The sequence below is a fragment of the Flagellimonas sp. 2504JD1-5 genome, assembly GCF_053618295.1.
Genome location: NZ_JBSIOU010000002.1, coordinates 1,266,252 through 1,323,922, shown reverse-complemented (window position 1 = coordinate 1,323,922; position 57,671 = coordinate 1,266,252). Strand labels below are relative to the sequence as shown.

The following is a 57,671-nucleotide window of genomic DNA, read 5'->3' as shown; positions in this document are numbered from 1 at the left end:
AATTCAACATTGACAATGTCTGTGCTTTTTAGCATGGTGACAAACTCAAAAAGGTCCTTATCGGATGACATGGACATGGTGTTGAATGCTTCGTTGATAGTATTAAAAATGGAAAAGGTTATGGGATAACTTATATCAACACATTCAATATCGTCATCCTGGGCATTTTCTCCTGGACATCCATTTTTAAAACCGTCCAATTCACTTACGGTGGACACGGTTGCCATGGTATGGTCAGAAAAGATAACGTTCACGGGGAATACAATTTCCAAGGTGTCCGTATCGTCTTCGTTTTGTTCAAATATGCCTTCAATAACATTATAATCGGCCGGAGTGTTCACCACAACTTCGGAGCCATTTACAATTACCGTAACCGGAAGTTCAATTAACAAGCAACTGGCATTATCAATGATATTGTCAGCGGACCCATCGTTCATGGCGGTTCTCAATAAAAGATTGGTCAAACTGGAATCCGCTTGCAAAGATTCTTCTGGCCTGGACCCCTCGGACATGAATTCTTCCTCTCTGCAGGAAGAAACAAGCAAGCTTAGAACCATTATTACAAGGGTTAAAGATTTGGTGATGGTTTTCATGGTTATTGGGGTTCTTTGATATAATATTCACCTATAAAACAACTAAACGCTCAAAACTCCTGAAAAATTTTAAAAAGATTTTTATATTTAGTAGTACCAAAAGCCAACCTTAATTGAAAAAAAGTCTACACCAAGACGTTTGCGAAGAGTCATTGTTCGCAAAAGTCTATGAAAAATATGCCCAAAGCATTCATGATTTTCTATACTACAAATACGGTGACAAGTTAAACCCGGGAGATAAAGCGCAGGACGCTTTCGCCAAGCTTTGGGAGAACTGTAAAAAAGTTACCTTCGAAAAAGCCAAGTCCTTTTTATACACAGTGGCCAATAATCTGATGCTCAATGAGGTAAAGCATCAAAAAGTGGTATTAAAGTACCAAATGGAATCGCCAAAAGGGTATACCAACGAGAACCCTGAATTTTTACTGGAGAAAGAGCAGTATTACAAAAAGTACCAGTTGGCCCTTTCCAAATTATCCGAAGAACAGCGCACCGCGTTCATGCTTAATAAGGTTGAAGGAAAAAAACATGAAGAGATTGCCCAATTATTGGGGGTGACAAGAAAGGTCGTGGAGTACCGTATTTACTCGGCTTTTGACCAATTGAAAAAAGAATTGGAAAATTTTAAGATAAAATAATCAGGAAAAATTGATTCGTGGTTGTTCTATACATAAAGATCCGAAGTTATGGACCGTGAAAACTTGATAGAAAAGTGGCTTTTAGATGAACTTTCAGAGAAAGAAAGCAAGGCTTTTAATGAACTGGAAGATGCTCCTTTTTATAAGAACATTGTTGAAGAAGCATCACGTTTCAAGGCATCCAACTTTTCTTCAATGGACAATTTCGAAGAATTCAGACAACGGGTCATAAAGCCTGATCCAAAAGTCAAGAAGCTACAATGGTTTAAGCCCATGTTACGGGTGGCCAGCGTTGTAACTGTTGCTTTCGGGCTTTACTTTTTCTTTATGTTCAACAACGTGACCGAAGTTAACACGCTGGTTGCTGAAAAAACAACCGTTGAATTGCCCGATGAATCTAGGGTAGTGGTAAACGCGCTATCTGAAGTGAGCTTCAACGAAAAAGAATGGGATACCAAAAGAGAAATACAGCTGCAAGGTGAGGCATTTTTTGATGTGGCCAAAGGAGCAAAATTTGATGTAATTACCTCCGAAGGTATTATAAGTGTTCTCGGTACGGAGTTTAATGTAAAACAAAGGGAAAATTTCTTTGAAGTATCGTGTTTTGAAGGTACAGTAAAGGTATCTACCGATGGGCATATCGAAATATTGCAAGTTGGGGACAACCTTAAATTAATCAACGGGACATTAATTAAGGATAAAAATAGTTTCGACCAGCCCCAATGGACCTCCAATAGAAGCTATTTTCAGCGTACTCCTGTTTCTGAAGTATTGGCCGAACTAGAAAGACAATATGGGGTGACCGTTACATCCGAAAATGTCGATACCGATCAATTGTTCACAGGTGCCTTTGTGCATGATGACTTGCAAAAAGCACTTAAGTCTATAAGTGAACCGTTGGGTTTAAAACACCAGATACTAAAGCCGAAAATGGTGCGTTTTAGTATGCATGAGTAGAAGACTACTTGTTCTAGTTCTTTTATTACTATCATTTTATAGCATAAATACCAACGCACAAACAGGGCAAAATCAACCTCTGACCATTGTTTTAGAAAAGTTGCAGGAACGTTTTGGAGTGCAATTCAATTATGTTTCAAAACTGGTGGAAAATGTAATCGTTGCGGTTCCTGAAACTTCTTTGGAACTCCAAGAGACATTGGATTATCTAAAAAACCAGACCCATCTTAGTTTTGTTTTCGTTTCTGAAAACATAATTTCCATCAAACAAGAACGTATACTACTTTGCGGTAAGCTTGTTGACCGTGATAGCGGGGAGGTTTTACCGTATGTTGCTGTACAAAATAGCGCTACAGGTACATACACCGATGATCAAGGGTATTTTGAGTTGGATGGTATTACAAAGGGAGATATCATCCAAATTAGGCATATGGGGTATAAACCAGTCCGTTTGGAGGTGTCGGATTTGGATACCTCAAAATGCGCTACACTATTTCTGGTGCCATACCATGAAAAATTGGCGGAAATCATGGTTTATGATTTCTTGGTACGCGGCCTTGATAAGCTCGATAATGGTTCTTATCAATTGGATTTTGACCGATTTAGAACCCTTCCAGGACTTGTAGATAACGATGTGCTCCAATCTTTGCAGGCACTTCCAGGGATTCAAAGTATAGATGAAACTGTATCCAATATTAATATCAGAGGAGGAAGCCATGACCAGAACCTGATTACTTGGGATGGTATAAAGATGTATCAATCGGGACATTTTTTTGGTTTGATATCCATGTACAACCCAGATATTACCCAAAAGGTGGAATTGCGCAAAAATGGAAGCAGTGTCTCTGAAACCGATGGGGTATCGGGTACCATTGCAATGAAAACACATCCATATCTAAATTCCGAATTAAAAGGTAGTTTCGGAATCAACCTTATCGATGCCAACGGTTTTGTAGATGCACCTATTGGAAAAAAAGCCTCTTTCCAAATAGCATCCCGTAAGTCGATTAGCGATTTGGTGGAAACACCGACCTATACTAAATATTTCGACCGTATTTCCCAAGATACCGAATTGGAGAATAATTCAACCTTTGCGACCAACAGGGATTTTGAATTTGATTTTTATGACACTTCATTCCGCCTGCTATACAACCCAACACAAAAAGACCAGCTCCGGGTTAATTTTATCCATGCCGCAAATGAGGTTACTTTTAATGAAGTAGCGGAAATTTCTGATGAGCAGGTGATCCGCCAAAGTAATTTGGATCAAACCAGTTTGGCTGGTGGATTTTACTATAACCGAAACTGGACAGAAAAATTCGCAACCCAAATTGAACTGTACAATACTGAGTACAAACTAAAATCCATAAACTCAAATATTGCCGCTGACCAGCGATTTCTGCAAAAAAATGAGGTTTCAGAAACTGGGGTTAAACTAAAATTATTGAATAATCTTTCTGATAATTTGAGCTGGTCGGGAGGGTATCATTTTATAGAAACCAAAGTGACAAATCTTGATGATATTGACGACCCCGTTTTTATAAAATTGGAGGGAGAAGTGTTACATACCCATGCATTGTTTGCGGAAATGGGCTTGGAATCGGCAAATGACGACACGAGAATTAATGTAGGATTACGCTTTAACTATCTTGATGATTTTAAGAAACAACTATGGGAGCCACGTATGAGTTTTAACCAAAGATTCGGTCAACATTTGAGCCTGGAAATTTTAGGAGAATTAAAGCACCAAAGCACGTCCCAGGTAATCAACTTTCAAAATGATTTTTTAGGAATTGAAAAACGCAGATGGCAACTTTCAAACAATGGATCCATACCGGTGATTGAAAGCAAACAGGCTTCCTTAGGTTTAAGCTTTAACAAAAAGGGTTGGCTTTTAAATGCGGTTTCCTTTTATAAAAATGTCGATGGCATTACAACCCAAAGCCAGGGTTTTCAGGACCGTCATGAATTTGCAAGAACAGCTGGGTCCTATGAGTCCATTGGTTTAGACTTTCTTTTTAGAAAACAGTTTCGTAATAATAGTTTGTGGCTCAGTTATTCTTATTTGGACAGTGATTATACTTTTGACGAACTGACAGAACAAAGATTTGCCAATAATTTTAATATTAACCATGCGATGACGCTGGGTACCAACTATGCGATTGACCAATTGCTTTTGGCTGCAGGATTGAACTGGCGAACAGGAAAACCATTTACCCGTCCAATTTTTGGTAATCAAGTGGTGGATGGGGAGGTCAACTACGGGCCTACAAATGAAGATCGCTTGGATGACTATTTAAGAGTTGATGTTTCGGGGAAATATGAATTTAACTTGAATAAAGGCAACAAACTGGAGCTAGGGGTGGCCGTTTGGAACATTTTGAACCGAAACAATACCATTAATGCTTTTTATAGGCCCAACATATTTGGAGACGCCCAAAGATTTGAGCAAAGTTCCTTGGGAATTACACCTAATGCTTCGTTGAAGTTGTTTTTCAATTAATTGCTACATATTCTGTATGTCCATTTACGCAGCGTTTATCGGTGCAAATAAAAAGGAAGGCACATCATACATGTTGATGCGCCATTCCTGCCCACATTGCTAATGGAACTATCGCGATTCGACTCGATATGAACCGCTAAAATATTAGTAAAACTGCAAGTAGAATTATATTCTGTATTAAGGGCAATAAGATTAATCCTTTAATATAATACGATTGTGAATCGAATACTGTTATGAAATCCTCGTTTTTGTTGGTTTTAAGAACTGTTAATGAGTTTCGCTTTTCCATAGTTGTAGTCTTTGGTTATTTATAAAACAACCGAAAGATTAAAATTCCTGAAAAAAAATAAAAAAAGTTTGGATTCCCATTTCTAACGCGTTAGGGAAAGCCCGGTATTGGTATTTAAAAAGTTCCTAGAAGAGGGTGGAAAATGGAGCAAATGCACAGAAAAGAGAACGAATGATCAAAGTGTTTAAAAGCAACAAGGCCAGTCCATCTGAAGAAAGAAAGTTTGCAACAGAATTAGTTTGGATAAAGGCGGGATTAACTACCACTTGCTTAAAAGGTAAAGAATCTCAAAAAAGTTCGCTTATGTAGAGGGGTATGATATCTCAAACAATGAATTAAGGCGAATTATTTTTCTTTTAACAATGGTATCTGCGTCCTTTGATTGTACAGTAAGAAAAGTATGGTGTCGACTTTTTTTCCTAGTTTTTCTCCTAAAATCTTAAAAGCCCTGGTTATATGTCCTTCCACCGTTTTTATGGAGACACCTAGGTATTCCGAAATTTCAATGTGGGTCAGCCCCTCTTTTTTGTTCAATAGGAAGATGTGCTTGCATTTTTTAGGTAGGTTGTCGATTTCCACATTGACCAATTTTATGAGTTCATCCAGATTTTCCTCCTCCTTTTCGATGACTAGGTCCAAAGCCTCCATATATTTCTTTTCCAAAAAAATCACAGGCTTGTTTTTTCGGTACTGGTCAATAAACTCATTGTACACGGATTTGTACAGGTAGTTTTTTACCGAAAAGTTGGGGTTTATTTTTTTTCTGTTGATCCAGATTTCCACAAATACATTTTGAACAATATCTTCTGCCCGGCTATGATTTTTGGTCAATGAATAGGCATAGCCGCAAAGCTTTTGATAAAAAGAATCCATCAAAAAATCATATGCCTTGGTATCACCGGAATTTAACCGTTTCGCCAAAAAAAAGTTCTTTTCAAAGGCCATGGTTTAGTTGAGTTATTCTTAATAAAAAGGAATGGATGGTGCACAAATCTAAAAAAAAAGAATAAAAAAGTAGAGGGGTGTCAGATTTTCACACGTAATGTTAGTATAATGTCATAATGTGGAGAACTCAAAAATTCAAAGAATAATTGTGAAATTCCTTAATCAGGAAGCTAATCAGAACGAACTGGAAGAACTGGAGGTTTGGTTGGAGGACCAAAACAATGTTTCCGTTTTCAACCGCTTTGTTCGTACCGAATATCTTACTACACTTTACATGGGAGAATATAATATTACCGAAGCGAAGGAATCGATTAACCAAAAACTTAGAAAATCAGAGCAGCGAAGAAAAATGCTGGTCTTTAAAAAAATATCAGTGGCGGCTTCAATCCTTTTGATGATGGGATTATCCTTTTTATACCTTAAGGATAATGGCACTAAAGCCTCAACAGATGGCGTAAACCAGATTGTCATTGGTTCGAATAAGGCCGTGCTCACATTGGAAAATGGTGATCAAGTAGCTCTGGGAGTAGGAAAGAACTATCAAACAGGTAATGCCAAAAGCAACGGCGAAGAACTTGTTTACAATGCTCCAATTAAAGGAGCCGAAACAAACGAAAAATTACTATTCAACCACTTGACCGTTCCCAAAGGGGGGCAGTTCTTTGTCCAATTGTCGGATGGTACGCAGGTTTGGTTGAATTCAGATTCCAAATTGCGATATCCTACAAAATTTATTGAAGGAGAAACACGGGAAATAGAACTGGTTTACGGGGAGGCCTATTTAAAAGTATCTCCGAGCACGTTGCACAAAGGAGCTGCTTTCCATGTTAAGACAAAAGGTCAAAACGTCGGTGTTTTGGGAACCGAATTCAATATTAAGGCCTATTCTGATGACTCAAAAATTGAAACAACTTTGGTTGAAGGAAAAATTATGGTCGAAGCCAAAGGCGCCAAGAGAATATTGAGTCCTAATCAACAATCCCAAATAGGCACTGGTTCCAATCAAATAGAAGTTGTAGAGGTTGATGTTTCGGAGACGGTTTCCTGGATCAAAGGATTGTTCACTTTTAATGAAGAATCTTTAGGGGAGATGATGAAAGTCTTATCCAGATGGTATGATGTGGAGGTAGTTTTTGAGTCTGCAGAGCACCAAGACTTCGCTTTCACAGGGGTTCTCGAAAAAACCAAGTCGTTTGCGGATATCCTGGAACTTATTGCCGCTACAAGCGAGGGTGAAATAAATTTTGAAATAGAAGGAAAAACAATAACCATTAAATAAAAAAGGAAAAGGCCAGCACCTTGGACAGTATTAGCCTTTTTCCACCAGCTTAATTAAAACAATGTCTAACTAAACCAGAACAAATTTATGGAATTTGATTTAACCAAGGAGTTATCCCGTATAGGGAAACCGCTCCTGAGAACCATTATGAAAACCTTTATCTTTTTATGTTGCACGGTAACTCTCGCCCTTGGGCCCAAAATGGGTCATGCGCAAGATGCCGACATCTCCATAGACAAGGATAAAAAAATGACCGTTAAACAGGTCTTTAAGCTTATCAACAAACAGGCGAACTATAAATTTATTTATAGGCACGATCTGGTCAAGAACGCCCCAGAGGTCAAGTTGAAAAAAGGCACCATAAAGACAAGGGCTTTATTGAACCAATGCCTTTCACCCATTGATTTTACGTATGAATTTACAGGAAACAACACCATTGTGGTCAAACCGAAGCCAACTGCTGTAGAAGATAATGATCTACAAGGAGCGTCGGATGATGACTTACAGTTACAAGTCAGTGGTAATATAACCGATGAAAACGGCGGGCCTTTGCCCGGGGCCAACATCCTTGAAAAGGGAACTACCAACGGCACGCAGTCCGATTTTGATGGAAACTTTACCCTTGAGGTTTCAGGAGCTGATGCCACTGTGGTAATTTCTTATATAGGATACATAACCCAAGAAGTGGTGGTTGGTGACCAAACGACCATAAATGTTCAAATGAGGCCTGATGCCGCAAAATTGGACGAAGTTGTACTTGTGGGTTATGGGAGTGTGACCAAAAAAGATTTGACCGGAGCTATTACGCAAGTTGAAAACATAGAAAACAGGGCCGTGACCAATACGGAAGAAGCACTACAGGGAAATGTGGCTGGTGTTACCATAGTAGCTGACGGCGGCGACCCCACCAGTGTGCCTACAGTAAGAATCAGGGGAGTTGGAACCACTTCGGATGAATCCCCATTGTGGGTTGTTGATGGAGTGCCGTATTATGGAGGTCCCTTAAACCCCTTCGATATCGAATCGATTACGGTGTTGAAAGATGCTTCGGCAACTGCTATTTATGGGGTAAGGGCTGCCGGTGGGGTAATCTTGGTCACCACCAAAAAGGGAAAGTCGGGTAAGTTGACTTTCGATTTAAATACCTATACGGGAGCGCAAAGCGTATGGAACAAACCTGGGGCGTTGAATGCAGCCCAACAAGCAGAGTATTACAATATTGCAGCCGACAATACCGGGGTTCCAAGAGACCCTGTTCATGATGCGGCCCAAAATCCTGATGGGCAGATTACCCGAACAAATTGGGTAGATGAAATTTTTAGGACTGGAATGATCCAGAACTATGATATCGGGGTTCGGGGAGGAAATGAAAAAATTACCTTTTCATCATCTTTGGGGTTCAATAAAAGAGAAGGGACCTTGTTAAATACCGAAGCTACGAGAATAAGCGTACGGATGAACTCCGAATTTCGGGTAAATGAAAAATTGAAGATTGGGGAGAACATGTCCTACACCAGAACCAATGGAAACAGTGCGTTCACAGGGACACAGGCAACCAACGGGGAAACTAATTACAACGGAATTATTGCACAGGCTATTAAAGCCCCTCCCCATGTACCGGTTTATGATGAAAATGGAAATTATTCCAATATGCCCGATGCCGGTTATGGGCTTACCATCCATCCTGTAGCCACCTTGCACAGAATCGATATTGACAACCCAGTTACGGATTTGTTTGGAAATTTGTATCTGGATTATACCGTAGCAAATGGATTAAAATTTAAATCCAGTTTTGGAATCAATCTGAAATCAGAATCCTTCAAAGAATTCGACCCTAGAATCCCTGAAGTTTCTAAAACACAAAAAACAACCAACAGCCTTCAAGTAGCGGAGATCAAACAGGAAGATTGGTCCTTTGAAAACACCTTGACTTACAATAAGACCTTTAACGAAGTTCACGCCCTGACCTTATTGGGAGGAATAACGCAACAAAGCTTTTCACGCGAGATATTTTCAATCATAGGAAGAGACCTACCAAGCGAAGATCCCAGTTCCAGGTTTTTGATCAACGCAACCCAGTTTGATAAGCCATTGAGCGGCAAAGAGGAAAATACATTATCATCATACTTTGGCAGGTTAAACTACACCTTTAACAACAAATACCTTCTAACGGCAAGTATACGAAGGGATGGCACCTCTAAATTGTCTGAAGACAATAGATGGGGGACATTTCCATCAGTGGCATTGGCTTGGCGGGTATCCGAAGAAAATTTCCTGAACGAAAGCAAATCAATAAACAACCTTAAGATTCGAACTAGTTGGGGAAGAATAGGAAACATTTCGTCATTGAGCAATTATCCCACCAATGTACCTCTTTCAGAAACAAGGGTGATTCTTGGAGCCACCACCCCCGTAAGTGGTTTTGCGCTGGATGGTATCTCAAATCCTGATATTACATGGGAAACCACCGAACAGTTGAATTTTGGATTGGACCTGTCCCTCTTCAACAGCAGATTTACCAGTTCTGTGGATTATTTTATCAAAGACACTAAAGATTTGATTTTACCCTTGCCCATAAGCTCACTTGCCGGGGTGGGCAATGCGCCGTTTGTAAACGCTGGACAGGTGCGCAATAAGGGTATAGAATTGTCTATGACATATGCCAAGTATGAAGGAGATTTTACGTATGATATTTCGGGAAACATTTCTAAAATAGACAATGAATTGGTCGCCTTGGGCAATGGTATAAACACCATTCTTGACAACACCCAGGTAGCCACTCATTTTCCAATCGAATCTGTAATAGGTCAGCCTCTGTTTTCTTTTTATTTATTGGAATCGGATGGTATATTTCAGTCAGATGCAGAGGCTTCGGCCTATACGGCACAACCAAATGCCGTTGCGGGCGATCTTAGGTTCAAAGATCAGAATGGGGATGGGGTAATTGATGGAGATGACAAAGTCTATAAGGGAAGTTCATTTCCCAATTTCACCTATGGACTGAATGCAAATTTCAATTATAAGAATTTTGATTTTTCCTTTTTCTTCCAAGGAGTGAGTGGGTCAACTGCCTATAACGGATTCAATATTACTACCGTTTATCCTGCACAAACCTCTGTTGCTGGAGCAAATTTGTTCGCTGAAGCTACAAATACCTGGCACCCGGGAAATACGGACGGAACCTATTTTAGACTTTCCTTGAACGACCCCAACAACAACCTAAGGCCATCTGACTTTTGGTTGGAGAGCACCGATTATTTAAGGTTGAAAAACCTGGTCATCGGATATACATTTTCAGAACTAAAGATGTTCGATAGATTGAGAGCCTACGTTTCTGCGCAGAATTTGTTTACCGTAACAAATTATTCTGGCTTAGACCCCGAGGTCGCCAATAGGGGAATCGATGGTGGCCAATACCCAGTCTCAAGGGTTTTCACACTTGGACTTAATCTGTCATTTTAAACAAAAAAAACCATTATGAAAAAAGTTATAAGTGCATTCGGAATACTGTTCATCCTTACAGGGTGCGGAAAAGATTTTTTGGAATTAGAACCAGAAGGGGCGCCAACATTAGCCACTTTTTGGAAATCGGAAGCTGATGTCGTTGCAGCAACCAACGGATTATACCTGTTGAATGATTTTCAAGGGATTTATGGTAGGGGAATTCACCTGTATTCCTTGATTCCCAGTGATGATTTTGTTGTAGGTAAATCAAAAGGACAAATAGAGGATATCAAAAATTTCTTTACAGATGGGTCGGGCTCATATACCAGAGATATTTGGGCCATGCATTACCAAGTAGTGAAAAGGGCCAATGATATCATTACAAATGTTCCCGATATGGACATTAATAATGACCTGAAAAACTTTGCATTGGGGCAGGCCTATTTTATGAGGGGACTGGCTTATTTCCAGCTCTGCGTTATTTATGGTGACCAACGAGCAGGAATTCCAATTGTCGATGAAAACACGGAATCGTTTTTTATTGAAAGACCGGCACATGTAAGTGAAAGCTATGCTTTTGCGGCCGATAGTTTCGCGAAAGCTGCTGAATATTTGCCCTATTTTGACCAGATAAGTCAGGATGATTATGGGAAACCACATAAAAATGCTGCATACGGGTATTTGGCAAGAACCCACCTTCATAACGCCCAATATGATTCGGCTTCATGGAGCAATGTGGTAGCGGCTTGCGACCAAGTTATCAACTCGGGTAAGAACGCATTGGAATCCAATTTTGAGGATGCATTTAAGATTGCGAACAATTGGGGGGCTGAATACCTCTGGTCCGTTCCCAGTAATAAAGAAGGGGGGAGCATCTTCCCAGGAGCATCACTGGAGAACAGGGGTTGGGGCAGGTACAATGGTTGGGGTTACTTCGCTCCGACTTTAGAGCTGTACGAATCCTATTTGCCCGGGGATAACAGAAGAGAGGCGACCATGCTAAAATTCGGTGATACGTTTACTTATTTTGGAGAAAGTAGGAGATATTGGTCTTCCACCAACCTAACCGGGTTTCAGTTCAAAAAATATCTGGAACCCTATAGTTATCCGGATGCCCAACATTTAAATGGGAACGGAGATCACCCCACTACAGATCTTAATCTTCCACTGTTGCGCTATTCACACATCCTTTTAATGAAGGCAGAAGCATTGATCATGCAGGGTCAGAATGGAGATACTCCGCTAAATGAAGTTAGGGAGAGAGCAGGGCTTTCTCCTGTTTCTGGGGCTACCATGGTAGATCTTAAATATGAAAGAAGAGCTGAATTTGCAGGTGAACTATTTGGAAGGTATGAAGATTTGATACGTTGGGGAGATGCAGCAACAGTAATCCCCAATGCACTCCATGGCCGCATACATTCTGACAAGTCAGACCCCGATTCCCCTTATGTTATCGAGGAAGTATGGCCGGCTCGACCACAATTCGATACCAGCATTTATCATGTATGGCCCATTCCACCTTTGGTGATTTCCACCAGCGAAGGAACCATTCAGCAAAATGAAGGATGGTGACATTGTAAAAGTAATATATTGATAATTAGATAGTTGAGTTAGTTTTAATTGGATAAGTGCGTCCATTAATGGACGCACTTGTCATTTTTGTTAATCAAATTTAGATGTTTCAAAAAGCAATACCTTCTTTAAAACAAGTTGAGCCTTCCACAGAAAAAGTACCTAAACATTTAATACCTAAAACATATAAACATTGGAGATGGAGGATGTTTATTGGTATGTACATTGGGTATACCATCTTTTACTTTACGCGGAAGAACATTTCGCCAGCGTTGCCTTTGATCAGTGAAAAATTGAACATCGACATCATTGAGTTGGGAATATTGAGCAGTGTTTTTTATGTGGTTTATGGAATAGGAAAGTTTATCAGCGGTCTTTTGGCTGATCGAGCAAATATAAGAACATTCATGGCCCTAGGTCTTTTCGCCGCATCCCTGGTGCATTTATTTATAGGATATCTCGATAGTCTTTACTTGATTGTTTTTTTTTGGGGTTTGAATGGCGCTTTTCAATCCATGGGCTTTCCTCCAATCGCTAAAGGATTGGTGCATTGGTTTTCTCCAAAAGAAAGAGCTACAAAGTGGACCATACTTTCATCATCGCATACAGCTGGAACTTTTGGAATTGGGTTATTGGTCGCTGGAATCATCAATTTATATAACAAAGGAATTGTAGGTTGGGAAGCGGTCTTCTACATTCCTGGAGTTTTAGGGTGTTTGACTGCATGCGGCCTGCTCGTCATATTGAGAGACCGCCCTGTTTCTCTCGGATTGCCAACAATCGAAGATTATAGGAAGGATAATCCCATAGTAGATTTAAAGAATAAAGAATTAACCCATTGGGAAATCCTGAAGCGATATCTATTTACAAATAAATATATATGGATTCTGAGCTTCGCCAATATGTTCATATACATCATTCGTTTTGGAACCTTGGATTGGGCAACTATATTTTTATATGATGTAAAAGGGATCGACCAGGTAAGTGTCGCCATATTCTGGACATTGATGCCATTAGCAGGAATTCCTGGTGGAATTGTTGCTGGATATTTGGCAGATCGATTTTGGGGAGGTAGGTGCGTACCCATAAATGTTATCTATCTGGTTTTATTGACCTTTAGTATTGTTGGGTTCTATATATATTCTGGACCAAACAATGCTGTCCTAACTGGAATTTTTTTGTTGCTCATTGGGTTTTTGATTGATGGCCCGCAAAACTTGATAAGTGGTGTTCAAGCTTCAAGGGTGACCGTAAAAGAAGCAATCTCCGGAGCCTGTGGAATGACAGGATTTTTTGGATATGTTGGAGCTACATTCTCTGGTATAGGATTAGCCAAAATTACAGCGGTTTTTGGTTGGTCCGGGATGTATGCTACATGTGCACTTTCTGCGATTGTCTGTATTGTTCTAGTGATGTTAACGTGGAAAAAAGAAAAGGGAAGTTGAATGATGCACTGATAGAAGGAATAGTGAGCGGTCCCACTAATGCCACAATAGATAGCATTTGGGAGGAAGCAATAAACGAGCACAATGCCGGAGAATAAATATGTCTTCAGTGCCAAGGCGCGGGCGGAGATTAAACCCATTGCCAGGTACACTATAGAAAACTTTGGTAAAGGGTAATCACCAAAATATGCCCAAGGTCTTAAGGTTACCCTACAAGAATTGGCGCAGAACCCGGAAATGGGCAAGAGATATGTTGCAGTAAAAAACCTTATGCTTTTAAGATATAGGTGCAAATCACATGTGATTTTCTATCACATAGATGATAAAGGCATTTTCGTAGTTAGGGTTTTAGGAGGAAAGCTGCACTTTCCTAAACACTTAAAATAAAGTTCAAACAAATGATTGTCAAATAGATCGATTATATTCCCATACAGAGGTATATAGATGTATTTTACCTCCACATAAACAAGTTAGAGCCAATATAAACCAACAAATGAAAACAAAAATTATACTATTAATTTCAGCACTCATTTTTATTTGGTCTTGTAAGTCATCAATTGAAGAAACGGTTGACTTAAATGTTCAAAATTGGATTCATGGTTCTGAAAACTGTGAAGATAATACTGACCCACCAATTCAGGTAGTTAAATATAACAGTAACACTTGGATTCTACGTCAAAACAAGTGCACGAATTACGAAGCACCTTTCATGTTTCTATTTTTTGGAGAAGACAAAGTATTATTGATGGATACTGGAGCTACCAAAGATGATGAAACCTTCCCTCTTTATAAAACGGTAAAGCAAATAATTAACGATTGGTCTGAAAAAAAAGGAGAAGTAGAATTAATTGTGGCTCATACTCATAAACATGGTGACCATCATGCGGCAGACGGTCAGTTTGAAGGAAAACCAAATACAACTGTTATTGGTCTGGAAGTTGAAGACGTAACCAACTTTTTTAATTTATCAAATTGGCCTAACGAAATTGTTGATTTTGAATTAGGTAAACGAATAATGAAAATTATACCGATTCCCGGACATCAAGCTTCTTCAATTGCTGTTTATGACACATCAACGAAAATTTTATTGACAGGAGATACATTTTATCCAGGTAGATTGTATGTAAAAGATTGGAACACTTTTAAAATGAGCATAGAACGTCTTGTGAAATTCACTGACAATAATGAGATTTCAACCATACTTGGAAATCACATTGAGATGACTCAAACACCTGGAGTTGACTACCCAATAGAAACTATTTATCAGCCGAAAGAACATCAACTTCCATTAGGCGTATTAACATTAAAAGAACTTTCAAACGCTCTAACAAAATTGGGAGACAAACCAACAAAAGAGGTTCATGATAGTTTTATAATATATCCTATCGATTAAAAATACTGGCTCAAACACCTTGTATACTTCATTGCTAGTACTAGTCTACTTACGAAAGCTTCTCGGACTTTCTATCTGCGTTTTATTAACTAATTTTAGTTCCTGAACCACGCAACGAAATCATAATCAAAAACGTTGAAAGTTCAAATAAAGGATTGATAGGTGAAAAACAACTTAAAAATCATACTCGTTTTCCTTACCCTTGTTGCATGTAATTTTGATGGTTCAACAAAGCACAAAGAATCTGGCACATGGTGGACAGAAGAGGAGCGTATGTTGATCGTTTCTGAGCTGAACAGGACCACGAATGAGCTAAGGGCAGAAATTACCGACTTAACGGATGATCAGTGGCACTTTAGGGAAAATATTGAACGTTGGTCGATTGCTGAGATCATCGAACACCTGGAAATCCAAAACCTGCTTCATTTTAGAGAACTATCAGTTATATCCCGATCACCCCAACATCTACAATATAGATTGATAACAGATGGACGAGATTCTTATTTTTCCGAGTATAGCACTGACACCCTGAGGAGCAAAGCACAATGGTTTTTGGAACCTATGGGTAGATACTGCTCAATGAAGGAAGGACAGGACGCCTTTTATAAGGCCCGGAAGGAGCTAGAGCTTTTCGTTGAGCGAACGGAAATTGATTTAAGGAAACAATTCACTTTTAGGTCCCCGGTGGAGGGGAAAAATATAGAGGACATCAAAATTGGTCAAGTGCGTGATTTACATCAATTGTTGTTGACCGGTATTGCACATACGGATCGTCATTTAAATCAGATAAGAAAGATCAAGTTGCATCTTGATTATCCCAAGTAGCCAACTGAAATAAATTAAAGTTCAATAAAACGATTGCCAAATACATCAAATTTGTTCAGATTTGAACGTACAAAGGTGTATATTATATCTACATAAACAAGTTCTACGCCATTAAACAAAATAAGATGAGACAGATTCTGATAATGGTATTTATCTTTATGTCAAGCATTAATATGTACTCTCAAGGAGAGGATATAGTGTTTGGGAAGAAATATAATATTGCATCAAGTGTTCTAAATGAGCAAAGACAAATAGCAGTTTTTACACCTGAAGACTATCAAACAAGCAATGAAAGATATCAAGTCCTTTATGTACTGGACGGTGAATGGAATTTTCACTTTGTTTCTAGTTTGGTAGATAAGTTAGTAAGTAGTGGTGACATCCCAAAAATGATTGTCATTGGCATAGCCAACAATAATAGAAGCAAGGACTTAACGCCTGCAGGAGCTAATGACAATAAAGATAGATTTGGTGGAGGAGAACTATTTCTTGATTTTTTAACAGAAGAATTACAGCCATGGGTAGAAGGAAATTTCAGAACGCATCCTTATAAAGTGTTGGCGGGCCATTCATTTGGCGGATTATTTACGATTTATAGTATGATGCGAAACCCTGGAACTTTTCAATCGTACATTGCTCTTAGTCCAAGTTTGGGAAGAAATAATGAGCAACAAGTTTCCATCGCCAAAGATTTTTTCAAATCGGAAAACATTTTCCCCCAAAACTTATTCTTAGCAGTTGGCAACGAGGGTGGACTCACCTATTATAGCTCAAAGAAATTTATGGAGGTACTAAAGACCGAAGTTAATGGCAATTTCAGGTATAAATTCGAAATTTTAAAGGATGAGAATCATGTTTCGATAACAACACAAGGATTCATCAATGGGCTAAAATTTATCCATGATGGATTTAATCCGGAAAGAGTCGAAGGCCTGGATGACATATTTTTAATTGAATCGCATTTCCAATCTTTATCAAAAAAATTCGGCTATGAGATAAAAATTCCAGAAGAGTTCTACCAAAAGTTTGTAAAGGAACAGATAGCCGAAAGAGAACTTGATTATGCCTTATTTATTCTTGAAAAGTATCAAAAAGACTATGTTGATTCCCCAAGTTTGCTGTTGTATTTCGCGGATGTATTTCTTTTAAAAGGTAATTTTGAAGAAGCTAAAGCATATTATCTCAAATTAAAAGAGCTGGGAATCGAAAACCAGTACATTAAGAATATATTAAATCAAATGAAAAACTAAAAAAACTTTCAACAAGATGGTATGCTATGAAAGACCATCGTCTAGATCTTTATAGCTCAAATAAAGGTTTCATTAAATGTCCATATTTAGCATATATAGACATTTTTTATATATTTATATGTAAATGGATTTGTTATGAATATCAGTTTCACAAAAAAACAGGAAGAATACATTGCCAAACAAGTAGCTACCGGCGAATATCAGAACAATAGTGAGGTCATCCGTGATGCAATACGTCTGCATAGAATTTATCGGGACAAGGTCATTGAAGATCTCAGAAGGGAGATAGAAAAAGGTTGGAGCGGGCCAGTTAGCACCAGAACAATGGATGATATTATAGTTTCAAAGAAGAAGGGGTGATAAAAGACTATGTTCTATCACTGGAAGCGGACAATGACATTGAGGATATCTTCGAATACGGGCAATATCGGTTTGGTGCCTCCCAAACAATACAATACCTGATCGGTTTGAATGATCATTTCAAAGCAATTGCCAAGAATCCTGATATCGGAAAGGAAAGAAAGGAAATTAAGGAAGGGCTTTTCAGTTTCCCCTATGTTTCCCACATAATTTTCTATCGTAAAATGAAAGGATATGTACGTATAGTAAGAGTACTTTACGGGGGAAGGGATTTGGTAAAGTTTCTAAGTTAAAAGTTCAAATAAACGATGCCAATCTGCCATTGAGGAATTTCCGTGAATCTTTAACGATTGGTGCCCCAGCATTTTGCTGACCGACTCTATTGGCACTCCATTGGCAAGGGTGACGGTTGTGGCTAACGTGTGCCTCTTTTCAAGGTTACATTGACCCTCAAATAGATAAGGCTCATGCCATTTTTATCGAGCCTGCTGCCCCGGACGTAGAACAATGTAGAAAAGGAATCTCTCATTTTTTCCAAACTTTAGGTTATTTAATTTCGAATAACTTTCTGTTTAAAAACCCCATCTCCGGTTCTTTAACATACATCGGATATTCTTTTTGCGGATTCTGAAAAAGAGCGCACCGAATCGTACACCGAATTACATGGTTTTATATGATATTAGATGGATTTGGTAAAAATGAAAAAGTCCATAAATCAATGATTTACAGACTTTTTGAATTTGGATGATAATCCTAAGTGACCTCGGCAGGATTGCTCCACTTTCTGTCAAAGCTCCGCTTTGAAAAGTGACTCAAACAAAAAAACGCTCAAGTGAACTTGGCGTTTTTTCTTTTTGAACTATTTATTCGTGACCTCGGCAGGATTCAAACCTGCAACCTTCTGAGCCGTAATCAGATGCGCTATTCAGTTGCGCCACGAGGCCTTTTTAATGGGGTGCAAATATATTTCTTTTTAAATTTACGACAAAACCTCCTAACCAAAAATAATGGATTTTGAACCCTACATTCGTGATATACAAGACTTTCCTAAACCTGGAGTAACCTTCAAAGATATTACGCCACTCTTAAAAGACCCAAAAGCGTTGAGTGCTGCCTGTGATGCCTTGTATAAACTTGTCAACGACCATCAGGTAGACAAGGTGATTGGTGTGGATAGTAGAGGCTTTATTTTTGCGCCAATGCTTGCATCAAAACTTAGAGCAGGGTTTGTACCCGTTCGTAAAAAAGATAAACTCCCCTATAAAACCGTTTCGGAATCCTATGCATTGGAATATGGAGATGATGTTTTGGAAATTCATGCAGATGCTATAGAAGTTGGTGAAAAAGTGTTGGTTCATGATGATGTTTTGGCTACGGGTGGAACGGCCAAAGCTGTATGCAAATTGGTTGAGAAATTAGGAGGGAAAGTTGTCCAATGCAACTTTTTGGTTCAGCTAAGTTTTTTGAATGGAGCAGATAAACTTAACGGGTACGACATTAAATCCTTGATCAAATACTAATCCAAAGCCCTTGTGGTAACATAATAGCGCCAACCAATAATGGCCAACTGCAATTTGGATGCCTTGGAAAGGTCCAATTGGCGTTTGGTGTACGAAGGAAGTAACAGTTTGTTGACCTTTGCCAGAAATTTGTAGAACATAATTTATTTGGTTAGTCAACGCAAAGATAATCAAAGTTTTAGCTTGACAGGATTAAAAAGAAAAGGGCCGCTTAAAGCGGCCCAGATTTTGTTTAACTATTTTCCTTGATCCAATTATCAATTTTGTTTTCCAGCAATGCCAATGGAACGCAGCCGGTTTCCAATACTTGATTGTGAAATTGTCTGATGTCAAATTTATCGCCCAGAGCATCTTTTGCTTTTTTGCGCAACTCCCTTATTTTAAGCTGTCCTATTTTATAGGACAGGGCTTGCCCTGGGTTGGCCATATATCGTTCTATTTCCGAAATAATGGACGCTTCGGATTCTGCTTCGTTATCCAACGAATACTGGATGGCCTGTTCCCTGGTCCATCCTTTGGAATGCAAGCCGGTATCCACAACTAATCGAACTGCTCGGTGCATCTCAGCGCCCAACATGCCAAACAATTGGTACGGATCAGTATAGAGACCCAATTCCGTTCCCAACGATTCGCTATAAAGAGCCCATCCTTCACCATAGCCACTGTACCAGAGTGTTTTTCTGAATTTAGGTAATTCGTCATTTTCCTGGGTCAACGATATTTGATAATGGTGCCCGGGAATTGCTTCGTGCAAAAACAAAGATTCATCGGAATAGGTATTGTATTTGGTCACCTCCGGGATTGGGGTGTAAAAAATTCCGGGACGGGTTCCATCCAACGAACCTGGATTGTATTCAGCACTTGCCGAATTTTCCCTGAAAGCTTCAGTTCGCCTAACCTCGAAAGGTGTTTTTGGTTTTACATCGAAAAGCTTTTCAATTTGAGGTTTCATCCGATCATGTATCGCATTGAAATTATCGATTACTTGCTGTGGGTCCGTGAATGGCATCAACTCCTTGTTCTCTCTCACATAATCAAAAAAGGCCTTTAAGTCACCTTCAAAACCAACTTGTTCCTTTATTTTTTCCATTTCGGAACGAATCCGGGCCACTTCACTCAATCCTAATTCATGGATTTCCGAAGCGGTCATGTCCGTGGTTGTGTATTTTTTGATTTGATGGGCATAGTAAGTATCACCATTGGGCTCACCTTGAATTCCGCTTGACTCTCGACCTGCTTCCATATACTCATTGGCCATAAAAACATGTAGTTTTTCGTATGCCGGAATTATTTTATCATTCACCATGCTTTGATAAGCTCCGATGAGCTTGGATTTTTCCTCTTCAGAAAAGCTGTCGGGCATGTTTTTTATTGGTGTATAGAAAAGATGTTTGTCCAAATCTTTTACTGTCAACGATTCCAGTTGGGGCAATACTTTTTTAATCAATGATTTTGGGAGTACATGCCCTTTTTCCATGCCTTCTCGCATTCTTTCTTCGGCACTGGACAACCATTTCAAGTAACCATCCACTCTTTTTATCCATTTTTGATAATCTTCAACGGTATTGAAGGGTTGGGCGCTGGAACCGCTTGCCAGCTGCCCCATGAATAGGTTAGGGGACCACATTTGATCAATTGGGGTGAGGTTTGCGTTATGGTTGAATTCGTTTAGATTGATGTCGCATTGCCATTTCAGGATAGCTTTGCTCATTTGTTCGCTAGCTGTTAAACTTTCATCAGGAAAACCGTCCAGCTTGTTTTTGTATCCCTCAAAATGTGCTTTTGCCTTGGCGATGTGCTCGTCGGAAAGCTGATTCGAAAAAACATCATCATATCGATGGTCGCCAGCCGTGGTGGCATTGATAGGATTCAATTTTAGACCATCCTCATAATAATTTTCCAAAACAGCAGCGAACTCTTCACTGAGGTTTGGTGATTCTTGTTTTTTAGGTTCTTGTTTGCATGCCTGGAGGCATACTAGGGAAACTAGTAAAATTGTTATTTTTTTCACTTTTTTAAGTTTGATTTGTTACAAAAATGTAAAATAATCAAATCAAAGAAGATGAAGCTCACGTCAATTGCTAAAGTTTTGATAAAAAAATACTGGTTGAATTCTCTGAGGTATTGAAAAATGTTCCCGCAACCAGTGTAACAATTCCTAGTAAGATAATCAGTATTCCAAATAATGTAAGCATAGCGATTGGTTTAAAAGGTTAGACAAAAATGACTGCGATGAGCTGAACGAGTAGCATCACCAAAAACTTTACAATTGTGATCATTGTGTTGATTGATTTTAAGCGTTAAAAATTGTTGTGAACCGGTTACGTTTTTTAAGATAAAATGACAATAATCATGTTTGCAAATTTTTGAGAAGAAATCAATACAATTGCATACATATTTGTAAGTAAATAAATGAGAATGCCTTTAAAAAAATTGTTATGCTCTTCAACAAAGTTTTAAAATGAAAGGCAAAATGAAATTTAATATTAGGAAATGACGCTTTTGTAGGGGTGTTTTGAGAGGGTTTTTAAAAACCAAGGGAGATTTTGGCCAAAAAATGCAGGTTTTTGTCAATTTCATTTAATTCTGAAAATAAAAAACCGGCCTTAACTAGACCGGTTTAAAACTTAGATGGGAAGGTTTCTAAGCTAGTTTTTGTTTTTTGTGGTGATTTCTACCACTCCATTTCTTGCCTTTCTGCCGTATTTATCTATTGCGCTTTCTCCTTTAAAAACATTTATGGATTTTATCTCATCTGGAGAGAGTTTCTGAACCTCATTTTCCTTAGCTTTTTTACCATCTATATAATAAAGGGGCTTACCTTTTGCACCAGGGTTTCTAAAAAGTAATCCATTACTGCCGTGAATGGTGTCTGTCTCAGTGTGAACATCCGATTTCTTTATAATGGTCACGTCTTCATGAATATTGTCGTCGCCCGATTCGTATTTTTTAATGGAGATGTGCTTGTTATGGTTCGTTTCGGTGTCCGTGTCAACATGCACTTTAATGTCACTTTCTTCATGATTGTGTGAAAGTTGAATATTCAGGTCTTCTAGCTCTTCTTCACTAATTTCCTTACCATTACGGAGTATTTTCTTTACGCCATTTTTCTCTTCAATGGTGATGTTTTCATGTTTTTCCGTATCAGTATGGATCCAAACTTGAGCGTCACTATCCGAATGGATACTTATGGAATTGTAATCCGAGTTGCCAAATGAAATGGTGTTTGTGTCAGCATCATAAAAAAGGGTGATGGGTTTTATAGGGCCTTCCGAACTGGAATTGTAGTTCCCGCTAAAATTTTCACCGCCAGAACCTTTTCCACTGATCTGCATGGAAATATCTATGATTTCTCCTTTGGCATTATGAACAGTGGTATATGACAGATCTATACCATCTTTGGCAAGGTCTTTTTTTATTTTTTCCAATTCTTCGTTGGAAGTGTCTTTGCTGATGATAAGTTTAATGGATTTGTCATTGGTTTTTGTGGGAGCGGTAAATTGATCATCTGAATTGTAAATAAATTCAGTTTTAGTATTAAAACTGACCAAAAAAAGTGCAAGCGCCGGAATCACAAAGCACATTTTAAACATGTTTGTTCTCTTAGATTGATTCTGATTTAACATAACTATTCGTTTTTTGATTAATGAATTGTAAAATGGATTGGCAATGGATAAGCTGTGTGTCCCAATTGTCTGCTTCAACATTAAATATTGATATATTTTCTTTGCTTCTCCTTGGCCACAGCTTTGTGCATCGGCCAAAAACTCAAGATTTTGCTTTAGGACATTTCTGTAATACCAAATAGCCGGATTGAACCAGAGTAACACCAGGAAGAATTCTATGAAAAGAATATCCACGGAATGATGCTCCCGAGCATGGACCTTTTCATGCTCGATTACAGCTTGTAGTTCACTTGGACTAAATCCCGTTTTGTAATAAAAAATGTATCTGAAAAAGGAAAATGGAGAAATCTTTTTTAAGGTCTGTACATGATAAAAAGAATAATCCTTTATCAAATTTGCTGAAAGCATCAATTTTTTAAGTGCGATGAAGTGCATCGTCAAACGAACGGTCATAAAAGCAACCCCGATAAGATATATTACAAAAACATAGAACCATGGGTTTGTTGCGGATCCACTCATCGGTATATTAATCTCTGATACTGTCTGTCGGGCTTGTACTAGAGGTGATGAAGCAACTAAAACTGTTTTGCTAAAAGTGATAAAGGGTGCAAGGATGGAAAAGAACAGTCCCATCAGAAGAAACCAACGATTGGCTTTGAAAAAGGTCTCTTTTCTTAAAAAAACAAGGTAACAAACCAAAAAGAGCAGTAGTGTACCTGACGACTTTAAGAGATGAATTAATAGCGCTTCCATTATTTTTTGTTTTCAATGAGGTCGATAATCTCCTTTAATTCTTCAACAGATATTTTTTCTTCCTTGGCAAAGAAAGATACTAGGCTTTTGTAAGAGTTGTCATAAAAATCCGCTATGGTGGAGTTGATAAATTTTTTCCGATATGCCTCCATAGTGATCAAGGGATAATATCTGTGGGTATTTCCAAACGCTTCGTGCCCCACATACTTTTTTTCTTGGAGATTTCTAATAATGGTAGATAGGGTGTTGTAATGAGGTTTGTTGCCCCTCATTTCGGATAATACCTCTTTGACAAAGGCTTTTTTTAATTTCCAAAGGATTTTCATCACTTCCTCTTCCTTATTGGTCAATTTTTGCATATCTGGATATTTTCACCAAACATATTATTATAAATTTAGTTAAACAACTATTTTTATAGTTATTTAACTGTTTGTTTAGTTTTACTTTTTGTGATAATACCCTTTTTTTGAATAAATCTTCATCTATATTTACGCCAAAATTCACCTTTGGGAAATCTACTTTTTATTCTTCTTGGCCTCATTTTGTTGATAATGGGTGGGAATTGGTTGTTGAAAGCAGCCGTAGCACTATCGTTACGTTTGGCAATACCGAAAATTGTTATCGGTATGACGGTGGTTTCCTTTGCAACCTCCGCTCCTGAACTGATTGTAAGCATAAAAGCTGCCTTGGATGGATTTCCTGATTTGGCCTTGGGAAATGTGGTAGGCTCCAATATTGCCAACCTGGGGCTTGTTTTGGCCATAACCGTTCTTTTGGGAAGTATAGATGTGCGACGTAGTTTTTATACCACGGATTGGCCGGTAATGATGGTGGCTTCATTGCTCTTTGTCGGCTTTATTTATTTTGATGGAGTGTTACAGCAGTATGAAGGTATTATTTTGGTTGTATTCCTATTTCTGTTTTTGGTGTTTTTACTTCGATTCCAAAAAACGGCAGTAGTGGATGAAATGCCGGAGGACGATGAGCTATTACCGCTGCACAAAACCGTATTGTTTTTGGGAATAGGGGGGACCGCGCTATGGGGTGGCTCTGAATTACTGATTGATGGAGCTGTTGGCATGGCCGAGACCTTTGGAGTTAGTGATAGGGTTATAGGAATTACTATAGTTTCTGTGGGTACAAGCATTCCCGAACTTGCGGCATCTGTAATCGCAGTGATAAAAAAGGAAAAAGCCATCTCATTGGGGAATCTGATAGGGTCTAATATTTTTAATTTATTGGCTGTTTTGGGGATTACTTCCATCATTACGCCGATCCATGTAGTTGATCAAGGGTTGCTTTCCAGCGATATCTTCTGGATGTTGGGTATTTCCTTTATGATTCTACCTCTTGTGTTTTTCCCTAAAGGGTTGCGATTGGGTTGGAGAGATGGCATTCTGCTGCTAACCTTTTATGCGCTTTTCATATACCTTACCATTAGTTAAAAATGGGAACTGGGTAATTTGGGTTGGCTGCATTTATAAAAGTAAAAACCGCCCCAAAGGGGCGGCTTCACATTATCAACAATTAATTTATACACTATACATCTGCAGACTTTACAGTTTTAATGATTCTGCCCGCAATTTTGTAAGGATCTCCATTAGAAGCAGGTCTTCTGTCTTCCAACCATCCTTTCCATCCTTTTTCAACAGTGATGATGGGGATTCTTATGGAAGCACCTCTATCTGAAACCCCGTAAGAGAAGTCAGATACGTGGGCAGTCTCATGCAATCCGGTTAAACGCTCATCATTGAATTCTCCATAAACATCAATATGCTCATCGGTGACAGGTCTAAAGGCTTCACAGATCTTTTCATAGATCTCTTTAGAGCCACAAGTTCTTAAGGTGGTGTTGGAGAAGTTGGCGTGCATACCAGAACCATTCCAATCTCCCTTAACTGGTTTAGGATGGTATTCAATGTAATAGCCATATTTTTCAGTTAGCCTATCTAACAAGTAGCGGGCAATCCAAATTTCATCACCTGCTTTTTTTGCTCCTTTGGCAAATAATTGGAACTCCCACTGCCCTGGGGCAACTTCTTGATTAATACCTTCAAAGTTCAAGCCGGCCTCAATACATAGATTGGCATGCTCTTCCACAAAATCTCTGCCCCAAGTGTATCTACCTCCAACAGAGCAATAGTATTTACCCTGTGGCCCAGGAAACCCTCCTCGAGGAAAACCTAAAGGCAGATCCGTTTTGGTGTCCATTAAGAAGTACTCTTGTTCAAAACCAAACCAGAAATCATTGTCATCATCATCAATGGTTGCTCTTGCATTTGAAGGATGGGGTGTGCCATCAGCATTTAAAACTTCGGCCATTACCAACCACCCATTTTTCCTAACAGGGTCTGGATAAATAGCAACAGGTTTTAATAAACAATCAGAAGAACCTCCTGATGCTTGTTCGGTTGAAGAACCATCAAAGGACCATACTGGACAATCTTCCAATTTGCCACTAAAATCTTCTTCAATCTTAGTTTTACTCCTCATGTTTTGAGTTGGCTGGTGACCGTCCAACCAGATATACTCTAATTTAGATTTGCTCATAATTCCGGTAGTTATATGTTCTCAAATAATTCGTCGACAAAAATATGTTTTTTCATTTTATAACATGCATTTTGCAGGGTTAAAATGGCAAATAAGTCGATATAATTTCCATAACCCCTATTTTTGGCAGGGTGAAATAAAAAAAAAGTAATTTTTTAAGGATATATTATTAAATTGTTAATTGTAATTTTGTGATTTAAACAGATAAGGCAATGTCAAGTATGAGATTTCAAGCTTTGCAAGAGAGTGGTAAGCGGGTACATCCGGCCGTGGAAGAGACCGGTAGAAGGTCTGAATTATTCGGAAAAAATGTGTTCAATGAAGAGCGAATGCTCCAATTTTTAACCAAGGAGGCATTTGAAAAAGTGAAATCCGCTATTTTTCAAGGAACCAAAATCGATAGAAAGATCGCCGATCAGGTTGCTGAAGGAATGAAAGCTTGGGCTTTGTCGATGGGAGCTACCCATTATACACACTGGTTTCAACCACTAACAGGGTCTACCGCTGAGAAACATGATGCCTTTTTTGACATTTTACCTGATGGAAGAGCCATGGAAAAATTTGGGGGAGGCCAATTGGTACAGCAAGAGCCTGATGCATCCAGCTTTCCAAGTGGAGGAATTAGAAATACCTTTGAAGCAAGGGGGTACACCGCTTGGGATCCTACATCTCCTGCATTTGTGTATAAGACCACATTATGTATTCCGACCATTTTTGTGGCTTATACTGGTGAAGCTCTAGATAATAAGGCACCATTATTAAGGGCTCTTCATGCAATTGACGAAGCTGCTACAGGCGTAGCTCAATATTTTGACAAAAACGTAAAAAAAGTATATGCGACCCTGGGATGGGAGCAAGAGTATTTTTTAATAGACAAGGCCTTGGCCAAATCCAGATTGGATATTGTGATGACAGGCCGAACTCTTGTTGGGGCAGCTGCGGCCAAAGGACAACAATTGGATGATCATTATTTTGGGGTGATTCCGAGTAGGGTACTTGCCTTTATGAGCGATTTGGAAAAACAATGCACAAAATTGGGTATCCCCGTAAAAACGCGTCATAACGAAGTAGCTCCGAATCAATTTGAGTTGGCACCCGTCTTTGAAGAGGCAAATCTATCCGTTGATCACAATTTGCTATTGATGGACGTCATGGAGGAAATTGCGGACCGACACCATTTTATGGTCCTTTTTCATGAAAAACCCTTTGCAGGGGTCAATGGCTCTGGAAAACACAATAACTGGTCACTGGAAACTGATACAGGAGTAAACCTTCTAAGTCCGGGGTCGACACCAATGAAAAACCTTCAGTTTTTGACCTTTTTTGTCAATACCATTAAAGCGGTGGACACCTATGAAGAATTACTGCGCTCCTCGATAGCGTCGGCCAGTAATGATCACAGATTAGGTGCAAATGAGGCACCACCAGCGATTCTTTCCATATTTATCGGAAAACAGTTGGGAGATGTTTTGGATGAGTTGGAGGGTGTTTCCAAAGGAAAATTGTCCCCAGAGGAAAAAACGGAGCTTAAGCTCAATGTGGTTGGAAAAATTCCGGAAATTTTGTTGGACAATACCGACCGTAACAGAACGTCACCATTTGCCTTTACAGGGAACAAATTTGAAATGCGTGGTGTGGGATCAAAAACCAATTGTGCCAAACCCATGACCATTTTGAATACCATAGTGGCCAAGCAGCTTACGGAGTTCAAAAAAGAGGTGGATGCACTTATTGACAAGAAAAACCTTAAAAAGGACGAGGCGGTGTTCAATATTTTAAGGGAATACATCAAAACTTCCAAACGCATTCGTTTTGATGGTGATGGGTATGGCAAAGAATGGCAAGATGAGGCTCGAAAACGAAAATTGAGCAACAATAAAAACACCCCGGAAGCACTTCAAGTGCTTACTTCAAAAGAGAGTGTCACCCTCTTCAAGGATATGGATGTGATGAGTGAGGTGGAATTGAAAGCACATCAAGAGGTAGAGTTGGATGCTTATGTGCTTCATCTTCAAATAGAGGGCAGAATTTTGGAGGACATGGTTTATGGACATATTTTGCCAGCCGCGATTTCGTACCAGAACTTACTTTTGGAGAATATCAACGGACTACGCGAGGTTTACGGAGCCGCACATAAAAAGTTTGCGGAGACCCAACTCAATATTCTGGAACAGATTGGAGAACATATTGTCGAAATCAAAAAATTGACGGATGAAATGAATACCGTTAGAAAAAGAGCCAATGGACTCTCAACCATTAACAAGAAGGCCCAAGCCTATTGCGACAATGTAAAGCCATATTTTGAGACCATCCGGGTACAATCAGATAAGTTGGAAAAGTTGATTGCGGACGACCATTGGCCATTTACCAAGTATAGGGAGTTGTTATTTGCCAAGTAACGACTATTTTTGCCCAAAATTCATGTAAATGTCATCAGACACAAGCAAGAGATATGCCCAACGGGGGGTTTCTGCATCCAAAGAAGATGTTCACAATGCCATCAAGAATATTGACAAAGGACTTTTTCCAAAGGCATTTTGCAAAATAGTCCCCGATTATTTGACCGGAAGTAAAGACCACTGCTTGGTAATGCATGCCGATGGTGCCGGAACCAAATCTTCGCTGGCCTATATGTATTGGAAAGAGACAGGCGACATTTCTGTTTGGAAAGGGATTGCCCAAGATGCATTGATCATGAATGTTGACGATCTGATCTGTGTAGGTGCTACAGATAATATTATGCTCTCTTCCACCATAGGTCGAAATAAAAATTTGATTCCTGGAGAGGTCATTTCAGCCATTATCAATGGAACAGAGGAGTTGATTGCCGACCTGAGAAAACATGGCATTACTATTCATTCGACTGGAGGGGAAACCGCCGATGTTGGAGATTTGGTCAGGACAATCATTGTGGATTCTACGGTTACCGCAAGAATCAAAAAAAATCAAGTAATCGACAATTCCAACATTAAGGCCGGCGATGTGATTATTGGATTGGAGTCTTTTGGTCAGGCCAGTTATGAATCTGAATATAATGGTGGAATGGGCAGCAATGGTTTGACCTCCGCCCGTCACGATGTTTTTTCAAAGTATTTGGCCGAAAAATACCCCGAAAGTTTTGATGCCTCGGTCCCTGAAGAATTAGTGTATTCCGGTAACACAAAATTAACCGATACCGTTGAAGATTCACCTTTGGATGCTGGTAAATTGGTGCTATCACCCACAAGAACCTACGCACCCATAGTTAAAAAGATATTGGAAAAGTATTCCTCTCAAGAAATCCATGGAATGATTCATTGCAGTGGAGGGGCACAGACTAAAATCCTTCATTTTGTGGATAACCTTCATATTATTAAAAATAATATGTTCCCGATTCCACCGCTTTTCAAACTGATCCAAAAACAATCTGGAACGGATTGGAAAGAAATGTACCAAGTTTTCAATTGCGGACATCGTTTGGAACTGTATGTGAATGAGGTTATTGCAGCCGACATCATATCCATTTCAAAAAGTTTTAATGTAGATGCCCAAATCGTGGGTAGAGTAGAGGAATCCAAGGGTAAAAAACTCACGATTCAAAGCGAATACGGTAAGTTCGAGTACTAGTATACGATTCACTTTAAATTAGCGTTCTTTTTATAGCTATAAATCTCACGCTATGGAAAGAAAAGATTTTTTAAGAAGTATGGGCGCCAGTGCGGCATTTGCCCTTACTTTCCCCTGTTTGCATGGATGTTCCAGTGATGCAGAAGACTTGGAACAATTTCCCGAACCAGATGGTGTGGATTTTACCGTTGACCTTACGGCGACAAGTTCGGCCCCATTGGCAAATAATGGTGGGTTTATATTGGTGAAGTCTAATCCTGCTTTGGGATATACCGATATTGTTGTTGCAAGAAATTTGGAGGGAAATCTTATTGCAGCTAGCCAAATTTGCAGCCATCAACAAACAGAAGAGGTTCGCTTCATTTCAGAAGATGGAGGTATTTTTAGATGCTCCACCCATGGCTCCCGATTCAGTCAAACAGGCACTCCATTGAATTCAGTGACAAGCAATCCGCTTAAAGTTTTCAATACCGAACTCAACGGTGAAACCCTAAGGATTTTTGAATAAAGTTCACTTAAAATTGGCATAAATCCATGAAATCAATAGTGCTCATAGCAACCTGTCTTTTTATTGGCTCACTACAGGCACAGTGGCAAGATAGTTTTGATGAAGCCTTGGAATTGGCCGATATGGAAAACAAACCTATTGTGTTGGTGTTTTCAGGGTCGGACTGGTGTGCACCCTGCATCCGTTTTAAGCGAAGTATTCTGGATTCTCAGGATTTTACAGACTATGCCAAGACCCACTATGTTTTGTATAATGCCGATTTTCCACGGAAAAAGAAAAATAAACTTCCTCTAGAAAAATCCGGTGCCAACAAGTCCTTGGCACAACGATTTAATCCAAGTGGATATTTTCCACTTGTTGTTGTATTGGACAAGGAAAAGACAGTTTTAGGCAAAACGGGTTTTGATAGACGCACTTCTCCAAAGGAGTTCATTTCACTCTTGAACACCTTTACAAAATGAAGATAGTTCCAATACTTTTAAGTTGTTTTTTTTGTCTTGTTGGATACGGACAGCAAAAAGATGTTACGGTAAGAAGAACCATGAAACTTATGGGCACACGGTTCGAGATAACTGTGGTCGCTCCCAATGAGGAGATTGGCTATATCAATATTGATGAAGCTGCATCCGAAATTGAACGTATAGAAAAGATTATTTCTTCTTGGGATGAGAATTCAGAAACGTCGTTGATCAATAAAAATGCTGGGATTAAACCGATAAAAGTCAGTTCGGAACTTTTTGGTTTGATTGAACGTGCAAAGAAGATTTCCGAGATCACCGATGGAGCATTCGATATCTCGTATGCTTCCATGGACAACATTTGGAAGTTTGATGGAAGCATGAAAGGAAAGCCTTCAGAAATGGCAATAAAAAATTCCATTGCCAAAATAGGACATGAAAAAATAATATTGAACGCCGAAGAACAGACTGTATATTTAACAGAACCTGGCATGCGAATGGGTTTTGGAGCTATCGGAAAAGGATATGCTGCAGATAGGGCTAAACAACTTTTGGTGTCCAAGCAAGTAAAAGCCGGAATTATCAACGCATCTGGTGATCTTACAACTTGGGGAACCAAGGTAACGGGTGAAAAGTGGCTGGTAGGCATTGCCAACCCTTTGAGCAAAGAAAAAGTGTTCAGTTGGTTGCCTGTGGTTGAGTCCTCGGTGGCAACTTCAGGAAATTATGAAAAATTCATCCTTATAAACGGTGAAAAGTATTCCCATATTATAGACCCAAGAACAGGCTATCCTACATCAGGAATCCAAAGTGTTTCGGTGTTTGCCAAAAATGCAGAACTGTGCGATGCCTTGGCCACGGCCGTATTTATTATGGGAAGGGACAGCGGTATACATCTTATCAACCAAATTGATGGTGTTGAGGTGGTGGTGGTGGATTCAGATAACAAAATCCACAAAAGTTCTGGAATACTGTTCGATAAAAACCCATAAATTTAGCTATGCAAAGATTTATTTTTTTCGCTGTTTTGTTGCTTTTGGGTAGTTCATGTGTTGCTGTACGGGAATACGATAAGGTGTATATCAATGATCTTGAAATGCAACTCGGGGCAAGGGCATCGGAACGCTTTGAAACCAATTTTCAGATTTATCGGGAGGCATCGGCAGGAGCCAATGGTGGAAAAACCGGAGGAGGTTGTGGATGCAATTAGAAGACGAAAATGAAAAATGAAAAATTGAAAGTCGTAAATGCAAAATTGTTGGCATCCAATAATCCGATAATCCAACCATCTAACAGTTCAAAAGCACTGTTTTTCCTTTTTTGTATGACTGCTTTTTACGGATTGGCCCAGCAAACCAACACTTCATATACCCAAAAGGTGCTGGAGACCAGTGAAATTGATTTGTTGTTCAGTTATTACAATCAAGATGGTCAAAACGCCGCGGTTACCGGTGGTGAGGGTACCGAAGAACTCACAGATGCCACTTCTACCATTGTGCTGCGGATGCCCATGAACGAGGATGATGTGTTGACAGTTGACGTTGGTCTCTCTGCGTATACCTCGGCCTCTTCGAGCAATGTTGATCCTTTGGATGGTGCCAATATCAATCCCACACCTTTCGATGCTTCTTCCGGGGAATCCAGAAAAGATTTGTTGGCCTATATCAATCCCAGTTACCAACACAGTTCGGAAGACAGAAATTCGATTTGGAGTGCCAATGCGTATTTTTCTTCAGAATACGACTATTTCTCCATTGGATTTGGAGGAAGCTATTCCAAACTTTTTAATGAAAAAAATACCGAACTAACGTTGAGTGCCAACGTATTTTTAGATAAGTGGAATGCCATTTATCCTATAGAATTGCGCCCGGGATTTTTCGATGACCGGATTACGGGAAACGGCACTTACAATCCTAATTTTACTGTATTTGATAAAGAAACCAGAAATTCGTATTCCGTTTCGTTGAGTTTTTCTCAAATTTTGAGCAAAAAGCTGCAAGGGGCACTTGTTGTGGATGTAGTTTCCCAAAATGGACTATTGAGCACCCCTTTTCAACGGGTTTATTTTGGAGATGCTGAAGACTTCTTTATCGATGATTTTCAATTGGCTGATGATGTAGAAAGACTACCTGATTCCAGGTTTAAAGTTCCTTTTGGTGGACGATTGAACTTTTATGCCTCGGATTTTTTGATTTTACGAACTTATTATCGCTTTTACTGGGACAACTGGGGCATTACTTCCCATACGGCAAGTATTGAAACTCCAATTAAGTTGACCGACAGATTCACATTGTATCCCACATATCGATATTATACCCAATCTGCAGCAGATTATTTTTATCCCAAGGAAAATGCCTTGTCAACTTTTGATTTTTACACTTCGGATTACGATTTATCCAAATATGACGCCCACCAATATGGATTTGGGGTGCAGTACAAAGACATTTTAACAAACACCAAAATTCTTTCCTTCGGATTAAAAACCATTGACCTCCGTTTCAGCCAGTACGACAGAAGCGATGGCCTCAATGCCTACATCCTTACTTTGGGAACCACATTTATCGGGAATTAGTGGGAAACGCGAGGGTTTTCAATCCAATCAAAAATCGTAAATTCGCAGCTTAACGCGGATGGATTTATGCTTGACAAACTCAATATTGTAAAACAACGTTTTGATGAAGTTTCCGACTTGATCATTCAACCGGATATCATTTCTGACCAAAAGCGGTATGTTAAACTCAACAAAGAGTACAAAGACCTAAAAGTGCTTGTTGATAGACGTGACGAATACATTACGCTATCCAACAATATAGCGGAGGCGGAGGAGATTATTTCCGATGGGAGCGATGCCGAAATGTTGGAAATGGCCAAAATGCAGTTGGATGAAGCCAAAAGCGCTCTGCCAAAATTAGAGGAGGAAATAAAATTCTTGCTTATCCCTAAGGATCCCGAGGATGAAAAAGATGTGGTGATGGAAATCAGGGCTGGAACCGGCGGAGATGAAGCCAGTATTTTTGCAGGAGACCTGTATCGGATGTATGCAAAATACTGTGAATCGAAAGGTTGGAAAACCAATATCATTGATTTAAGCGAAGGAACCAGCGGGGGTTATAAGGAAATCCATTTTGAAGTTTCGGGTGAAGATGTTTACGGTACATTAAAATTTGAGGCGGGAGTACATCGCGTACAACGTGTTCCGCAAACCGAAACCCAAGGCAGGGTACATACCAGTGCTGCAACAGTAATGGTAATTCCCGAAGCGGAGGATTTTGATGTGCAAATTGATCCCAAGGATGTTCGTATTGATTATTTCTGTTCTTCAGGTCCCGGAGGGCAATCAGTGAACACTACATATTCGGCTGTTCGATTAACCCATGTGCCTACCGGATTGGTGGCTCAGTGTCAAGATCAGAAATCGCAGCACAAAAACAAAGAAAAGGCGTTTAAGGTGCTTCGCTCTCGTTTGTATGATTTGGAATTGGCCAAAAAACAAGAAGAGGATGCCGCTAAACGTAATTCACAAGTGAGCAGTGGTGACCGTTCAGCAAAAATTAGAACCTATAATTACCCGCAGGGAAGGGTTACCGACCATAGAATCGGCTTAACCTTGTATGACCTGCAAAACATAATCAATGGCGATATCCAAAAGATTGTTGATGAGCTGATGCTTGTTGAGAACACGGAAAAATTAAAAGAAGCCTCTGAAATATTTTAATATTCAGTAGTCAGTAGTCAGTAGTCAGTAGTCAGTAAATGGTGGTTGAAGGTTGGAAACAGAGCTTAAATGTCAGTTCGAGCTGTCATCCTGAGCTTGTCGAAGGAGCAGTCGAGAACGTGTGTAGATGAGAATCTAAATATGAAAATTGAAACATTAATATCCCAAATCAAAAAGAAAAAGTCTTTCCTGTGTGTTGGTTTGGACACCGATTTAGATAAAATTCCCAAACACCTTCTTAAAGAAGAAGACCCAATTTTTGCCTTTAATAAAGCTATAATTGATGCCACACACCAGTTTTGCGTTGCATATAAGCCTAACATCGCCTTTTATGAGGCTTACGGGTTGGAAGGTTGGAAGGCTTTGGAACGGACAATGCATTATCTGAATTCGAAGCACCCCGAAATATTTACCATAGCCGATGCCAAAAGGGGTGATATTGGAAATACTTCCACTCGTTATGCGAAGGCTTTTTTTGAAACCTTGAATTTTGATTCCATTACCATTGCACCATATATGGGAAAAGATTCAGTGGAGCCATTTTTAGAATTTGAGGACAAACACACCATTTTGTTGGCTTTAACCTCTAACCGAGGGGCATTTGATTTCCAGACAAAAACGGTGGATGGAAAAGAATTGTTCAAAGAGGTGCTGGAAGTATCGAAAACCTATACAAATGCCGAAAATTTGATGTATGTGGTAGGGGCAACAAAAGCAACTTTTCTTAGGGATATTCGCGCAATAGTTCCAAAGCAATTTTTATTGGTGCCCGGAGTGGGTGCACAGGGCGGAAGTTTACAAGAAGTGTGCAAATACGGAATTACCAAGGATGTTGGCCTTTTGGTAAACTCTTCCAGGGGAATTCTATATGCTTCGCAGGAAGAAGATTTTGCAGTCAAAGCTGCCGAAAAGGCGAAAATTTTACAGGAAGAAATGGCATTGGAGTTGACGAAACTAAGCTAGCTTACTGACTTAGGTCTTCCAATATTTTCTTGATATTCTGTGCTTTTCTTTTGAAGAATTCACCAAGGTTGGTGTCAATATATGTGGCATCGGCGGCTTTTTCGATAAAATTCCGATATCTGAATTCCAAAACGGCCACTGCCTGATTTCCGCTGGTGATCGGAGTCACCGCCCCGACTTTGCAATACTGATTTTTCATTGTAAAAGATTTGTTATACCAAAGATACGTTGAAAACACTTGATTGGATTATGAGGTGAGAGCGTATTCATCTAGAAATCAGGTACTTTATCTAAAAATTAACAGAATCGACCTCCATTTCGAGGAATTGATAAAATATTTGATAAAACTTTAACAACACCGGGCAAGGGTACAGGAACAACTTCGTTGATGTAAATCATAGAAATATAGTTGCAACTGAAAACTTAATGTGAATTATTGGTGGGTATATGGAAATAAAAACAGCCCAAAGGTGATATTGATTGACTAATTCAAATGTTTACCTAATGAGACTAATTTTTTTAGAAGTGTCCCTATGGGCTGTTTCCATATAAAATAATGAAAAGTGAAGGTCAACAGGGCTAAGACTTATCAACCTTTACCCTGCCGATGCAGAAATACTTCTTGCTTTTAGACCCTTAATGTGCTCTTTTGGTATTCGGAAGGGGTCAGCTGAGTGTCTTTTTTGAAAGCTTTATTGAAGGTTACCTTATTGTTATAGCCCACTTCATATGCAACATTGATAATACTTAGTTTTCGAGATTTATCTTCCAACAATAATTCTTTGGCTTCTTGAATTCTATACATATTTACGAACTCGTGGAAGCTTACATTAAAATGTTCGTTGATTATTTGAGAAGCATTATGTCTAGTAGTGCTTAATTTCTCGGCCACCATGTCAAGGTTGATGTTGTTTTCTTTGTAGATTTTTTCGACCGAGAAAAGATAAACCAAGCTTTCCTTTAACTCATTTGAAAGACTGGGGGTAAGCCCCGACTTCTCATATTTGGGAAACAGACGGTTTTTGTAGGCATAGACTCCGCTAAACACATCAGGTTGAATATTGGCGGAGTAACCAACATAAAGAACCATCAAGGCCATTGTCGCCGTCGAAGTAGCATAAATAAATCCTGAGTTTATTTGATTTACTACAAGAAAACCGTAAGCTGTATAAGTTATTACATAAAGTATATGGATTTGGTAGACATTTTTCTGCCAAACTAGCTTTCTTGAATCGAGGAGCTTTTCTTTTGCAGCTTTTAGATACACTTTTCTTATAAAAAAGCCATAAATGGTCAACGAAACAATTTTTAAGATTACCAGCAATAACAATTTTCCTGAATCCTGTGGATTCAATCCGTTTTGGATTCTATTTAGCATCAAATGTACTTTGTCCTCTGCGGAAAACAAATAAACGGTGAACATCATATAAAACAGAAGCGCCAAGGTGGGCACGGCATGTATTAGGTCATACGTTTTAAATCGATATTTATGTGACGTAGACTTAAAATAAAAATATAGCAATGGACCATATAGAAAAGAGGCCCAAGTGGACATTAAGTAGGTATGTGGAAATTCGAACATATAATTCGAACTGTTAACACTAATATTCAGTATAAACAGAGAGTGAATAAAAATAAAGGAAGCAATTAGAAATCGTGAGGCGCTATGTATTTGTTTGTTTATGGAGATTACAAAAACCACATAGAAACCAACGATGGCTACAAATAAGTAGATCAATGTCCATACAGTAACATTGGGCAGAATCTTTTCGTAAACTCTTTTAAACTGGTTTGTTTCCCGTACGGGGTCAAAGCCTTCATTCAACAAAAATGCAGGTTTAAAATCTGACTGAAGATAGGCAAGTGCATGATTGGTTGCGCCCAAGGGGTTTTTCATGGCCGCGGAACATAATGCCAGTTTTTTAAGAACATAGGTGTTTTCTGTATTCTTATTATCAAGTTGTCTTTGGTAAATCGTAAGAGCTTTGTCAAACTCGCCAATGTTGTAGTAATAGTCAGCCCATTCTAAGGAATCTTTTAGGACTATGGCGGGAAATTCATCTGTATAATTCCAACCATTCTTACCAATGGCGGAAAAACATGATGCACAAACAAAGGTGCATACAAATACAAGATAACATGACCGTCCCATGTTTTTGATTGAATTAGCCTTCTCTCAAATTAAGAATATTAACACTTACAAATGTTAACAAAATCTTAAAATAGGTAATCCCCGATAATAGTTTACCTTTTGAAGTTGAATCTGTTTTGAGTTAGATGTGTTTATATAGCTCTAATAATCAGTTAATTGCATAAAAACAAAAAACCGGTGCATGCACCGGTTTAAACTAACTAACTCAAAAAAATGCTAACTCAGATAATTTACTACAAAATTCCTGTATGAATTGTTGCCCAAGGTAAAGCAAACATTAGGAATTTGTTGAAATTGCCTTGTTTTATTGTGATAATAACGATAATTTCTGAATGTTATTGCATAATTAAGAGAAAATTACAATTAATCTTGCAGAGCAAAGACTTTTTTTAACAAATCAGTAGTTCTTGACGCGATTTTGGTCCTAATCTCCTTTTCTTCAATCGCGATCATGGTGAAAACACCATCAAGCGCTTTTTCGGTAGTATAATTCGTTAAATCAGGATCAACATCTGAAGTTAGGGGCAAATTGTTGTATTTGGTGATGATGTTTTCCCATATTTGATCTGCACCCACTTTGCTAAAGGAATTTTTTATTACTGGGTTGAACTTCACAGCCAGTTTGTTACGGGTACTGCCTTCCAGATACGAGGTAGCTGCCTTGTCATTTCCCAACAAAATTTGTTTAGCGTCATTAAAGGTGATTCCCTTTACCGCATCGACAAAAATTGGTGTGGCTTCCTTTACCGCATCCTCAGCTGCCCTGTTTAAAATTCTAAGTCCCTCGTCGGCCAGGTTTCCCAAACCGATATCCCGAAGGGTCTTATCGACTTTCTTAAGTTCGTCCGGTAAAAGTATTTTAACCAATTCGTTTTTAAAAAAACCGTCTTTTGCGGTGAGTTTGTTCACCTGTTTTTCTATCCCAAAGTTCAATGCCTCTCTAAGGCCTTGTGCTATCTCTGCATTTCCAATTCCAGAGGTTCCCTGTGGCAGTTGGTTAACAACCTGTTGAAGTTCGGCGCAACCAAATAATTGAAAAGCCATAAAACATAAAAGCAATCGTTTCATAGTTGTTCTTGTTTAGTGTTTGATGTCAATTTACTGCTAATCCTTAAGAAAAATGATGCCAAATCGATAATTAAGAAAAAATAACGGTCTTGTTATTGTAAACAATGGTTTTTCTTTCCACATGTAGTTGGACCGCCCTGGAAAGCACAATTTTTTCCAAATCCCTTCCTTTGGCAATGAAATCCCTTATGGAATGGGAATGTGAAACCGTGGTTACGTCTTGCTCTATTATTGGACCAGCATCCAACTCAGCAGTAACGTAGTGACTAGTGGCACCAATAATCTTTACCCCTCTTTTAAAAGCAGCGTGGTATGGTTTGGCCCCGGCGAATGCCGGTAAAAAAGAATGATGGATGTTAATTATTTTTTGTGGATACACATCAATCACTGCGGGAGATATAATTTGCATGTACCTGGCCAACACAATGAAGTCAATCCCGTGTTCTTTCAATAGCTCCAACTGTTTTTGCTCAGCGTCCTTTTTGGTGTCCTTAGAAACGGGAATATGGTAATATGGAATTTGGAATTGGTCCGCTATATATTTTAAATCTGGATGATTGCTCAAGATAAAAGGGATATCCACCAGCAACTCGCCAGAATTATATCTGCTCAAAAGGTCATAAAGACAATGGTTGTATTTAGATACAAAAAGGGCCATTTTAGGCTTTTGCCCATCCATATGGATGTCCCAAGACATTGCATATTGTTTGGCAAGCTTTGTATTAAATGCCTGTTTAAAATCCACCAAGGAAAAAACATGCTCAAATTCACTGGTCAGCCGCATAAAAAAAACGCCCGCTTCTTTGTCAACATGTTGGTCCAAATAAACAATGTTTCCCCCTTTGGATTGAATAAAATGGGTTACAGAACTTATGATTCCGGGTTGATCATTGCAATGTATCAGTAACGTTAACTCCATGGCGTAGTTTTAGCTGGATAAAATTAGGATAATCCAAAAAGGAACCGAAAGCCATCATTATTTTTATAATATCCTAACTAAAACAGAAAATTCATTGCATTTTCCGTAAATTGCAGCTTAAAATTCGACCGTTTATTGTCAATGGAACAAATTAAGCCCTACACACCCAAAAATAAGATTCGAATCGTAACCGCTGCCTCCCTTTTTGATGGGCATGATGCAGCAATCAATATCATGAGGCGTATAATACAAGCCACTGGGGTGGAAGTAATTCATTTGGGACATGATAGAAGTGTACTTGAGGTCGTGGATTGTGCCGTTCAGGAAGATGCGAATGCTATCGCCATAACTTCCTATCAAGGAGGGCATAATGAATACTTCCGGTACATGTATGATCTGCTTCAAGAAAAGGGAGCCGCACATATTAAAATATTTGGAGGGGGCGGAGGTGTAATCCTACCTCAAGAAATTAGGGATCTTATGGATTATGGGATAGAACGGATCTATTCTCCAGATGATGGACGGGAAATGGGATTACAAGGCATGATCAACGACTTAGTTAAACGATGCGATAGTCCTGTGCCCGATTTAGTGCTTCCTGAAAAGATGAAGTTTGAAACGTCTTTAGCTGCAAAAAATGTGAATACCGTGGCCCGGCTCATTTCTTTGGCGGAAAATAGACATGGAGTTTTTGAATCGTACGTACCAGCAATTGAAAAAAGAGGATTGGATATGCCCGTACTTGGAATTACAGGAACAGGCGGGGCAGGTAAATCGAGTTTGGTTGATGAACTCGTTCGAAGATTTTTGGCAGATTTCCCTGAAAAGCATATCGGTATAATCTCTGTAGATCCATCAAAACGAAAAACGGGAGGAGCGCTATTGGGCGACCGTATCCGAATGAATGCTATCAATAACAATAGGGTTTATATGCGTTCGCTGGCCACGCGACAGTCCAATTTGGCATTATCCAAACATGTTTCAGAGGCGGTACAGGTGTTGAAGGCGGCCAATTTTGATTTGATCATTTTGGAAACTTCGGGTATCGGGCAGTCCGATACCGAAATTTTGGAACATAGTAATGTTTCACTTTATGTAATGACTCCTGAATTTGGAGCGGCCACACAGTTAGAGAAGATAGATATGCTCGATTTTGCCGATGTGGTTGCGATCAACAAATTTGATAAAAGAGGTGCTCAAGATGCTCTCCGCGATGTAAAAAAACAGTACATGCGCAACCATGGACTTTGGGATACAGACCAAAATGACCTACCGATATTTGGAACCATTGCTTCGCAATTCAATGATCCAGGTATGAACAAGCTGTACAAGGTGGTCATGGACACTTTGGTTACAAAAGCCAACGCTAAATTTACCTCTGCTTATGAAGTGTCCGATGAAATGTCGGAAAAAGTATTTGTGATACCTCCGGCAAGAACCCGCTACCTTTCTGAAATTGCAGAGAATAATCGGGCGTATGATTCAAGGGTTGAAGTACAAAGCAAAATTGCACAGCAACTATATGGCATTTTTCTGACCATTGCATCCATTGTGAAAATAGAGGAAACAAAATCCAGATTACAGCTACTGTCCAAATCCGGATTGGAAGAAAACAATGTCTTTGGTCAGCTTAAAGATAAAGATGACGAACAACTACTTTCTTTATTAATAAAGGAATTCGATAAGGTAAAAATGAACCTTGATCCACATCATTGGGAAACGATTTTGAAATGGCAGGAAAAGAAGGAACGCTATCAAGCAGAAATCTACACCTTCAAGGTTAGAGGCAAGGATGTTCAAATAAATACACATACCGAATCACTCTCCCACAGCCAAATTCCAAAAGTGGCCCTCCCCAAATATGAAGCTTGGGGAGATATACTAAAATGGAGTCTACAAGAAAATGTACCCGGTGAATTTCCATATACAGCAGGACTATACCCTTTTAAAAGGGAAGGGGAAGACCCCACAAGAATGTTTGCCGGAGAAGGCGGTCCCGAGCGCACAAATAGACGTTTTCATTATGTGAGTTTGGATATGCCAGCCAAGAGACTTTCCACAGCCTTTGATTCTGTCACGCTTTATGGGAGTGATCCCGACCATAGGCCCGATATCTATGGAAAAATTGGTAATGCTGGCGTATCGATATGTTGCTTGGACGATGCGAAAAAATTGTATTCCGGATTCGATTTGAGTAATCCAATGACTTCGGTGAGCATGACCATCAACGGTCCCGCCCCCATGTTATTGGCCTTTTTTATGAATGCCGCCATTGACCAAAATTGTGAAAAATACATCAAGAAAAATGGGTTGGAGAAAGAGGTAACCCAAAAAATAGACAAAATCTACAAGTCAGGAAAAGGAGAAAGACCATCATACTCAGGCGAGCTTCCCGAAGGAAATGACGGCTTGGGATTGATGCTTTTAGGGGTGACAGGTGACCAAGTTTTACCCTCAGAAGTCTATGAAAAAATAAAGAGTGAAACCTTAAATCAGGTCAGGGGTACCGTTCAGGCAGATATTTTAAAGGAAGACCAAGCGCAAAATACCTGTATTTTCTCTACCGAGTTTGCTTTGCGGTTGATGGGAGATGTACAGGAGTATTTTATTGAACATCAAGTGCGTAATTTTTATTCTGTTTCCATTTCAGGATATCATATTGCCGAGGCTGGGGCCAACCCCATTACGCAATTGGCTTTTACACTGTCCAACGGGTTTACCTATGTGGAGTATTATTTGAGTAGGGGAATGGATATCAATAAATTCGGCCCCAATCTTTCCTTCTTTTTCTCCAATGGTGTTGATCCCGAATATGCGGTGATAGGACGAGTTGCACGAAGGATTTGGGCCAAGGCCTTAAAAGAAAAATACGGAGCCGACCCAAGGGCACAAATGCTCAAATACCATATTCAGACTTCCGGAAGAAGTTTGCATGCACAGGAAATCGACTTTAATGATATTCGAACAACATTACAAGCACTCTATGCTATTTATGACAATTGCAATTCACTGCATACCAATGCATATGATGAGGCCATAACCACTCCAACGGAAGAATCGGTGCGTAGGGCCATGGCAATCCAATTGATTATAAACAAAGAGTTGGGCTTGGCCAAAAATGAAAACCCTATGCAGGGCTCATTTATTATTGAAGAATTGACCGATCTTGTTGAAGAGGCTGTCTTATTGGAATTTGATAGAATTACCGAACGTGGTGGTGTCTTGGGCGCTATGGAGACCATGTACCAACGTTCTAAGATTCAAGAAGAAAGCTTGCATTATGAGACACTAAAGCACTCGGGGGGGTATCCCATTATTGGGGTGAATACCTTTTTGAGTTCCAAGGGTTCCCCAACAATATTGCCGTCAGAAGTAATAAGGGCTACGCAAAATGAAAAACAAAATCAAATCGATACGCTTAAAAACCTCAATCAAAGAAATACGGTTGAAGCCAAAAAACAGTTGGATGAACTTAAGCAGACCGCTATAAAAAACGAAAACCTCTTTGAAAAGCTTATGGAAGTTGTCAAATGTTGTTCATTGGGACAGATTACAAATGCACTCTTCGAAGTAGGTGGTCAGTACCGACGAAATATGTAGGCAGGTGTTATTTGAAATGAATTAGGAGTTAATCGTTGCCGTTATTGAATGACTTTCTCCATTTTTTAAAGGAACTCCTAAAAGTCTTGATTTCCTTGCGAAGCAGGTTCAGGTATTCCTTTTCCTTAACACCATCACGCTCCAAACCATTGCAATAAGCTAAAATATTACGGGTCATGATATTGATAAAGGTCAAACTTTTCATTCGTACCGAATACGAATTGCTCAATGCGGCCATTTCCACCTCTTTGGTAATCAATGAGGCGTCGGTCATCAACGAATTGGATATGTCATTTCTAAAATTGTCTATTTTACGTAACGACAATCTATCCTTGTTGTATGTAAAATAAAGCGCAACGGCCTCACTCAAGTCGCGTAAGGCCAGCGATTTGCGATATACCCCAAGGGAATGTAAAGAACTCCTCTCCATTTTTTCTAGCAATTTTCTACCATAAAATTACGTAGGAAAAGAATAATTTAACTTTTATTTTTAAAGTAAAAATGCTATTTTACTTTAAATTATAAAATTTTACCACTGAATTTTCTTGTTATGCAAATAGATGATCTTAATTGGGAAATTTTAACATGTTTACAGCAAAACGCACGGGAATCTTTTGCCAATATTGGACGGAAGGTTGGACTTACGCCACCAGCAGTAGCCGAAAGGGTAAAAAAGATGGAAGACCTTGGCATAATAGAAGGTTATAACACAAATGTGTCATATGCAATGGCAGGTTATCAGCTTAAGGCCATAATTATGCTAAGGGCATTTATGGGGAAGTTGAAGCCCTTTCTGAATAAGGTGGGAAGCTATAAGGAAGTGGTCAATTGTTATCGAATCACAGGGAATGAGAATATTATTATGGAAGTTGTACTCAAAGACCAAGTGCATTTGGAAAGATTTATAGATGATTTAATAACCTATGGCGAGTGTAGAACCCATATTGTGCTTTCAAATGTTGTTGCCAATGCCCCAATCACTGATGGTAAGGTTTAATCGTTTTTTTCGCTTAATTTTAAGCCGGGCCATTCGATTGTCTTTTTGGCCAGATTTTTGCTGTGAAAGAGTTATGAATAAAAAATACGCGCTGTTTTTTCTTGTTATGGCGGTTATGCAGCCTTTACTATCGCAAGAGATGGTATTAAAAAAAGGCGCTATCCTTCAGTCGCTTCCGGTTAATGATTCTGTGGCCGATACCTTTTCCCTGTATTTGCCCACCAATTTTACTACGGAGAAACAATGGCCGCTGTTATTGGTGTTTGATATGGAGGGAAGGGAAAAGCAAACTTTGTCCATGTTTCTGAATTCAGCTGAGGAAGAGGGTTATGTTTTGGCCGCCCCGCAACTTCACGATAGCATTTCGTTGTCCAATAATATGGTCAAAACGGGAGAAGCACTTCAAAGAGTTTTGGAGATACTTCCCATAGGAAATTCCAGAATTTATGCTGCCGGAGCTGGTTCTGGGGGTCGATTTGCCAATTTGGTGCCACTTTTCGTAAAAGAAGTAAAAGGAGCATTGTCCATTGGGGCTTCCATTGCTAATATTGAATTGTTGAGTCCTAAAAGACCTTTTCATTTCATAGGAATCAGCAATAAGAACAATTACAATTACATCTCCATGCGGGCAATGAAAAGAGTGCTTGATCGGTTTAGATTTCCAAATCAATTGTTACTATATCCGCAATCCAAAGATTGGCCAGAAACCAGTTATTTATCAAAAGCCCTGCAGTACTTTACCTTACAGGCTATGCGAAAAAATGTAATTTCTACCGACTCATCATATGTTCAAAGAGCTTATGAGGCTGACCTGAACAGAATAAATGAACTAAAAAGTTTAAAGAAATTCTTGTTGGCGGAACAGCAGATGGTTGAAATGATGTCCATTTATGGGGTCTATAAAAATCTTGATTCACTTCGGAACGTTCAAAAAGAACTACGGAAGGACAAAGTTTTTAAAGGAATGAAAAGAAGCGAAAATGCTGCCTTGCTTAAGGAATCGTTGCTTAAAGAGGATTATCAATATTATTTGGAAGAAGATGTGATTACCCACAATTTCAACAATTTGGGATGGTGGAATTATCAAATGACCGAGTTGGATAAGTTTTTGAAAGGGATAAATCCATATGAAAAAGAAATGGGAAATCGTTTAAGGGGTTATGTCAATGCCTTGGCCGAAGATAATATTGATATCGTCCAATCCGAGGCACTGATTGACGAGGATGCCTTGGCATTTCTGTATGAGCTGAAAACGATACTGGAACCCCAAAATTTCGATTTTTACTTAAAGATAATAGCGCTGAGTGCCAAGAATGAAGATTTTGAAACAGCTCTGTTTTATTTGGAGGAGGCTTTGAAAAAAGGATTCAAGGATACGGACCAACTTTACAATTTAGAACATACCGCCCTGCTTCGAATTGATTCGAAATTCAATGAGTTGGTTTCTAAATATTTGAAGGACGCCCGGTACCAAATCAATGAGGAATAAATCGAGGCACTTCTTCCAGATTCCAATCTATAACCAGTCCACGAGCTATCGATTCGGTTATTTCCTTTCCATATAAATATTCGCAGAGGTATAATGCGGCCTCAAAACTTTTCGCCCCTCCGGCTGAGGTAATGTATTTTCCATCATGCACAAACAACACACTATCCTTTACATTTAGATGAGGGAACATTTCTTTGTATTTTGGAATATCACTTGGGAAAGTAGTGGAAGCAACATCATCTAAAATCCCTGTTTTGGCCAAAACAAAGGCACCATCGCAATGCGAAGTCACAAAAAGGGCCTCTTTGCTTACGTTCTTTACGAAGTTTAGCATGACGGTATCCTTTAAATCAGTATCTAAATGATGTTCGGCACTCGGCACTACTAGAATGTCGATTTTTGGAATGGAATCTTTGGTATAATCAAAATCCGGGAGGATGCGAACGCCTTCAAACGAGGTGATAGGCTCCAGCGTATTGGCCACAGTAAAAGTGTTCATGGCTTTGATGTTTTTTCGATACTGTGTATGCTGAAAAATATCGAAAGGGGCCGTAAATTCAGTATTGTACACCCCGTTCATGATTAAAAAAGCGACGTTGTACCTTTCTGGGGCCAGCTCCGGAAGGATTCTTTGGAGTGTATTTGTTTTTCCATTCTCTTTTTTGGTTGTGCAGCTAAGGATTAGTGCTAGTGCCAATAAGGCAAATAAATTTTTCATATGGACCATAATTTTAAACATGGAACAGCGCTAAGGTAGTATTAAGAATGATTTCCATTACTTTTATAGCTAACAAAATTTAGCAAATGAGGCGCCTAATAATTTTGACATTACTTCTGATTACCGGTTGCAAGTCGGACAAAAAATACCATGTATCCAGTGTGTCTTTGCAAGTGGAATCGCCCAAAGTAAGGGAGATATTGGATTTTCAGCATGAATTGAACGCTTCATTCAGGAATCCTGAAACGTCACCGTTACCTGATAAATATCGCATAGATTTTGAGGAATTGGATTTTTTTGAACCCGATACCACCTATGTGGTTGTGGCCAGGTTTGAGCGAACGCCTGATGCAGTTCCTTTTATGCTGGATACCACTACAGGGGAAAAAACGGAAGAAGTGGTCTATGGTATTGCGCATTTTCAGTTGAATGGAAAGCAGCATCAGTTGGAAATTTATCAAACACCAGCTTTACTTTCGCAAGAGAAATACAAAGATTATTTGTTTTTGCCTTTTTTGGATGAGACCAATGGATCTCAAACCTATGGAGGCGGACGTTATATTGATTTGACCATTCCCGAGGGGAATACCATTTTAATAGACTTCAATAAAGCGTACAACCCGTACTGTGTTTATAACAAAAAATACTCCTGCCCCCTAGTGCCGAGGCAAAATTATTTGAGAACTTCGGTGAGAGCAGGAGTGAAGGACTTTGTTAAACCCTAAAAGCCTTATTCCTAGGAATAAGGCTTTTGGTTGCGTTCTGCGAATATTTGAGTTAGAACGAATATATAGCCGCAAAGAGTACGGAAGCCAAGCTCGATGTTGGGTCGGCGTCGTTGTCGATAAATGCATCTTCAGATGCGCTGTCCAATCTAATTTCAGGTTTTAAAATCAGGTCGCCAATGGTGGCACTTCCGGTTAGGGTTAAAGCAAGCACGCTTGAATCGCCATCTGCATCGGAAGCTCCAATAGCTCCGAAGAAGTCTCCTTCCATAAAATATTCACCTCTCAACCCAATAGTGAAGTTTTCAGAGGTGGCCAATTGTGGATAAAGAGCGACGCCGGTAAAACTTCCACCATTGTCTTCCTGGCTGAAGTGTGCTGCGTTGATTCCTAAATAGAAATCTTCTGTTACATCAAATCCTCCGGTGTAATCAATTTCAAAACCTCCTTGGCTGTACAAGAAATTCAAAAACTGACCTGAGTATCCCAATTGCGCACCAACAGCGTAGTCTCCCGTTCCGTTCAACTCGGTCAAATCAGTTGGGTTCATTACGGCCAACATAGCACTCCAATCGCTACCTAAATCAAAATCTGCCTTTAAACCAGTATGACTAAAGGGTCCGTATGAAAATAAATAGGAAGTGCTATAGTTAAAGTTGGCTGCCGGAGAAATTACTTCATACCCCAAAAAGGTATTGAAGTTACCGAAGGTCAATGTTACATCCTCACTTACATTCCAATATACATATAACTGGTTTACAATGTCACCAGTTGCCGAGTACATTGGGGAGGCAAAAATAGCGTCGGTTCCCCTGGGTCCAAACACCAAGTCGGCTACAAAGCCTACTTTATCCCCTTCATAACTGGCTATTACATTGGCCATGCCCAAAGAAAACCCATCTAAATTGGCAAAGGAAGAACCTGGTGCAATGGCATCTTCACCATTTGGAGCGGTAATATTGGTTCTGTAATATGCGTCGACCGTTCCGCTAAATTCAAACTTTGTTTTGGCATCTTCTTCCTCTTGGGCCATTGCAATTGTTGACACGCTTGCGAGAGCCAAAAAAGCTATTTTTTTTATGTATTTTGTGCTGATAATCGTTTTCATAATCTTAATCATTTAGGTGCCTCATACCGAAGCATTTAATTGTTTTAAATAGAGATTTGTACAGTGAAAAAGGTTATTTAACGGAGCGTTCTGCCAAACGCTCCGTTTCCTTTTTATTAAATTTTAATGCTGGTTCATTCTAAAGTCTGCATAGGCATCCATTCCATGTTCGTGAATATCGAGTCCTTGCAATTCTTCTTGTTCGTCCACCCGAATTCCGGCTACCTTTTTGATGGCAAATAGAATGATAAAGGCTGTTAGAGGGCAGAATGTTGCCACGGCTCCAACCCCAGCTAATTGAATCAGAAACTGGTCAAAGCCTGCAAGTTCACCAAAAATACCTACCGCCAAGGTGCCCCATATGCCGCAAATCAAGTGAACTGCTACGGCTCCAACGGGGTCGTCCAATTTTAATCTGTCAATTAAAGCAACTCCGGCAACAATAACAATTCCTGCCAAGAGTCCGATAAGCACTGCTTCATTTGGGGACATTTTATCTGCACCGGCTGTAATTGCGACCAAACCACCCAAGATTCCATTAAGAAACATTGTTAAATCATAGGTTTTGTATGCAAGAAACGATGTTAGGAAAGCTGATACTCCACCGGCTGCAGCGGCCAATGAGGTTGTTACCAATACAAGGGATGTTAATTCTGGATCTGCGGAAAGCACCGAGCCTCCATTAAATCCGAACCACCCAAGCCAAAGAATCAATACCCCAGCTGCAGCCAAAGGTAGATTATGTCCTGGAATAGCTCTAGGTTTTCCATCATCACCAAATTTGCCAATTCTTGCACCAAGCAGATATACTGCAATAAGCGCGCCCCATCCTCCTACAGAGTGAACCAAAGTGGATCCTGCAAAATCATGGAACCCAAGGCTGCTTAGCCATCCGCCACCCCATTGCCATGATCCAACAATTGGGTAGATCAATCCTACATAAATAATGGTAAACAACATAAAGCCTCCTAGTTTCACCCTTTCGGCCACTGCTCCGGAAACGATTGTAGCTGCGGTAGCTGCAAACATCCCTTGAAACAAGAAGTCTGTCCACCAAGTGTATCCGCCATCGGCATATGCTGCGGTCATTCCGCCTTCCGGTGCGGCTATTCCGAATCCAGCAAACTTTAAGAAACCGGCATCGCCATCCTCAAATCCTGGGTACATCAAGTTGAATCCACCTATATAATATAATAGGAGTCCAACACATATAATAAATACATTTTTAAATAAAATGTTTACTGTATTTTTTTGTCTGGTAAGACCGATTTCCAAGAAGGAGAACCCCAAGTGCATAAAGAACACTAATGCGGTACAAATCATCATCCAAACGTTATTCGCTGTAAATAATCCTGCGTCCATAATCTTTAAATATTGTGTGAGTTAAGTTTAGTGGTTAATTAATTCCGGCGCTTCCGCTTTCCTTGGTCCTTATTCTGTAAGCTTCGATAACATCGGTAACGAATATTTTACCATCGCCCACATTTCCTGTGGATGCTGCATCCAGCAAGGTGTTCACGGTCCGCTCCAAAAAGCTGTCCGATACCACAATGACCAAGTATCTGCGCTGTATATCGGAAGTACTATAGGATATACCTCTATATACATGCCCTTGTTTTTCATTTCCAACTCCGGTTACATCCCAGTAACTGAAGAAGTTTACCTCGATTTCATGAAGTGCTTTTTTAACTTCATCAAACTTGGATTTTCTAATAATTGCCTCAACTTTTTTCATAATTAAGTAGTTAATTGATGGGGCAAATATATACTAATGGATGAATGACTATTGAATTAATAGGGGGTAATTGGTAATTTTTATATTTATTTAAAATTTACCCCTGTAATTTTAGGGGTATATTATTTAAAAAGTAGTTTTTTTGAATATTTAACCTTATAAATTAAAACCTAGGCGCTTGTTCAGGACTTTTTAGATTGAAGAAACTTTCCTTTGGAAGGATTTCTGCAGATATATAAAAGAAAATATTGTGGTAAGGGTAATTACTCTCCCAATTTGGAAAGCCAAAGACCAACAGCTACGGCAATTATGCCAACAACTATGCTAGAAATGGTATAAAAGGAAAAATGTAGGAGCTCACTATTTTTTAGTAAGCTATGTTTTTCAAAAGCAAATGCAGAAAATGTTGTGAACCCTCCACAAAAGCCCGTAGCTAAAAAAAGCGAAGTATTGGCAGATAGTAAATTATTGCGTGAAGATATGCCTAGAATCACTCCAATGAGAAGGCAACCCACAATGTTGACTAAAAAAGTACCTAAAAAGAAGTTTTGTAAAACCACATTAAGCGGTTTGGAAACGATGAATCTAAGTGCGCTACCCAAACCACCGCCCAAAAAAACAAGAAGTACCTGCTTCATACCCTAAAGGTACAAACTAAACAGCTTTCTTGTATTCAGCATCGGAGAGTTGTTGACTGGGGGAAGTTTTGGTAATTGAAGTCTCCGAAATTTTGATAACTGGTTTTTTGAACTTCTTATTAGCTCCATTCACGCTAAAAATCAATAAAGCTGCGTTAACTATAAGCAAAACAAAAAGAATACCGAAAAAGGTTGTCATTTCTTACCAAACTTTAATACTACAAAAGTACGTCTTTTCCTATAGTATACGTGCTACTCTCTGATTAAAGTTGTAAAGCAGGTAATTTTTGTGGTGAATTCAAAGTTCCTGTTAATTTTTGAGAAAATGTTTAATCAAAAACAAAATGATCACAAAAGTGATAAAAGCGATAAGAATCCACAGAACACCTTTGTAGTTCTTTTTATGGAGGGTTTTGTCCTTGCTATACGATAGAATAATAACAATTACAAAACCAATAACAAAAAGGGCGGCAAAAATTAGTTGTCCTGTGCTGAACATATTTCATATTTTTATGCAAAACTAAATCAATTCGAAGGATAATGAAAAGCAAAATAAAAGCTGTTGAACGCTTCCACAATTCTTTTGGACTTGGGGTCTCGAATGCGCCAAAAGCCAATTTAGGAGCGGAAAAGAACCGCTTACGGTTCAATCTTATGGACGAGGAGAACAAGGAATACCTTGAAGCTGCAAATGATAATGACCTTGTGGAAGTTGCCGATGCATTGGGCGATATGCTTTATATTTTGTGTGGAACCATTCTGGAGCATGGAATGCAGTACAAAATTGAAGAGGTCTTCGAAGAAATTCAGCGTAGCAACATGAGTAAATTGGGGAAGGATGGTAAACCTATTTATAGGGAAGATGGGAAGGTGCTGAAAGGACCCAATTATTTTAAACCTGATATTCAAGCAATTTTGGATAAATAAAAAGGGCGCTTTTAAGCGCCCTTTTTATTTTGGTGCTATACTTTATATCGCCAACCAAATTTATCCTCGGCACGATTATATTGGATATCTGTTATTCGTTTTTTAAGTAAGGAGGCATAGCTGTTTTCCAACTCTGGAAGGTTATAATCAACTTCTTTGTAACCAAAAGCTGCAATAGGCGATACCACCGCAGCAGTTCCAGCTCCAAACATTTCTTTTAGTGAACCATTTTTGGCTGCCTCTACAACTTCGTTTACTGAAATTTTGCGAACCTCTGTAGCTATTCCTTCATCTTTGGCAATATCCAAAATACTCTTTCTGGTAATTCCATCAAGTATACGATCGCTTGTGGGTCCAGTGATCAAGGTATCGTTTATGCGCACAAATATGTTCATGGCACCTGCTTCCTCAATATACTCATGATTGTTGTCATCGGTCCAGATAACTTGTTGGTATCCCTTTTCCACGGCCAACTGGGTTGGGTAAAACTGTCCGGCATAATTTCCGCCAGCTTTTGCAAAACCTACTCCGCCGTTTGCGGCCCTTGAGTAATTTTCTTCAATTAAAACTTTGACTTTCCCAGAAAAATAAGCACCGGAAGGAGCGCAGGCAATAATGAATTTATATTCGTCAGCAGGAGAGGCATGGAAGCCGGTCCCGGATGCTAAAATAAAAGGTCTGATATATAATGAACTACCAGGTGTGGTCGGAATCCAATCACTTTCAATTTGCAAAAGTGTGGTCAATCCTTCCATAAAGTATGCTTCCGGAAGTTCAGGAATGGCCAATCTTTTTGCTGATTTGTTCAAACGTTTAAAGTTTTCAACAGGTCGAAACAACCAAGCATTGCCCGATTCATCTTTGTAGGCTTTCATTCCCTCAAAAATTGATTGACCATAATGAAAAATCTTTGCAGAAGGTTCCAGAGAAATAGGTTGATATGGAACAATTTTTGGAGTTTGCCATTGTCCATTCACATAATCACAGACCAGCATATGGTCCGTGTAAATGCTTCCAAAAGATAGATTATCAAAATCTACATCATGGATTTTGGAGCTTTTTGCTTTCTCTACAACCAAAGAATTTGTCATTGTTTCCATATTGAAAAGATTTGAACGGGTAAAATTAAACAATAAGCTAGTGCATTGCTTACTTTTATCTTAAAATTAAACAGTTTTGGTCTGAAATTTTAGGATTTTTTCATTCTCGAAAGTATTTAACATTTTTGGTGCAGCTTGCACAATGGAAGTTGGTAATGAATGCCTGATTATCAGTCTAAATAGACGGTAAAATCGTGAAAAGAAGAATAATCACAACTGGAGATGGTTCCAAAACCATTCAAATTGAAGATTGGGATGAACAATATCACTCCAAACATGGGGCTGTGCAAGAAGCATATCATGTTTTTATTGACCACGGGCTTCGATTGTTTAGGGATGCCAGCATCAAGATTTTGGAAATTGGTTTTGGAACGGGTCTAAATGCCCTAATAACACTTTTGGAAAAAGATAAATTCGGTTTAGAAATTGATTATGTTGGGGTCGAAGCGTTTCCTGTAGCAATGGATGAAGTGCAGCAATTGGATTATTGTGATCAATTGAACGCGTTGGATTATTACCAAACATTCATAAAAATGCACAGTGAACCATGGGAAACCCCTTCGGTAATTAGTTCAGGATTTAATTTGGAAAAGCAGTTGAAGGATTTTAAATCAATAGATGATACCAATTTGTTCAATCTTATTTATTTTGATGCTTTCGGCGCTCGGGTACAACCGGAGCTTTGGACCGAGGATATATTTTCAAAAATGTACAGAGCATTGATCGATGGGGGAGTTTTGGTCACCTATTCCGCTAAGGGAAGTGTGCGTAGAGCATTGCAAGCGGTAGGTTTTAAAGTCGAACGGCTTCCTGGTCCCCCTGGAAAAAGGGAAATGTTACGGGCAACCAAAAAATGACTTTCTAAATACCATGTTAAATCCAACCCTAAATATTATCATAAATTAAACTAAAGTTTAAACATTAATGTTAAACCTAAATTAATGCCCAATATGCTGAGGATGAAACCACTAATTTTACTTTAAAATGTACGTATGAAGGTGTTGATGACAGGGGCAACAGGATTGATTGGAAAAACAATTATTAATGCGCTCAAGAAAAAGGGGATTGCCGTTAACTATCTTACCACAAGCAAGAGAAAAATAGTTGATGCGGAAACCTTGAAGGGCTTCTATTGGAATCCATCAAAAGGAGAAATTGATTTGGCTTGCTTTGAAGATGTTGTTGCGGTCATTAACCTCGCGGGATCTAGTATTGCCAAAAGATGGACCAACCGTAACAAGAACAGAATCCTGAACAGCCGTATTGAGAGTCTTGAAACGCTTTATGTTGGTATGAAACAAATAGATTCCTCAGGAATAAACTCTTTCGTTTCCGCTTCGGCTATAGGAATTTATCCCAATTCGCTATCCAGTTTTTACAATGAGGAAATTACCGATGTAGATGATAGTTTTTTGGGTAAAGTTGTGAAAGAGTGGGAGAAAAAAATGGATGCCTTTCAAGATTTTGGATGCAATGTGGCTAAAATTAGAATTGGAATTGTACTTTCCAATTTGGGAGGAGCCTTACCTAAAATGGCCAGACCCATTCGCAATTTTGTAGGTGCCAGTTTTGGTCATGGACAACAGTGGCAATCTTGGATACATGTAGATGATTTGGCGCAAATATTTGTATTTGCCCTCGAAAATAATCTTGATGGCACCTTTAACGGGGTGGCTCCAAATCCGGTGACGCATGCTAAAATGACCAAGCAATTGGCAAAAGTACTGGAACGTCCGCTGATTTTACCAAACATTCCAAGGTTTGTTATGTACATGCTTTTGGGCAAAATGGCGTATTTGCTTTTTACCTCTCAGCGGGTTAGTAGCAAACGAATCGAGAACAAAGGATTTCAATTCCAATACCCAAACATAGGTCAAGCTTTAGAACAAATATATCAGCCGAAAAGTGGGAATGGCGCATCTGAAATTCAAGCCTTGGACGAGAAGTTGATATAGAAAACAAACGCTGTAAAAACAATGTATCCGCCTTTGGCGGATTTTTTTATGTTTTGTAGTGACATTTTGACATTTTTGGACAATTGGCAGTACTTTTGCCACTTCAAAAAAGATAAAATCAAGAGTATATGAGCAAGAAAAGTAAGGTTGAGGAAATGAACGGGGAACTCAACGATTCCCAATCTGTGGAAAATCCTGAGCTGAACGATGAAAATAAGGCGGCCGAAACCGAGACGGATACTCAGGAAGAAATTTCTACTGAAGACCAGCTACGGAATGATTTGGCCAAGGAAAAAGATAAATTCCTAAGACTTTTTGCTGAATTCGAGAATTTTAAGAAAAGAACTTCCAAAGAACGGATGGAACTTTTTAAAACCGCTGGTCAGGAGGTAATCGTTTCTTTGCTTCCTGTGATGGATGATTTTGATAGGGCATTAAAGGAAATTTCAAAGTCTGAGGATAAGGAAATGTTCAAAGGTGTGGAGCTTATCAATAACAAATTAAGAGAAACCCTCAAAGGAAAAGGGCTTGAGCAGATAAAAGTGAAAGAAGGTGATGTTTTTGATGCTGAAGTACACGATGCTATCACACAAATACCCGCTCCAAACAAAAAGTTGAAAGGAAAAATAATTGACGTGGTCGAGAAAGGATTTAAACTTGGCGAACGCATCATAAGGCACCCGAAGGTGGTTGTCGGTAACTAAAAGCACATGAAACAGGACTATTACGAAATATTGGGAGTTTCCAAAGGTGCTTCGGCGGCCGAAATTAAAAAAGCCTACCGTAAAAAGGCGATAGAATTTCACCCCGACAAAAACCCCGGTGATACCAAGGCAGAGGAAATGTTCAAGAAAGCAGCCGAAGCATATGAGGTGCTGAGTGACCCGGACAAGAAAGCCAAGTACGACCAATTTGGTCATGCAGCCTTTGAAGGTGGTGCCGGATTCGGCGGCGGTATGAATATGGATGATATCTTCAGTCAATTTGGTGATATTTTTGGCAGCGCTTTTGGTGGAGGTGGCTTCGGTGGTTTCGGCGGATTTGGAGGTGGCCAGCGCCGGGTTAAAGGAAGTAACCTTCGTATTCGTGTAAAACTTACCTTGGAGGAAGTTGCCGAAGGGGTGGAGAAAAAAGTTAAGGTCCGAAGGAAGAAACAAGCCCAAGGCGTTACCTATAAAACCTGTTCCACCTGCAATGGTAGCGGTCAAGTAACCAAGATTACCAATACCATTTTAGGTAGAATGCAGACGGCCACCACGTGTAATACCTGTGGCGGAGCTGGACAAAGTATAGATAATCGCCCTAGTGGTGCGGATGCCCAGGGATTAACCGTGGAAGAAGAAACGGTTTCCATCAAAATACCACCTGGAGTGGAAGAGGGCATGCAACTCAAGGTCTCGGGCAAAGGCAATGAAGCCCCTGGAAATGGCATTCCCGGTGATTTGTTGGTTGCTATTGAGACGTTGGAACATGATACATTAAAAAGAGAGGGAGATAACCTGCATTACGACCTTTATATCAGTTTTTCAGAAGCGGTCTTAGGTAGTTCAAAAGAAATCGATACGGTTGGTGGAAAGGTTCGCATTAAATTGGAACAAGGTATTCAATCGGGTAAAATTTTAAGATTACGAGGCAAGGGCATTTCCAGTATCAATGGTTATGGTAGCGGTGATTTGCTCGTTCACGTTAACGTATGGACGCCCAAAGAGTTAAATAAAGAGCAAAAAGAATTTTTCGAGCGAATGCAGAATGATGACAATTTTGAGCCTAAACCTGAGAAATCGGATAAATCCTTTTTCGAGAAGGTAAAAGATATGTTCTCTTAACTGAAAAGTTTCCTGTTTAAATAAAAAACGTATATTTGAAACAGATGTTGGGCAACCAATATCTAATTTTCTTTTTCATAGCAATTTTTTTCCCATCCTTGATTTATTTGAGGGTGGGTTTTGTTTTTATTGAGGTACCCTTTTTTTTGGGCAAATACATATCTTTGAAATGAGCTTGAAAAAATTAATTATTGGCATTTAGTCTGATATAATTAATCTTTTTATGCGAAAGCGAAGCGGTCGATTTATGCAGAATAATTTTTATTATCCTGATCAAGGATCAATAAAAATTTTAAATAAATGAAAAAACACCTTAAATGGATGATATCCTTGTTGCCAGTAACGTGTCCAAGGCCTATGGAGACTACACCGCACTGAACAATATTTCCCTTAATATCCCCAAAAATTGTATTTATGGACTTCTAGGCCCAAATGGTGCCGGAAAGACGACATTTATACGCATAATCAATCAAATTATATATCAAGATGCCGGCGAGGTGATTTTTGATGGAGAACCACTTACTTCCGAACACATTTCGCATATAGGTTACCTACCTGAGGAAAGAGGACTTTATAAAAGTATGAAGGTTGGCGAACAGGCACTCTACCTGGCCCAGTTAAAGGGACTATCAAAAACTGAAGCCAAAAAAAGGTTGAAATACTGGTTCGACCGATTACATATTGGTGACTGGTGGAACAAGAAAATCCAAGAGCTTTCCAAAGGAATGGCGCAAAAAATACAGTTCATCGTCACCGTTTTGCACGAACCCAAATTGTTGATTTTCGATGAACCTTTCAGCGGATTCGACCCGATAAATGCCAATATCATCAAAGACGAAATTCTCCAGCTCAAAGAAAAAGGAACTTCAATCATATTTTCAACACATCGTATGGAGTCGGTGGAAGAACTCTGTGAGTACATCGCACTTATCCATAAATCAGAGAAAATATTGGACGGAAAACTGTCCGAAATAAAAAAAGCATATAAGAACAACATTTTTAATGTTGGCTTGGAGGTTCAACAAGATGGCCATTTATTTTTAAAAGCATTGGAAGACAAATTCAACATACTTTCATCTCATTTTGATGCTAAAGAGAATCAGTTGGATTTTGCTCTGCAATTACCTTCCAATCGTACGTCGGATATCATTGCAGAACTATCCAAAAAGGCCAACATTAACCGTTTTGAGGAAACTGTACCATCGGCAAACGATATTTTTATCCAAACCGTAAATAAAAAGGACAATGATAGATAAGTTGCGATTGATCATAAAGCGGGAGTACCTGGCAAAGGTGCGCAACAAGTCCTTTATTGTAATGACCATTTTAAGCCCCATCTTAATTGTGGGGATGATTGTGTTGATAGCATTTCTGACCGATATTAACGACAATGAAAAAAGGGTAATTGCCGTCCTTAACCAAAGTGATTATTTCCAAAAAGAGTTCAAAACAACCGCGAATACTTCTTACGTGCAGTTTAAGGACATTTCTTTGGATCAGGCCAAGGATTCCACCATTTCAT

52 protein-coding genes, 1 tRNA gene and 2 pseudogenes (2 of these 55 cut by a window edge) are annotated in these 57,671 nt (G+C 39.2%); 35 read left to right on the top strand and 20 right to left on the bottom strand.

Annotation, left to right across the window (positions count from 1 at the left end; translation table 11 throughout):
• Nucleotides 1–593 carry the 5' portion of a hypothetical protein gene (locus tag ACULLG_RS15495; RefSeq protein WP_452127706.1) on the bottom strand. The gene continues 838 nt to the left of window position 1, outside the view, so 593 of the gene's 1,431 nt are visible here — the first part of the coding sequence; its start codon is at nucleotides 591–593; its stop codon lies beyond the left edge, outside the window.
• 113 nt (nucleotides 594–706) lie between these two features.
• Between ACULLG_RS15495 and ACULLG_RS15490 the strand changes: the two genes are divergently transcribed.
• The 3 genes from ACULLG_RS15490 to ACULLG_RS15480 are packed head-to-tail and all read left to right on the top strand — an operon-like array spanning nucleotide 707 to nucleotide 4,691.
• Complete coding sequence (locus tag ACULLG_RS15490) at nucleotides 707–1,231, top strand: RNA polymerase sigma factor (RefSeq protein ID WP_452127705.1); 525 nt, start codon at nucleotides 707–709, stop codon at nucleotides 1,229–1,231.
• A 48-nt stretch (nucleotides 1,232–1,279) separates the two neighbouring features.
• Complete coding sequence (locus ACULLG_RS15485) at nucleotides 1,280–2,188, top strand: FecR family protein (RefSeq protein ID WP_452127704.1); 909 nt, start codon at nucleotides 1,280–1,282, stop codon at nucleotides 2,186–2,188.
• On the top strand, nucleotides 2,181–4,691 hold the full coding sequence (locus tag ACULLG_RS15480; protein ID WP_452127703.1) for a TonB-dependent receptor: 2,511 nt from the start codon (nucleotides 2,181–2,183) through the stop codon (nucleotides 4,689–4,691). The genes ACULLG_RS15485 and ACULLG_RS15480 overlap by 8 nt, the downstream gene beginning before the upstream one ends.
• 634 nt (nucleotides 4,692–5,325) lie before the next feature.
• Here the strand turns inward: ACULLG_RS15480 and ACULLG_RS15475 are convergent.
• Nucleotides 5,326–5,925: an RNA polymerase sigma factor gene (locus ACULLG_RS15475; RefSeq protein WP_452127702.1), complete on the bottom strand. Its 600-nt coding sequence runs from the start codon at nucleotides 5,923–5,925 to the stop codon at nucleotides 5,326–5,328.
• A 148-nt stretch (nucleotides 5,926–6,073) separates the two neighbouring features.
• Here ACULLG_RS15475 and ACULLG_RS15470 point away from each other — a divergent pair, with 148 nt between their 5' ends.
• The 10 genes and pseudogenes from ACULLG_RS15470 (at nucleotide 6,074) to ACULLG_RS15425 (ending at nucleotide 17,786) form a co-directional block, all read left to right on the top strand.
• On the top strand, nucleotides 6,074–7,204 hold the full coding sequence (locus tag ACULLG_RS15470) for a FecR family protein (protein ID WP_452127701.1): 1,131 nt from the start codon (nucleotides 6,074–6,076) through the stop codon (nucleotides 7,202–7,204).
• Nucleotides 7,205–7,291: 87 nt separating this feature from the next.
• Entirely contained in the window at nucleotides 7,292–10,666 is a 3,375-nt protein-coding gene (locus ACULLG_RS15465) for a SusC/RagA family TonB-linked outer membrane protein (protein WP_452127700.1), read from the top strand.
• A 15-nt stretch (nucleotides 10,667–10,681) separates the two neighbouring features.
• Nucleotides 10,682–12,220 (top strand): RagB/SusD family nutrient uptake outer membrane protein, encoded by a 1,539-nt coding sequence (locus tag ACULLG_RS15460; RefSeq protein WP_452127699.1) that lies wholly within the window; start codon nucleotides 10,682–10,684, stop codon nucleotides 12,218–12,220.
• Nucleotides 12,221–12,324: 104 nt separating this feature from the next.
• Nucleotides 12,325–13,665: an MFS transporter gene (locus ACULLG_RS15455; RefSeq protein WP_452127698.1), complete on the top strand. Its 1,341-nt coding sequence runs from the start codon at nucleotides 12,325–12,327 to the stop codon at nucleotides 13,663–13,665.
• Nucleotides 13,666–13,860: 195 nt separating this feature from the next.
• A pseudogene (locus ACULLG_RS15450) lies at nucleotides 13,861–14,052 on the top strand (type II toxin-antitoxin system RelE/ParE family toxin); the annotation flags it as partial.
• 106 nt (nucleotides 14,053–14,158) lie between these two features.
• Nucleotides 14,159–15,058 carry an MBL fold metallo-hydrolase gene (locus tag ACULLG_RS15445; protein WP_452127697.1) on the top strand — a complete coding sequence of 300 codons (900 nt, stop codon included), beginning with the start codon at nucleotides 14,159–14,161 and terminating at the stop codon, nucleotides 15,056–15,058.
• 162 nt (nucleotides 15,059–15,220) lie between these two features.
• The gene (locus ACULLG_RS15440; RefSeq protein ID WP_452127696.1) at nucleotides 15,221–15,883 is read left to right on the top strand and encodes a DinB family protein; all 663 of its coding nucleotides are present in this window, start codon (nucleotides 15,221–15,223) and stop codon (nucleotides 15,881–15,883) included.
• A gap of 125 nt (nucleotides 15,884–16,008) precedes the next feature.
• The gene (locus ACULLG_RS15435; protein WP_452127695.1) at nucleotides 16,009–17,133 is read left to right on the top strand and encodes an alpha/beta hydrolase; all 1,125 of its coding nucleotides are present in this window, start codon (nucleotides 16,009–16,011) and stop codon (nucleotides 17,131–17,133) included.
• A gap of 135 nt (nucleotides 17,134–17,268) precedes the next feature.
• On the top strand, nucleotides 17,269–17,493 hold the full coding sequence (locus tag ACULLG_RS15430; RefSeq protein WP_452127694.1) for a type II toxin-antitoxin system ParD family antitoxin: 225 nt from the start codon (nucleotides 17,269–17,271) through the stop codon (nucleotides 17,491–17,493).
• Nucleotides 17,490–17,786, top strand: coding sequence for a type II toxin-antitoxin system RelE/ParE family toxin (locus ACULLG_RS15425; RefSeq protein WP_452127693.1), 297 nt, complete (start codon nucleotides 17,490–17,492; stop codon nucleotides 17,784–17,786). Before ACULLG_RS15430 ends, ACULLG_RS15425 begins: the two co-directional genes overlap by 4 nt.
• Nucleotides 17,787–17,834: 48 nt before the next feature.
• Here ACULLG_RS15425 and ACULLG_RS15420 read toward each other — a convergent pair.
• Both ACULLG_RS15420 and ACULLG_RS15415 read right to left on the bottom strand, forming a co-directional pair.
• Nucleotides 17,835–17,921 (bottom strand): annotated as a pseudogene (locus tag ACULLG_RS15420) (tyrosine-type recombinase/integrase); the annotation flags it as partial.
• Nucleotides 17,922–18,363: 442 nt separating this feature from the next.
• Nucleotides 18,364–18,437 (bottom strand) — tRNA-Arg (locus ACULLG_RS15415).
• 63 nt (nucleotides 18,438–18,500) lie between these two features.
• On the opposite strand from ACULLG_RS15415, the gene ACULLG_RS15410 reads away from it, so the two are divergent.
• Nucleotides 18,501–19,013, top strand: coding sequence for an adenine phosphoribosyltransferase (locus ACULLG_RS15410; RefSeq protein ID WP_452127692.1), 513 nt, complete (start codon nucleotides 18,501–18,503; stop codon nucleotides 19,011–19,013).
• Here the strand turns inward: ACULLG_RS15410 and ACULLG_RS15405 are convergent.
• From ACULLG_RS15405 to ACULLG_RS15390, 4 genes are all read right to left on the bottom strand, one after another.
• Nucleotides 19,010–19,153 carry an SsrA-binding protein gene (locus tag ACULLG_RS15405; protein ID WP_452127691.1) on the bottom strand — a complete coding sequence of 48 codons (144 nt, stop codon included), beginning with the start codon at nucleotides 19,151–19,153 and terminating at the stop codon, nucleotides 19,010–19,012. The two genes, ACULLG_RS15410 and ACULLG_RS15405, sit on opposite strands and share 4 nt — an antisense overlap.
• A gap of 92 nt (nucleotides 19,154–19,245) precedes the next feature.
• On the bottom strand, nucleotides 19,246–21,024 hold the full coding sequence (locus ACULLG_RS15400) for a DUF885 domain-containing protein (protein WP_452127690.1): 1,779 nt from the start codon (nucleotides 21,022–21,024) through the stop codon (nucleotides 19,246–19,248).
• Nucleotides 21,025–21,661: 637 nt separating this feature from the next.
• A complete protein-coding gene (locus ACULLG_RS15395) occupies nucleotides 21,662–23,392 on the bottom strand; it encodes a M56 family metallopeptidase (protein ID WP_452127689.1) in 1,731 nt (576 codons plus the stop codon).
• On the bottom strand, nucleotides 23,392–23,751 hold the full coding sequence (locus tag ACULLG_RS15390; RefSeq protein ID WP_452127688.1) for a BlaI/MecI/CopY family transcriptional regulator: 360 nt from the start codon (nucleotides 23,749–23,751) through the stop codon (nucleotides 23,392–23,394). Before ACULLG_RS15390 ends, ACULLG_RS15395 begins: the two co-directional genes overlap by 1 nt.
• A gap of 147 nt (nucleotides 23,752–23,898) precedes the next feature.
• Here ACULLG_RS15390 and ACULLG_RS15385 point away from each other — a divergent pair, with 147 nt between their 5' ends.
• Complete coding sequence (locus ACULLG_RS15385) at nucleotides 23,899–24,837, top strand: calcium/sodium antiporter (protein ID WP_452127687.1); 939 nt, start codon at nucleotides 23,899–23,901, stop codon at nucleotides 24,835–24,837.
• Between the two features lie 94 nt (nucleotides 24,838–24,931).
• Here the strand turns inward: ACULLG_RS15385 and ACULLG_RS15380 are convergent, their stop codons facing one another.
• Complete coding sequence (locus tag ACULLG_RS15380) at nucleotides 24,932–25,942, bottom strand: glutamine synthetase beta-grasp domain-containing protein (RefSeq protein ID WP_452127686.1); 1,011 nt, start codon at nucleotides 25,940–25,942, stop codon at nucleotides 24,932–24,934.
• A 212-nt stretch (nucleotides 25,943–26,154) separates the two neighbouring features.
• Between ACULLG_RS15380 and ACULLG_RS15375 the strand changes: the two genes are divergently transcribed.
• From ACULLG_RS15375 to pyrF, 9 genes are all read left to right on the top strand, one after another.
• Nucleotides 26,155–28,341: a glutamine synthetase III family protein gene (locus ACULLG_RS15375; RefSeq protein WP_452127685.1), complete on the top strand. Its 2,187-nt coding sequence runs from the start codon at nucleotides 26,155–26,157 to the stop codon at nucleotides 28,339–28,341.
• Between the two features lie 28 nt (nucleotides 28,342–28,369).
• Nucleotides 28,370–29,548 carry an AIR synthase related protein gene (locus ACULLG_RS15370; protein WP_452127684.1) on the top strand — a complete coding sequence of 393 codons (1,179 nt, stop codon included), beginning with the start codon at nucleotides 28,370–28,372 and terminating at the stop codon, nucleotides 29,546–29,548.
• Nucleotides 29,549–29,600: 52 nt separating this feature from the next.
• Nucleotides 29,601–30,056, top strand: a complete 456-nt coding sequence (locus ACULLG_RS15365; RefSeq protein WP_452127683.1) for a QcrA and Rieske domain-containing protein — start codon at nucleotides 29,601–29,603, stop codon at nucleotides 30,054–30,056.
• A gap of 26 nt (nucleotides 30,057–30,082) precedes the next feature.
• A complete protein-coding gene (locus ACULLG_RS15360) occupies nucleotides 30,083–30,517 on the top strand; it encodes a thioredoxin family protein (protein WP_452127682.1) in 435 nt (144 codons plus the stop codon).
• Entirely contained in the window at nucleotides 30,514–31,506 is a 993-nt protein-coding gene (locus ACULLG_RS15355) for an FAD:protein FMN transferase (RefSeq protein ID WP_452127681.1), read from the top strand. The genes ACULLG_RS15360 and ACULLG_RS15355 overlap by 4 nt, the downstream gene beginning before the upstream one ends.
• A gap of 8 nt (nucleotides 31,507–31,514) precedes the next feature.
• On the top strand, nucleotides 31,515–31,724 hold the full coding sequence (locus ACULLG_RS15350; protein ID WP_452127680.1) for a DUF4266 domain-containing protein: 210 nt from the start codon (nucleotides 31,515–31,517) through the stop codon (nucleotides 31,722–31,724).
• Nucleotides 31,725–31,838: 114 nt separating this feature from the next.
• Nucleotides 31,839–33,086 (top strand): DUF3570 domain-containing protein, encoded by a 1,248-nt coding sequence (locus ACULLG_RS15345; RefSeq protein ID WP_452127984.1) that lies wholly within the window; start codon nucleotides 31,839–31,841, stop codon nucleotides 33,084–33,086.
• 66 nt (nucleotides 33,087–33,152) lie between these two features.
• Entirely contained in the window at nucleotides 33,153–34,229 is a 1,077-nt protein-coding gene (prfA, locus tag ACULLG_RS15340; protein WP_452127679.1) for a peptide chain release factor 1, read from the top strand.
• A gap of 141 nt (nucleotides 34,230–34,370) precedes the next feature.
• Complete coding sequence (gene pyrF, locus ACULLG_RS15335; RefSeq protein ID WP_452127678.1) at nucleotides 34,371–35,192, top strand: orotidine-5'-phosphate decarboxylase; 822 nt, start codon at nucleotides 34,371–34,373, stop codon at nucleotides 35,190–35,192.
• Nucleotide 35,193: 1 nt separating this feature from the next.
• Here pyrF and ACULLG_RS15330 read toward each other — a convergent pair whose 3' ends face one another.
• From ACULLG_RS15330 to purU, 4 genes are all read right to left on the bottom strand, one after another.
• Entirely contained in the window at nucleotides 35,194–35,391 is a 198-nt protein-coding gene (locus ACULLG_RS15330) for a hypothetical protein (protein WP_452127677.1), read from the bottom strand.
• A 429-nt stretch (nucleotides 35,392–35,820) separates the two neighbouring features.
• Complete coding sequence (locus tag ACULLG_RS15325) at nucleotides 35,821–37,344, bottom strand: helix-turn-helix domain-containing protein (protein ID WP_452127676.1); 1,524 nt, start codon at nucleotides 37,342–37,344, stop codon at nucleotides 35,821–35,823.
• Between the two features lie 363 nt (nucleotides 37,345–37,707).
• On the bottom strand, nucleotides 37,708–38,412 hold the full coding sequence (locus ACULLG_RS15320) for a DUF4197 domain-containing protein (RefSeq protein ID WP_452127675.1): 705 nt from the start codon (nucleotides 38,410–38,412) through the stop codon (nucleotides 37,708–37,710).
• Nucleotides 38,413–38,482: 70 nt separating this feature from the next.
• Nucleotides 38,483–39,331 carry a formyltetrahydrofolate deformylase gene (gene purU, locus ACULLG_RS15315; RefSeq protein WP_452127674.1) on the bottom strand — a complete coding sequence of 283 codons (849 nt, stop codon included), beginning with the start codon at nucleotides 39,329–39,331 and terminating at the stop codon, nucleotides 38,483–38,485.
• Between the two features lie 141 nt (nucleotides 39,332–39,472).
• Here purU and ACULLG_RS15310 point away from each other — a divergent pair, with 141 nt between their 5' ends.
• Nucleotides 39,473–42,931: a methylmalonyl-CoA mutase family protein gene (locus ACULLG_RS15310; RefSeq protein WP_452127673.1), complete on the top strand. Its 3,459-nt coding sequence runs from the start codon at nucleotides 39,473–39,475 to the stop codon at nucleotides 42,929–42,931.
• A 28-nt stretch (nucleotides 42,932–42,959) separates the two neighbouring features.
• Here the strand turns inward: ACULLG_RS15310 and ACULLG_RS15305 are convergent, their stop codons facing one another.
• Nucleotides 42,960–43,361 (bottom strand): hypothetical protein, encoded by a 402-nt coding sequence (locus ACULLG_RS15305; protein ID WP_420319985.1) that lies wholly within the window; start codon nucleotides 43,359–43,361, stop codon nucleotides 42,960–42,962.
• 120 nt (nucleotides 43,362–43,481) lie between these two features.
• On the opposite strand from ACULLG_RS15305, the gene ACULLG_RS15300 reads away from it, so the two are divergent.
• Both ACULLG_RS15300 and ACULLG_RS15295 read left to right on the top strand, forming a co-directional pair.
• Nucleotides 43,482–43,928, top strand: a complete 447-nt coding sequence (locus tag ACULLG_RS15300; RefSeq protein WP_452127672.1) for an Lrp/AsnC family transcriptional regulator — start codon at nucleotides 43,482–43,484, stop codon at nucleotides 43,926–43,928.
• 73 nt (nucleotides 43,929–44,001) lie between these two features.
• Nucleotides 44,002–45,417 carry an alpha/beta hydrolase gene (locus ACULLG_RS15295; RefSeq protein WP_452127671.1) on the top strand — a complete coding sequence of 472 codons (1,416 nt, stop codon included), beginning with the start codon at nucleotides 44,002–44,004 and terminating at the stop codon, nucleotides 45,415–45,417.
• Here the strand turns inward: ACULLG_RS15295 and ACULLG_RS15290 are convergent.
• Nucleotides 45,404–46,135, bottom strand: a complete 732-nt coding sequence (locus tag ACULLG_RS15290) for a DJ-1/PfpI family protein (RefSeq protein WP_452127670.1) — start codon at nucleotides 46,133–46,135, stop codon at nucleotides 45,404–45,406. The genes ACULLG_RS15295 and ACULLG_RS15290 overlap by 14 nt on opposite strands.
• Before the next feature lie 86 nt (nucleotides 46,136–46,221).
• On the opposite strand from ACULLG_RS15290, the gene ACULLG_RS15285 reads away from it, so the two are divergent.
• Nucleotides 46,222–46,860, top strand: coding sequence for a DUF1684 domain-containing protein (locus tag ACULLG_RS15285; protein WP_452127669.1), 639 nt, complete (start codon nucleotides 46,222–46,224; stop codon nucleotides 46,858–46,860).
• Between the two features lie 52 nt (nucleotides 46,861–46,912).
• Here the strand turns inward: ACULLG_RS15285 and ACULLG_RS15280 are convergent, their stop codons facing one another.
• From ACULLG_RS15280 to crcB, 4 genes are all read right to left on the bottom strand, one after another.
• Nucleotides 46,913–47,968 carry a porin gene (locus ACULLG_RS15280; protein WP_452127668.1) on the bottom strand — a complete coding sequence of 352 codons (1,056 nt, stop codon included), beginning with the start codon at nucleotides 47,966–47,968 and terminating at the stop codon, nucleotides 46,913–46,915.
• A 123-nt stretch (nucleotides 47,969–48,091) separates the two neighbouring features.
• Nucleotides 48,092–49,330, bottom strand: coding sequence for an ammonium transporter (locus tag ACULLG_RS15275; RefSeq protein ID WP_452127667.1), 1,239 nt, complete (start codon nucleotides 49,328–49,330; stop codon nucleotides 48,092–48,094).
• Nucleotides 49,331–49,364: 34 nt separating this feature from the next.
• Nucleotides 49,365–49,703: a P-II family nitrogen regulator gene (locus tag ACULLG_RS15270; protein WP_452127666.1), complete on the bottom strand. Its 339-nt coding sequence runs from the start codon at nucleotides 49,701–49,703 to the stop codon at nucleotides 49,365–49,367.
• A 263-nt stretch (nucleotides 49,704–49,966) separates the two neighbouring features.
• The gene (gene crcB / locus ACULLG_RS15265) at nucleotides 49,967–50,341 is read right to left on the bottom strand and encodes a fluoride efflux transporter CrcB (protein ID WP_452127665.1); all 375 of its coding nucleotides are present in this window, start codon (nucleotides 50,339–50,341) and stop codon (nucleotides 49,967–49,969) included.
• Between the two features lie 540 nt (nucleotides 50,342–50,881).
• Between crcB and ACULLG_RS15260 the strand changes: the two genes are divergently transcribed.
• On the top strand, nucleotides 50,882–51,268 hold the full coding sequence (locus ACULLG_RS15260) for a pyrophosphohydrolase domain-containing protein (protein ID WP_452127664.1): 387 nt from the start codon (nucleotides 50,882–50,884) through the stop codon (nucleotides 51,266–51,268).
• 35 nt (nucleotides 51,269–51,303) lie between these two features.
• Here the strand turns inward: ACULLG_RS15260 and ACULLG_RS15255 are convergent, their stop codons facing one another.
• Nucleotides 51,304–52,368 (bottom strand): branched-chain amino acid aminotransferase, encoded by a 1,065-nt coding sequence (locus ACULLG_RS15255; protein WP_452127663.1) that lies wholly within the window; start codon nucleotides 52,366–52,368, stop codon nucleotides 51,304–51,306.
• A gap of 194 nt (nucleotides 52,369–52,562) precedes the next feature.
• Between ACULLG_RS15255 and mnmD the strand changes: the two genes are divergently transcribed.
• The 6 genes from mnmD to ACULLG_RS15225 form a co-directional block, all read left to right on the top strand.
• Nucleotides 52,563–53,225 carry a tRNA (5-methylaminomethyl-2-thiouridine)(34)-methyltransferase MnmD gene (mnmD, locus tag ACULLG_RS15250; RefSeq protein WP_452127662.1) on the top strand — a complete coding sequence of 221 codons (663 nt, stop codon included), beginning with the start codon at nucleotides 52,563–52,565 and terminating at the stop codon, nucleotides 53,223–53,225.
• A gap of 135 nt (nucleotides 53,226–53,360) precedes the next feature.
• Complete coding sequence (locus ACULLG_RS15245; protein WP_452127661.1) at nucleotides 53,361–54,323, top strand: TIGR01777 family oxidoreductase; 963 nt, start codon at nucleotides 53,361–53,363, stop codon at nucleotides 54,321–54,323.
• Between the two features lie 128 nt (nucleotides 54,324–54,451).
• Nucleotides 54,452–55,027, top strand: a complete 576-nt coding sequence (locus tag ACULLG_RS15240) for a nucleotide exchange factor GrpE (protein WP_452127660.1) — start codon at nucleotides 54,452–54,454, stop codon at nucleotides 55,025–55,027.
• Between the two features lie 6 nt (nucleotides 55,028–55,033).
• Entirely contained in the window at nucleotides 55,034–56,149 is a 1,116-nt protein-coding gene (dnaJ, locus tag ACULLG_RS15235) for a molecular chaperone DnaJ (RefSeq protein ID WP_452127659.1), read from the top strand.
• A 317-nt stretch (nucleotides 56,150–56,466) separates the two neighbouring features.
• Nucleotides 56,467–57,405 carry an ABC transporter ATP-binding protein gene (locus ACULLG_RS15230; RefSeq protein WP_452127658.1) on the top strand — a complete coding sequence of 313 codons (939 nt, stop codon included), beginning with the start codon at nucleotides 56,467–56,469 and terminating at the stop codon, nucleotides 57,403–57,405.
• Nucleotides 57,398–57,671, top strand: the 5' end (the start) of a protein-coding gene (locus tag ACULLG_RS15225; protein ID WP_452127983.1) for an ABC transporter permease. The gene runs 1,052 nt beyond the window's last position; the window shows 274 of its 1,326 coding nt (coding positions 1–274); its start codon is at nucleotides 57,398–57,400; the stop codon falls past the right edge of the window. The genes ACULLG_RS15230 and ACULLG_RS15225 overlap by 8 nt, the downstream gene beginning before the upstream one ends.

Coding starts and splice junctions, on each gene's coding strand:
- ACULLG_RS15320 (WP_452127675.1), bottom strand. CDS start 38,412: ATGAAACGATTGCTTTTATGTTTTATGGCTTTTCAATTATTTGGTTGC.
- ACULLG_RS15375 (WP_452127685.1), top strand. CDS start 26,155: ATGTCAAGTATGAGATTTCAAGCTTTGCAAGAGAGTGGTAAGCGGGTA.
- ACULLG_RS15290 (WP_452127670.1), bottom strand. CDS start 46,135: ATGAAAAATTTATTTGCCTTATTGGCACTAGCACTAATCCTTAGCTGC.
- ACULLG_RS15275 (WP_452127667.1), bottom strand. CDS start 49,330: ATGGACGCAGGATTATTTACAGCGAATAACGTTTGGATGATGATTTGT.
- ACULLG_RS15445 (WP_452127697.1), top strand. CDS start 14,159: ATGAAAACAAAAATTATACTATTAATTTCAGCACTCATTTTTATTTGG.
- ACULLG_RS15280 (WP_452127668.1), bottom strand. CDS start 47,968: ATGAAAACGATTATCAGCACAAAATACATAAAAAAAATAGCTTTTTTG.
- ACULLG_RS15295 (WP_452127671.1), top strand. CDS start 44,002: ATGAATAAAAAATACGCGCTGTTTTTTCTTGTTATGGCGGTTATGCAG.
- ACULLG_RS15430 (WP_452127694.1), top strand. CDS start 17,269: ATGAATATCAGTTTCACAAAAAAACAGGAAGAATACATTGCCAAACAA.
- ACULLG_RS15475 (WP_452127702.1), bottom strand. CDS start 5,925: ATGGCCTTTGAAAAGAACTTTTTTTTGGCGAAACGGTTAAATTCCGGT.
- dnaJ (WP_452127659.1), top strand. CDS start 55,034: ATGAAACAGGACTATTACGAAATATTGGGAGTTTCCAAAGGTGCTTCG.
- pyrF (WP_452127678.1), top strand. CDS start 34,371: ATGAAAATTGAAACATTAATATCCCAAATCAAAAAGAAAAAGTCTTTC.
- ACULLG_RS15360 (WP_452127682.1), top strand. CDS start 30,083: ATGAAATCAATAGTGCTCATAGCAACCTGTCTTTTTATTGGCTCACTA.
- ACULLG_RS15410 (WP_452127692.1), top strand. CDS start 18,501: ATGGATTTTGAACCCTACATTCGTGATATACAAGACTTTCCTAAACCT.
- ACULLG_RS15270 (WP_452127666.1), bottom strand. CDS start 49,703: ATGAAAAAAGTTGAGGCAATTATTAGAAAATCCAAGTTTGATGAAGTT.
- crcB (WP_452127665.1), bottom strand. CDS start 50,341: ATGAAGCAGGTACTTCTTGTTTTTTTGGGCGGTGGTTTGGGTAGCGCA.
- ACULLG_RS15300 (WP_452127672.1), top strand. CDS start 43,482: ATGCAAATAGATGATCTTAATTGGGAAATTTTAACATGTTTACAGCAA.
- ACULLG_RS15380 (WP_452127686.1), bottom strand. CDS start 25,942: ATGAGCAAATCTAAATTAGAGTATATCTGGTTGGACGGTCACCAGCCA.
- ACULLG_RS15285 (WP_452127669.1), top strand. CDS start 46,222: ATGAGGCGCCTAATAATTTTGACATTACTTCTGATTACCGGTTGCAAG.
- ACULLG_RS15255 (WP_452127663.1), bottom strand. CDS start 52,368: ATGGAAACAATGACAAATTCTTTGGTTGTAGAGAAAGCAAAAAGCTCC.
- ACULLG_RS15365 (WP_452127683.1), top strand. CDS start 29,601: ATGGAAAGAAAAGATTTTTTAAGAAGTATGGGCGCCAGTGCGGCATTT.
- ACULLG_RS15355 (WP_452127681.1), top strand. CDS start 30,514: ATGAAGATAGTTCCAATACTTTTAAGTTGTTTTTTTTGTCTTGTTGGA.
- ACULLG_RS15350 (WP_452127680.1), top strand. CDS start 31,515: ATGCAAAGATTTATTTTTTTCGCTGTTTTGTTGCTTTTGGGTAGTTCA.
- prfA (WP_452127679.1), top strand. CDS start 33,153: ATGCTTGACAAACTCAATATTGTAAAACAACGTTTTGATGAAGTTTCC.
- ACULLG_RS15485 (WP_452127704.1), top strand. CDS start 1,280: ATGGACCGTGAAAACTTGATAGAAAAGTGGCTTTTAGATGAACTTTCA.
- ACULLG_RS15230 (WP_452127658.1), top strand. CDS start 56,467: ATGGATGATATCCTTGTTGCCAGTAACGTGTCCAAGGCCTATGGAGAC.
- ACULLG_RS15240 (WP_452127660.1), top strand. CDS start 54,452: ATGAGCAAGAAAAGTAAGGTTGAGGAAATGAACGGGGAACTCAACGAT.
- ACULLG_RS15245 (WP_452127661.1), top strand. CDS start 53,361: ATGAAGGTGTTGATGACAGGGGCAACAGGATTGATTGGAAAAACAATT.
- ACULLG_RS15405 (WP_452127691.1), bottom strand. CDS start 19,153: ATGTTCTACAAATTTCTGGCAAAGGTCAACAAACTGTTACTTCCTTCG.
- purU (WP_452127674.1), bottom strand. CDS start 39,331: ATGGAGTTAACGTTACTGATACATTGCAATGATCAACCCGGAATCATA.
- ACULLG_RS15330 (WP_452127677.1), bottom strand. CDS start 35,391: ATGAAAAATCAGTATTGCAAAGTCGGGGCGGTGACTCCGATCACCAGC.
- ACULLG_RS15480 (WP_452127703.1), top strand. CDS start 2,181: ATGAGTAGAAGACTACTTGTTCTAGTTCTTTTATTACTATCATTTTAT.
- ACULLG_RS15435 (WP_452127695.1), top strand. CDS start 16,009: ATGAGACAGATTCTGATAATGGTATTTATCTTTATGTCAAGCATTAAT.
- ACULLG_RS15305 (WP_420319985.1), bottom strand. CDS start 43,361: ATGGAGAGGAGTTCTTTACATTCCCTTGGGGTATATCGCAAATCGCTG.
- ACULLG_RS15310 (WP_452127673.1), top strand. CDS start 39,473: ATGGAACAAATTAAGCCCTACACACCCAAAAATAAGATTCGAATCGTA.
- ACULLG_RS15345 (WP_452127984.1), top strand. CDS start 31,839: ATGACTGCTTTTTACGGATTGGCCCAGCAAACCAACACTTCATATACC.
- ACULLG_RS15370 (WP_452127684.1), top strand. CDS start 28,370: ATGTCATCAGACACAAGCAAGAGATATGCCCAACGGGGGGTTTCTGCA.
- ACULLG_RS15460 (WP_452127699.1), top strand. CDS start 10,682: ATGAAAAAAGTTATAAGTGCATTCGGAATACTGTTCATCCTTACAGGG.
- ACULLG_RS15395 (WP_452127689.1), bottom strand. CDS start 23,392: ATGGAAGCGCTATTAATTCATCTCTTAAAGTCGTCAGGTACACTACTG.
- ACULLG_RS15455 (WP_452127698.1), top strand. CDS start 12,325: ATGTTTCAAAAAGCAATACCTTCTTTAAAACAAGTTGAGCCTTCCACA.
- ACULLG_RS15325 (WP_452127676.1), bottom strand. CDS start 37,344: ATGGGACGGTCATGTTATCTTGTATTTGTATGCACCTTTGTTTGTGCA.
- ACULLG_RS15260 (WP_452127664.1), top strand. CDS start 50,882: ATGAAAAGCAAAATAAAAGCTGTTGAACGCTTCCACAATTCTTTTGGA.
- ACULLG_RS15465 (WP_452127700.1), top strand. CDS start 7,292: ATGGAATTTGATTTAACCAAGGAGTTATCCCGTATAGGGAAACCGCTC.
- ACULLG_RS15390 (WP_452127688.1), bottom strand. CDS start 23,751: ATGCAAAAATTGACCAATAAGGAAGAGGAAGTGATGAAAATCCTTTGG.